General features: G+C 74.6%; 50 protein-coding genes and 2 pseudogenes (1 of these 52 only partly in view). 23 read left to right on the top strand and 29 right to left on the bottom strand.

Annotated elements, in window-relative coordinates; genetic code table 11:
• The 3 genes from ABD954_RS29745 to sigJ all read right to left on the bottom strand — a co-directional run.
• Nucleotides 1-302 carry the start of an oxygenase MpaB family protein gene (locus tag ABD954_RS29745; protein WP_345490667.1) on the bottom strand. It extends 1,189 nt beyond the left edge of the window, so only the first 302 of its 1,491 coding nucleotides appear in the window; the start codon lies at nt 300-302; the stop codon falls past the left edge of the window.
• Complete coding sequence (gene uppS, locus ABD954_RS29740) at nt 299-985, bottom strand: polyprenyl diphosphate synthase (protein ID WP_382745954.1); 687 nt, start codon at nt 983-985, stop codon at nt 299-301. Before uppS ends, ABD954_RS29745 begins: the two co-directional genes overlap by 4 nt.
• A gap of 429 nt (nt 986-1,414) precedes the next feature.
• On the bottom strand, nt 1,415-2,437 hold the full coding sequence (gene sigJ, locus ABD954_RS29735) for an RNA polymerase sigma factor SigJ (RefSeq protein ID WP_345490665.1): 1,023 nt from the start codon (nt 2,435-2,437) through the stop codon (nt 1,415-1,417).
• Nucleotides 2,438-2,554: 117 nt separating this feature from the next.
• On the opposite strand from sigJ, the gene ABD954_RS29730 reads away from it, so the two are divergent.
• Nucleotides 2,555-3,433, top strand: a complete 879-nt coding sequence (locus ABD954_RS29730; protein ID WP_345490663.1) for an alpha/beta fold hydrolase — start codon at nt 2,555-2,557, stop codon at nt 3,431-3,433.
• A gap of 48 nt (nt 3,434-3,481) precedes the next feature.
• Here the strand turns inward: ABD954_RS29730 and ABD954_RS29725 are convergent.
• Nucleotides 3,482-4,318: pseudogene (locus ABD954_RS29725) on the bottom strand (EamA family transporter); the annotation flags it as partial.
• A 127-nt stretch (nt 4,319-4,445) separates the two neighbouring features.
• Here ABD954_RS29725 and ABD954_RS29720 point away from each other — a divergent pair.
• The 5 genes and pseudogenes from ABD954_RS29720 to ABD954_RS29700 all read left to right on the top strand — a co-directional run.
• Nucleotides 4,446-4,784, top strand: a pseudogene (locus ABD954_RS29720) (MocR-like pyridoxine biosynthesis transcription factor PdxR); the annotation flags it as partial.
• A 430-nt stretch (nt 4,785-5,214) separates the two neighbouring features.
• Nucleotides 5,215-6,825, top strand: coding sequence for an alkaline phosphatase D family protein (locus ABD954_RS29715; RefSeq protein WP_345490661.1), 1,611 nt, complete (start codon nt 5,215-5,217; stop codon nt 6,823-6,825).
• A 94-nt stretch (nt 6,826-6,919) separates the two neighbouring features.
• Nucleotides 6,920-8,302 carry an SWIM zinc finger family protein gene (locus ABD954_RS29710; protein WP_345490659.1) on the top strand — a complete coding sequence of 461 codons (1,383 nt, stop codon included), beginning with the start codon at nt 6,920-6,922 and terminating at the stop codon, nt 8,300-8,302.
• Nucleotides 8,299-10,974, top strand: a complete 2,676-nt coding sequence (locus ABD954_RS29705) for a DUF7824 domain-containing protein (protein WP_345490657.1) — start codon at nt 8,299-8,301, stop codon at nt 10,972-10,974. The genes ABD954_RS29710 and ABD954_RS29705 overlap by 4 nt, the downstream gene beginning before the upstream one ends.
• Before the next feature lie 85 nt (nt 10,975-11,059).
• On the top strand, nt 11,060-12,550 hold the full coding sequence (locus ABD954_RS29700) for a GNAT family N-acetyltransferase (protein ID WP_345492549.1): 1,491 nt from the start codon (nt 11,060-11,062) through the stop codon (nt 12,548-12,550).
• Here ABD954_RS29700 and ABD954_RS29695 read toward each other — a convergent pair.
• Nucleotides 12,498-13,703, bottom strand: coding sequence for a trans-sulfuration enzyme family protein (locus ABD954_RS29695; RefSeq protein WP_345490655.1), 1,206 nt, complete (start codon nt 13,701-13,703; stop codon nt 12,498-12,500). The two genes, ABD954_RS29700 and ABD954_RS29695, sit on opposite strands and share 53 nt — an antisense overlap.
• Nucleotides 13,704-13,763: 60 nt before the next feature.
• On the opposite strand from ABD954_RS29695, the gene ABD954_RS29690 reads away from it, so the two are divergent.
• The 3 genes from ABD954_RS29690 (at nt 13,764) to ABD954_RS29680 (ending at nt 16,639) form a co-directional block, all read left to right on the top strand.
• A complete protein-coding gene (locus tag ABD954_RS29690; RefSeq protein ID WP_345490654.1) occupies nt 13,764-14,261 on the top strand; it encodes an Lrp/AsnC family transcriptional regulator in 498 nt (165 codons plus the stop codon).
• 59 nt (nt 14,262-14,320) lie between these two features.
• On the top strand, nt 14,321-16,051 hold the full coding sequence (locus ABD954_RS29685) for a DUF885 domain-containing protein (RefSeq protein ID WP_345490652.1): 1,731 nt from the start codon (nt 14,321-14,323) through the stop codon (nt 16,049-16,051).
• 138 nt (nt 16,052-16,189) lie between these two features.
• Nucleotides 16,190-16,639 carry an Lrp/AsnC family transcriptional regulator gene (locus ABD954_RS29680; protein ID WP_345490650.1) on the top strand — a complete coding sequence of 150 codons (450 nt, stop codon included), beginning with the start codon at nt 16,190-16,192 and terminating at the stop codon, nt 16,637-16,639.
• On the opposite strand, the gene ABD954_RS29675 is transcribed toward ABD954_RS29680, so the two are convergent.
• From ABD954_RS29675 to ABD954_RS29665, 3 genes are read right to left on the bottom strand one after another with little or no spacing between them, the layout of a single operon-like run.
• A complete protein-coding gene (locus ABD954_RS29675) occupies nt 16,629-20,087 on the bottom strand; it encodes an AAA family ATPase (RefSeq protein WP_345490648.1) in 3,459 nt (1,152 codons plus the stop codon). The genes ABD954_RS29680 and ABD954_RS29675 overlap by 11 nt on opposite strands.
• Nucleotides 20,084-21,253, bottom strand: coding sequence for an exonuclease SbcCD subunit D (locus ABD954_RS29670; protein ID WP_345490646.1), 1,170 nt, complete (start codon nt 21,251-21,253; stop codon nt 20,084-20,086). Before ABD954_RS29670 ends, ABD954_RS29675 begins: the two co-directional genes overlap by 4 nt.
• A gap of 54 nt (nt 21,254-21,307) precedes the next feature.
• Complete coding sequence (locus tag ABD954_RS29665) at nt 21,308-21,934, bottom strand: YigZ family protein (RefSeq protein ID WP_345490644.1); 627 nt, start codon at nt 21,932-21,934, stop codon at nt 21,308-21,310.
• Nucleotides 21,935-22,071: 137 nt separating this feature from the next.
• Between ABD954_RS29665 and ABD954_RS29660 the strand changes: the two genes are divergently transcribed.
• Nucleotides 22,072-22,500, top strand: coding sequence for a CoA-binding protein (locus ABD954_RS29660; protein ID WP_345490642.1), 429 nt, complete (start codon nt 22,072-22,074; stop codon nt 22,498-22,500).
• A gap of 7 nt (nt 22,501-22,507) precedes the next feature.
• On the opposite strand, the gene ABD954_RS29655 is transcribed toward ABD954_RS29660, so the two are convergent.
• Nucleotides 22,508-23,083, bottom strand: a complete 576-nt coding sequence (locus ABD954_RS29655) for a YbaK/EbsC family protein (protein WP_345490640.1) — start codon at nt 23,081-23,083, stop codon at nt 22,508-22,510.
• A 44-nt stretch (nt 23,084-23,127) separates the two neighbouring features.
• On the bottom strand, nt 23,128-23,700 hold the full coding sequence (locus ABD954_RS29650) for a helix-turn-helix domain-containing protein (RefSeq protein WP_345490638.1): 573 nt from the start codon (nt 23,698-23,700) through the stop codon (nt 23,128-23,130).
• A gap of 104 nt (nt 23,701-23,804) precedes the next feature.
• Between ABD954_RS29650 and ABD954_RS29645 the strand changes: the two genes are divergently transcribed.
• Nucleotides 23,805-24,674, top strand: a complete 870-nt coding sequence (locus ABD954_RS29645) for an EamA family transporter (RefSeq protein WP_345492547.1) — start codon at nt 23,805-23,807, stop codon at nt 24,672-24,674.
• 250 nt (nt 24,675-24,924) lie between these two features.
• Here the strand turns inward: ABD954_RS29645 and ABD954_RS29640 are convergent, their stop codons facing one another.
• Complete coding sequence (locus ABD954_RS29640) at nt 24,925-25,827, bottom strand: acyltransferase (protein WP_345490636.1); 903 nt, start codon at nt 25,825-25,827, stop codon at nt 24,925-24,927.
• A 150-nt stretch (nt 25,828-25,977) separates the two neighbouring features.
• Between ABD954_RS29640 and ABD954_RS29635 the strand changes: the two genes are divergently transcribed.
• Nucleotides 25,978-26,505 carry a gamma carbonic anhydrase family protein gene (locus ABD954_RS29635; protein WP_345492545.1) on the top strand — a complete coding sequence of 176 codons (528 nt, stop codon included), beginning with the start codon at nt 25,978-25,980 and terminating at the stop codon, nt 26,503-26,505.
• A gap of 350 nt (nt 26,506-26,855) precedes the next feature.
• Here the strand turns inward: ABD954_RS29635 and ABD954_RS29630 are convergent, their stop codons facing one another.
• From ABD954_RS29630 to ABD954_RS29620, 3 genes are all read right to left on the bottom strand, one after another.
• A complete protein-coding gene (locus ABD954_RS29630) occupies nt 26,856-27,620 on the bottom strand; it encodes a DedA family protein (RefSeq protein ID WP_345490634.1) in 765 nt (254 codons plus the stop codon).
• A 49-nt stretch (nt 27,621-27,669) separates the two neighbouring features.
• Complete coding sequence (locus ABD954_RS29625; RefSeq protein ID WP_345490631.1) at nt 27,670-30,219, bottom strand: glycoside hydrolase family 3 C-terminal domain-containing protein; 2,550 nt, start codon at nt 30,217-30,219, stop codon at nt 27,670-27,672.
• Between the two features lie 266 nt (nt 30,220-30,485).
• On the bottom strand, nt 30,486-30,923 hold the full coding sequence (locus ABD954_RS29620) for a DUF4442 domain-containing protein (RefSeq protein ID WP_345492543.1): 438 nt from the start codon (nt 30,921-30,923) through the stop codon (nt 30,486-30,488).
• Nucleotides 30,924-31,032: 109 nt separating this feature from the next.
• Between ABD954_RS29620 and ABD954_RS29615 the strand changes: the two genes are divergently transcribed.
• Genes ABD954_RS29615 through ABD954_RS29605 form a run of 3 tightly spaced genes read left to right on the top strand, consistent with a single transcriptional unit; the run spans nt 31,033 to nt 33,909 of the window.
• Complete coding sequence (locus tag ABD954_RS29615) at nt 31,033-32,127, top strand: DUF8017 domain-containing protein (protein WP_345490629.1); 1,095 nt, start codon at nt 31,033-31,035, stop codon at nt 32,125-32,127.
• Entirely contained in the window at nt 32,127-33,515 is a 1,389-nt protein-coding gene (locus ABD954_RS29610; protein WP_345492541.1) for an MFS transporter, read from the top strand. Before ABD954_RS29615 ends, ABD954_RS29610 begins: the two co-directional genes overlap by 1 nt.
• A gap of 10 nt (nt 33,516-33,525) precedes the next feature.
• Nucleotides 33,526-33,909: a VOC family protein gene (locus tag ABD954_RS29605; protein WP_345490627.1), complete on the top strand. Its 384-nt coding sequence runs from the start codon at nt 33,526-33,528 to the stop codon at nt 33,907-33,909.
• 19 nt (nt 33,910-33,928) lie between these two features.
• Here ABD954_RS29605 and ABD954_RS29600 read toward each other — a convergent pair whose 3' ends face one another.
• The 5 genes from ABD954_RS29600 to ABD954_RS29580 all read right to left on the bottom strand — a co-directional run bounded on the left by ABD954_RS29600 (nt 33,929) and on the right by ABD954_RS29580 (nt 38,996).
• Entirely contained in the window at nt 33,929-34,795 is an 867-nt protein-coding gene (locus tag ABD954_RS29600; RefSeq protein WP_345490625.1) for a GNAT family N-acetyltransferase, read from the bottom strand.
• Between the two features lie 56 nt (nt 34,796-34,851).
• Nucleotides 34,852-35,697 carry a spermidine synthase gene (locus ABD954_RS29595; RefSeq protein ID WP_345490623.1) on the bottom strand — a complete coding sequence of 282 codons (846 nt, stop codon included), beginning with the start codon at nt 35,695-35,697 and terminating at the stop codon, nt 34,852-34,854.
• Nucleotides 35,698-35,701: 4 nt separating this feature from the next.
• Nucleotides 35,702-36,562: a patatin-like phospholipase family protein gene (locus ABD954_RS29590; RefSeq protein WP_345490621.1), complete on the bottom strand. Its 861-nt coding sequence runs from the start codon at nt 36,560-36,562 to the stop codon at nt 35,702-35,704.
• A gap of 200 nt (nt 36,563-36,762) precedes the next feature.
• Nucleotides 36,763-37,941 (bottom strand): elongation factor Tu, encoded by a 1,179-nt coding sequence (gene tuf, locus ABD954_RS29585; RefSeq protein WP_345490619.1) that lies wholly within the window; start codon nt 37,939-37,941, stop codon nt 36,763-36,765.
• 338 nt (nt 37,942-38,279) lie between these two features.
• On the bottom strand, nt 38,280-38,996 hold the full coding sequence (locus tag ABD954_RS29580; RefSeq protein ID WP_345492538.1) for a DNA alkylation repair protein: 717 nt from the start codon (nt 38,994-38,996) through the stop codon (nt 38,280-38,282).
• A 61-nt stretch (nt 38,997-39,057) separates the two neighbouring features.
• On the opposite strand from ABD954_RS29580, the gene ABD954_RS29575 reads away from it, so the two are divergent.
• A complete protein-coding gene (locus ABD954_RS29575; protein WP_345490617.1) occupies nt 39,058-39,801 on the top strand; it encodes a TVP38/TMEM64 family protein in 744 nt (247 codons plus the stop codon).
• A gap of 254 nt (nt 39,802-40,055) precedes the next feature.
• Here ABD954_RS29575 and ABD954_RS29570 read toward each other — a convergent pair whose 3' ends face one another.
• A complete protein-coding gene (locus tag ABD954_RS29570; protein ID WP_345490615.1) occupies nt 40,056-41,225 on the bottom strand; it encodes a thiolase family protein in 1,170 nt (389 codons plus the stop codon).
• Nucleotides 41,226-41,350: 125 nt separating this feature from the next.
• Between ABD954_RS29570 and ABD954_RS29565 the strand changes: the two genes are divergently transcribed.
• The 4 genes from ABD954_RS29565 to lnt all read left to right on the top strand — a co-directional run bounded on the left by ABD954_RS29565 (nt 41,351) and on the right by lnt (nt 45,117).
• On the top strand, nt 41,351-41,812 hold the full coding sequence (locus ABD954_RS29565) for a winged helix-turn-helix transcriptional regulator (RefSeq protein WP_345490613.1): 462 nt from the start codon (nt 41,351-41,353) through the stop codon (nt 41,810-41,812).
• A gap of 108 nt (nt 41,813-41,920) precedes the next feature.
• A complete protein-coding gene (locus ABD954_RS29560; protein ID WP_345490611.1) occupies nt 41,921-42,796 on the top strand; it encodes an undecaprenyl-diphosphate phosphatase in 876 nt (291 codons plus the stop codon).
• Between the two features lie 83 nt (nt 42,797-42,879).
• On the top strand, nt 42,880-43,317 hold the full coding sequence (locus ABD954_RS29555) for a nuclear transport factor 2 family protein (protein WP_345490609.1): 438 nt from the start codon (nt 42,880-42,882) through the stop codon (nt 43,315-43,317).
• 120 nt (nt 43,318-43,437) lie between these two features.
• Entirely contained in the window at nt 43,438-45,117 is a 1,680-nt protein-coding gene (gene lnt, locus ABD954_RS29550) for an apolipoprotein N-acyltransferase (protein ID WP_345490607.1), read from the top strand.
• Nucleotides 45,118-45,341: 224 nt separating this feature from the next.
• Here the strand turns inward: lnt and ABD954_RS29545 are convergent, their stop codons facing one another.
• Both ABD954_RS29545 and ABD954_RS29540 read right to left on the bottom strand, forming a co-directional pair.
• On the bottom strand, nt 45,342-46,247 hold the full coding sequence (locus ABD954_RS29545; protein ID WP_345490605.1) for a Gfo/Idh/MocA family protein: 906 nt from the start codon (nt 46,245-46,247) through the stop codon (nt 45,342-45,344).
• A 55-nt stretch (nt 46,248-46,302) separates the two neighbouring features.
• The gene (locus ABD954_RS29540) at nt 46,303-47,490 is read right to left on the bottom strand and encodes an FAD-dependent oxidoreductase (protein ID WP_345490603.1); all 1,188 of its coding nucleotides are present in this window, start codon (nt 47,488-47,490) and stop codon (nt 46,303-46,305) included.
• Between the two features lie 104 nt (nt 47,491-47,594).
• On the opposite strand from ABD954_RS29540, the gene ABD954_RS29535 reads away from it, so the two are divergent.
• From ABD954_RS29535 to ABD954_RS29525, 3 genes are all read left to right on the top strand, one after another.
• Nucleotides 47,595-48,203, top strand: a complete 609-nt coding sequence (locus ABD954_RS29535) for a TetR/AcrR family transcriptional regulator (RefSeq protein WP_345490601.1) — start codon at nt 47,595-47,597, stop codon at nt 48,201-48,203.
• Nucleotides 48,204-48,255: 52 nt separating this feature from the next.
• The gene (locus ABD954_RS29530; protein WP_345490599.1) at nt 48,256-48,783 is read left to right on the top strand and encodes a DinB family protein; all 528 of its coding nucleotides are present in this window, start codon (nt 48,256-48,258) and stop codon (nt 48,781-48,783) included.
• A gap of 140 nt (nt 48,784-48,923) precedes the next feature.
• Nucleotides 48,924-49,367 carry a hypothetical protein gene (locus ABD954_RS29525; protein ID WP_345490597.1) on the top strand — a complete coding sequence of 148 codons (444 nt, stop codon included), beginning with the start codon at nt 48,924-48,926 and terminating at the stop codon, nt 49,365-49,367.
• A 9-nt stretch (nt 49,368-49,376) separates the two neighbouring features.
• On the opposite strand, the gene ABD954_RS29520 is transcribed toward ABD954_RS29525, so the two are convergent.
• From ABD954_RS29520 to ABD954_RS29490, 7 genes are all read right to left on the bottom strand, one after another.
• Nucleotides 49,377-49,805: a hypothetical protein gene (locus ABD954_RS29520; RefSeq protein WP_345492536.1), complete on the bottom strand. Its 429-nt coding sequence runs from the start codon at nt 49,803-49,805 to the stop codon at nt 49,377-49,379.
• A 164-nt stretch (nt 49,806-49,969) separates the two neighbouring features.
• Entirely contained in the window at nt 49,970-50,653 is a 684-nt protein-coding gene (gene ung, locus ABD954_RS29515) for a uracil-DNA glycosylase (protein ID WP_345490595.1), read from the bottom strand.
• 102 nt (nt 50,654-50,755) lie between these two features.
• Nucleotides 50,756-52,336, bottom strand: coding sequence for an ABC transporter substrate-binding protein (locus ABD954_RS29510; RefSeq protein ID WP_345490593.1), 1,581 nt, complete (start codon nt 52,334-52,336; stop codon nt 50,756-50,758).
• A 148-nt stretch (nt 52,337-52,484) separates the two neighbouring features.
• On the bottom strand, nt 52,485-53,252 hold the full coding sequence (locus ABD954_RS29505; protein WP_345490591.1) for an SDR family oxidoreductase: 768 nt from the start codon (nt 53,250-53,252) through the stop codon (nt 52,485-52,487).
• Between the two features lie 26 nt (nt 53,253-53,278).
• A complete protein-coding gene (fabG, locus tag ABD954_RS29500; RefSeq protein ID WP_345490589.1) occupies nt 53,279-54,040 on the bottom strand; it encodes a 3-oxoacyl-ACP reductase FabG in 762 nt (253 codons plus the stop codon).
• A gap of 179 nt (nt 54,041-54,219) precedes the next feature.
• Nucleotides 54,220-54,603 carry a DUF3037 domain-containing protein gene (locus tag ABD954_RS29495; protein WP_345490587.1) on the bottom strand — a complete coding sequence of 128 codons (384 nt, stop codon included), beginning with the start codon at nt 54,601-54,603 and terminating at the stop codon, nt 54,220-54,222.
• Complete coding sequence (locus ABD954_RS29490) at nt 54,600-55,469, bottom strand: HipA family kinase (RefSeq protein ID WP_345490585.1); 870 nt, start codon at nt 55,467-55,469, stop codon at nt 54,600-54,602. Before ABD954_RS29490 ends, ABD954_RS29495 begins: the two co-directional genes overlap by 4 nt.
• Nucleotides 55,470-55,693 lie beyond the last annotated feature (224 nt).

Here is a 55,693-nt window from a genome sequence, read left to right as displayed (position 1 = left end):
TCGGAGCCGCTCATGCGGGCGTGCAGCCTGTTGAGCCGGGCGGCCTCCCGCTCGCGGACCGCCGGGTCGGCGTCGAACATCCGCCGCATGCTGAGGAAGGTGTTGCGCAGTCGGCGCCAGGGGTGGGCCACGAAGGTGGAGTTGTCGGCGAGGGCGGCACCGATCTGGGGGTGGGCGGCCTCCAGCACGGTGGCGCGGATCATGGCGAGCGCCCAGCGGGGGTCGTCGAAGAAGGCGTGGAACGGCGATTCCGCGCCGAACAGGTGCGCCTCTTCGGCCGTTCCCGTGGTTCCGGTCGTCATGACGGGTCTCCGTTCTTCTGGGGCGGCACCCCGCCGAAGCGGCGGTCACGGCGCCGGTAGGTGTGCAGGCAGGCGAGGAAGTCGGGGGCCCGGAAGTCCGGCCAGAGCACCTCGGGGAAGACCCACTCGGCGTAGGCGACCTGCCAGAGCATGAAGTTGGAGATGCGCTGCTCGCCGGAGGTGCGGATGACGAGGTCGACGTCGGGGGTGTCGGGGAAGGGCAGATGGCCGGCGAAGAGCCGCTCGGTCACCTCGTCGGCGGGCGTCCCGCTGCGGATCAGCGACCTGGCGGCCTCGACGATGTCCCGGCGCCCGCCGTGGTCGAAGGCGACGGTGAGCGTCATTCTCCGGTTGTCGGCCGTCAGCGTCGCCAGGTCCTCGAAGTCCCGGGCCAGTTCCGGGGGAATACGCGGATCCGCCGCCCCGAGGAAGCGGCAGCGGATGCCCCGGGCGAGCAGCAGCGGCGCGTGCCTGCGCACGACGCGGCGGACCAGCCGCATCAGGTCGTCGACCTCGGCGCCGGGACGGTTCCAGTTCTCGGTGGAGAAGGCGTACAGGCTGAGCCATTCGACTCCGGCCGCCCGGGCCGCCTCGATCACGTCGATCACCGAGGTCTCCGCGGCCCGGTGGCCCGCCGTTCGGGGAAGCGAACGCCGCTGTGCCCAGCGGCCGTTGCCGTCCATCACGCAGGCCACGTGCCGGGGCACCGCACGCGTCGGGCCGTCGTCCCTCCGCTGCTCGTCGTCCCGCCGCTGCTCGTCGTCGTGCCGTGGCCCGCCGGGAGGATCCTCCGTCGCCGTGCGGGCGCCGGGGACGCCGTGGTCCGCCACACTCGCACCCGCCCCGCCCGACAGCGTCCCGCCCGGCGCCGTCCCGCCCGGAACGGCACGGCCGCCCCTCCCGTGCTCGGTCACGCCCACCCCGTATCGCCCGTACGCCCGACCGCCCCACCCGGGCGTCGCCTGTCAGGAGTCTGACGGCACGGAAGGGCCGGGAGCGGAGGAACGGGGCGCCGTCAGCCTTCGGTCACGCGACCGATTCCCCGCGATCTTCCGGCCTTCTCCCGCGGGTCACCTCGGCGGGGCTGCCGCGCTCGGCGCCCCCGGGGCGGGTCAGCCGAGGGCAAGGTTCCGGAGGTTCCGGAGCTTGTCGGGGTTGCGCACGATGTAGACGCAGGCGATCCGTCCGTCGCGGACGTCGACCTGGAAGACGGCGTCGACCCTGCCGCCGACGCGGACGACCAGGGCGGGGCCGCCGTTGACCTCCTGGAAGCGCAGGTCGTCGTAGACGTCCTCGGTGCCCTGGGAGACGGCGACGAGGAAGCGGCCGATCTTCTCGGCGTCCTCCATGATCCGCAGCGGGGCCTTGGCCTTGCCGCCGCTGTCGCCGACGAGCCGGACGTCGGGCGCGAGCAGGGCGAGCAGTCCCTCCAGATCGCCGCTCGCGGCGGCGGCGAGGAACCGCTCGGTGAGGTCGCGGCGCTGGACGGGGTCGACGTCGTAGCGCGGGCGGCCCTCGTCGACGTGCTTGCGGGCACGGCCGGCGAGCTGCCGGACGGCGGCCTCGCTGCGGTCGAGGGTGGCCGCGATCTCGGCGTAGGGAAAGCCGAATGCCTCACGCAGCACGAACACCGCGCGCTCCAGGGGCGAGAGGGATTCGAGGACGACGAGGAGGGCGAGGGAGACGGAGTCGGAGAGCAGGACGCGTTCGGCGGTGTCGGGCACCGAGGGCCCGAAGTCGGTGACGACCGGCTCGGGCAGCCAGGGGCCCACGTACGACTCGCGGCGGGACTGGACCTGGCGGAGCCGGTCGACGGCGAGCCGGGTGGTGATCCGTACGAGGAAGGCGCGGGGCTCCCGGACGGCACCGCGGTCGTCGGCGGACCAGCGCAGCCATGCCTCCTGCACGACGTCCTCGGCGTCGGCGACCCGTCCGAGCATGCGGTAGGCGACCCCGGTGAGCAGCGGGCGGTGCTCCTCGAAGACGGCGGTCGCATCGCGCGGAACGGCGGGAGGACCACTCGGAAGGACGGCCGCATCGCCCGGGTCGGCCGGAGGACCGTCCGGAGCGGCGGGAGGACCGCTCGGAGGGGCGGGCGGATCGGTCGGAGCGGCGGTCGGCGTCTCGGGCGGCACTCCCCCATCCCATCCGACACGGCGGTCCGTGTCCAGTTGCGCACCTACGTCTTGAACTCGGGGCTACCGACCGGTAATTCTTGCTGACAGGGTGTCTCAAGACGACAGGGAGCAGCCATGTCCGCACAGATCTCGTTCCCCGTGGAGTCCCTGGCCGGACCCCGCACGGTCACCCTGGCGTACGAGCGACGGGGCGCGGGTGAGCCGCTGCTGCTGCTCCACGGGATAGGCCACCACTGGCAGGCGTGGGAGCCCGTGCTCGACGTCCTCGCCGTCGAGCGGGACGTGGTCGCCGTCGACCTGCCCGGTTTCGGCGCCTCCCCGGCGCTGCTCGCGCCGCTGGCCTACGACCTGGAGACCGTGGTGCCGGTCCTGGGCGCGTTCTGCGCGGCCCTCGGGATCGAACGGCCGCACGTGGCGGGCAACTCGCTCGGCGGGCTGCTCGCCCTGCGCCTCGGCCGCGAGAAGCTCGTGCGCTCGGTCACGGCGCTCTCGCCCGCGGGGTTCTGGTCGCAGGCCGAGCGGCGGTACGCGTTCACGACGCTGCGCGCCATGCGGGGCGCCGCGCTCGCGATGCCCGTCCCGCTGATCGAGCGGCTCTCCCGCAGCGCGGCCGGCCGCACCGCGCTGACCAGCACCATCTACGCCCGCCCCGGGCGCCGCTCACCGCAGGCCACGGTCGCCGAGACGCTCGCCCTGCGCGGCGCGACCGGCTTCCACCAGACCCTCGCCGCCGGCCGGACCGTGCTGTTCGCCGATGACGTGCCCGCCGTGCCGGTGACCGTGGCCTGGGGCACCCGGGACCGGCTGCTGCTGCGCCGTCAGGGCGTGCGCGCCAAGCACACGCTGCCGGACGCCCGCCTGGTCCGTCTGCCCGGCTGCGGCCACGTCCCCATGAACGACGACCCGGCCCTGGTGGCCCGGGTGATCCTGGACGGCAGTGCCGGCACCACCGGCAGCGGCGGGAGCGCCGGCCGCTCCGGCGGTGCCGGCTGAGTCACGGCCGGCCCTCGGGCCGAACAGGCCCGAGCCCAGGACCGCCCCGGCCCCCACCAGGAGGCTGCCGGCCGCCTGCGGCAGACCGAAGGAGCCGTGCGCGACCGCGACGGCGGTCAGCGCGGCGGCCACCGGGATGGCGCCGGTGAACAGGGTGGCCCGCTCCATGCCGAGTCGCTGGGCACCCATGTAGAAGAGGACGAATCCGACGACGGTGGCGAGGGCCGCCTGCCACACCAGGGCACCGGCCTCCACCGCGGTCGGCGTCCGCAGCACGGCGGACCCGTCGGCCACGAGCCCCAGCACCGCCGACTCGACGGCCGCCACGCCGCACACGACCGCCGTCAGCAGCTTCGGTCCCAGGGGCCGCAGCACCGGCACGGCGAGCAGGGTGAAGCCGACCTCGCCCGCGAGCGCCACCACCGACCAGCCGAGCCCCGCCGCGTCGGTGCGGCCCCAGCCCTGCACGGTGAAGGCGCCGGCGGCGACCAGCACCGCCCCGTACAGCACCGGCCTCGTCGGCCTGCGGCCCTCCGTCAGTGGCACCAGGACGGCGACCACGACGGGGGCGCAGCCGACCAGGACACCGGGCACGGCGGGCTCCGCGGTGCGCTCGGCGGCCAGGACGGCGAGGTTGAAGCCGACCATGCCGACGGCGGCGAGCAGGGCGAGCCGGAGCCAGTGCCGGGCGGTCAGAGCGCGCAGCGGGCGGAGCCCGGCCCGGCCGAGCAGGGGCAGCAGGAGCAGACAGGCGGCACCGTAGCGCAGGGCCTGCCCGCCCGCGTACGGGTAGTCGCCGAGCAGGCTGTTGGCGGTGAAGGAGGCGCCGACGAGGGCGTAGGCGACGGTCACGAGGAGCGCGCCGCGCAGGGAGTTCGCGTTCATGCCCCCGACGCTAGGAACCGGACCGCCTTCTTTTGAGGTCCACTTGCGGGGCGGCATCGGGGACCACTTGGAGCCGTGGTCCGCGCCGACGGCGACGGGAAGGCCGGGGGCGGTCGGGGCGACGAGCGGCGGCTACGACCGGCAGCTGCGCCGCTGTCAACGCGCCTACCGGGAACGCCGGGACGCCCTGGTGGCGGCCCTGGAGCGGCACTTCCCCGGCACGGAGGTGAGCGGCATCGCCGCCGGACTCCACGTCATCGCGCGCGTGCCGGCCGAACACGGCCCCACGGCCCGCTTCCTGGAGCGCGCCCTGGCCGCGGGCGTGGCGCTGCACCCGCTGGAGGACTACGGCACGGCCCGCCCCGGCGACGGCGCGGTCCGCCTGGTGATCGGCTACGCGCACCTGCCGCCGGCGGACATCGCCCTGGGGGTGCGCCTGGTCGCGGAGGCGGAGCCGCAGACGTAGGCGGGGCGTAGGCGTACGGGGAGTGCGCGGCGCGAGAGTATGCGGCGCTACGTACGGAGCGCCGGTCACGTGCACGGCGTCCCGTGGCACGGGGGCCGGAGCGCCGGTCACGTGCACGGCGTCACGTGGCACGGGGGCCGGAGCGCCGGGTCACGGGCACGGCGTCACGTGGCACGGGGGCCGGAGCGCCGGGTCACGGGCACGGGGCCACGTGGCACGGGGCACGGCGTCACGGGGTGCCGGGTCACGGAGCGACATGGCATCCGTCAGCGCGGGCGACACGGCATCCGTCGACATGGGCGACACGGCATCCGTCGGCGCGGCTTCGGCGCCGGGCCGGGCCGTTGTTCACGCGGGGTTCGGTTCCCCGCCTCTCCCGGGCGCTAGGCATGGGTCGGTCCCGCCCCGCCCACGCCTTGGAGGCGCCTCCATGTCCTCGTCCACCGCCGGTCCCGCTCCCGCCCGCCGTACCCTGCTGCGCGGTTCGCTCGCCGTGCCCGCCGCCGCCCTCGCGGCCGGCGGGGGCGCCTTCGCCGGCTCGGCGTCCGCCGGTCCGGCGTTCGCGCTCTCGGGGCGGCCGACGGCCGCCTGGGGCGTGCAGACCGGCGACGTCACCGCGCACTCGGGCCTGGTGTGGGTCCGCTCGGACCGGCCGGCCCGGATGGTCGTGGAGACCTCGTCGAGCGAAACGTTTCGCCGGGTCCGCCGCCACCACGGTCCGCTCCTCGGGCCCGGAACGGACTTCACCGGCACCACCGCGCTGCGCGGGCTGCCGCCCGGCGAGCAGGTCCACTACCGGGTCACGCTGTCCGATCCGGACGACCCGCGCCGTACCGGCGAGCCGGTCACCGGCACGTTCCGCACGGCGCCCGCCCGGCGGCGGGACGGCGTGCGGTTCCTGTGGTCCGGCGACATCGCCGGGCAGGGCTGGGGCATCAACCCGGACATCGGCGGCTTCCGCGCGTACGAGGAGATGCGCCGGCTCGACCCCGACTTCTTCCTGTGCAGCGGCGACACCGTCTACGCGGACGGCGTCCTCCAGCCCAGCGTGACGCTGCCGGACGGCCGCGTCTGGCGGAACGTCACCACGCCGGAGAAGTCCAAGGTGGCCGAGACGCTGGACGAGTACCGCGGCAACTTCCGCTACAACCTGCTCGACCACAACGTGCGCGCCTTCAACGCCCAGGTGCCGTCGATCGTGCAGTGGGACGACCACGAGGTCCGCAACAACTGGTATCCGGGGCAGATCCTCGACGATCCGCGCTACACCGAGAAGGACGTGGACGTCCTGGCGGCCCGCGCCTCGCGCGCCTTCGCCGAGTACGTCCCGGTGTCCACGCTGCACGCGCGCGGTGACGGCACCCGGACCGAGGGCCGGCTGCACCGCGTGGTGCGCTACGGGCCGCTGCTGGACGTCTTCGTGCTGGACATGCGCGCGTACCGGAACGCCAACTCGCCGGGCCGGCAGGCCGACGACGGCACCGGCATCCTGGGCGCCGAGCAGTTGGAGTGGCTGAAGCGGGAGCTGGCCCGGTCGCGCGCGGTGTGGAAGGCGCTCGCCGCGGACCTGCCGCTGGGGCTCGTGGTGCCGGACGGGTCGACGGACTTCGAGGCGATCGCGCAGGGTGATCCGGGGGCACCGCTCGGCCGCGAGCTGCAGATCGCCGAGCTGCTGCGGTTCGTCAAGCACCGGCGGATCACCGGCACCCTGTGGCTCACCGCCGACGTCCACCACACCTCGGCGCAGCACTACGCGCCGGAGCGCGCCGCCTTCCAGGACTTCGCGCCCTTCTGGGAGTTCGTGTCGGGGCCGCTGGCGGCGGGCGGTTTCCCGGCCAGCCGGCTGGACGGCACCTTCGGCCCGGAGCGGGTCTTCGTGCGGGCACCGGAGCGGGCCAACGTGTCGCCGATGGAGAGCCCGCAGTACTTCGGCGAGGTCGACATCGACGGCGACAGCGGGGAACTGACGGTCCGGCTGCGGGCCGAGGGGGGCACGGTGCTGTTCAGCAAGGTCCTCCAGCCGGGCCGCGTCGGGCAGTGACGGGCGGCGCGTGACGCCTCGTCAGGGCGGTCCGGGAGGGCGCCGGGAGGGCGTGCGCGGCCCGTTGTCAGTGCCGGGTCCTACGGTCGTTTCCATGACGCGATCCGTACAGGCGCTCGCCTACGCACGCCCTTCCGCGCTGGAGCCCGCGGGCTCCGGACGGCTGCTCGGTCTGGAGACGTCCGGGGGTCTCACGCCGTCCGGCGCCGAGGCCCGTCCCCGGTTCTTCTCCGGTTTCCTGACCTCGCCGCAGATCGCCGCGCGCGGGCTGCTGGCCGTGGCCGACGTGGCGGCGGCCCGCTACCACCAGCGCATGCGGCCCGGTTCGCTGGATCCGGTGGTGACCGGGAACGGCGACCGGCTGCGCTTCGAGTCCTTCTCGGGCTGCGGCGGGGTGTACGCGCGTCTGGACGTGCTGAGTGCCGGGCTCGACGGCGCCCGGACGGGGCACGGGACGACCAACGTGGACGTCAACAACCCGCTGCGGGAGGCACTGTCCCGGCTGACGGGCGACGATCCGCTGCATCTGCGGGTCGGGCCCGAGGAACTGGCGGTGACCACGCTCGACGGACCGGTCGTGGAGAAGAAGGTGCCGCTGCCCGAGCGCTGGCTGCGCGGCTTCGCCGAGGCCCAGGTCTCGTCCGCCGGTTTCGACCTGCGCGCGGAGCTGCCGGGCCCGGAGGCGGTCCGGTTCCTGCGGTCGCTGCCGCGCACGCGGGCACGGGGCCTGGGTCCGATGTGGGTGGTGCCGTCCGGCCGGACGCTGCGGCCGACCACGCGGCCGGTGGCGGGCTCGGTGTGCCTCGCGGGGCCCGACCGGCTGGTGGCACTGGAGCGGGTGCTGCGGCACGCGTCGGCCCTGAGGGTGTACGGGCCGGTGCCGGACGGCGGGCCGGCGCCGAGCGCCTGGGAGGTGGAGCTGCCCGGGATGCGGCTCACGCTGACCCTGTCGCCGGACCCCGCGCGCGGTTTCTCCGGCGAGGGCGGCGTCCTGGAGGCGCTGGCCACCGGGGAGGCGGCGCAGGACGCGGAGCTGGTGTCGGTGCTGCTCGCCTGGGAGCCGCGGATCGACCTCGGCGACCTGGCCGCGCGGTCCGGCCTGTCCGTGGCGCGGGTGCGGGCGGCGCTGACCCGGCTCGGCACGGCCGGCCGGGTGGGGTACGACGTGGCGGAGGCGGCCTACTTCCACCGCGAGCTGCCCTATGACGCGGACCGCGCCGAGCGGCACAACCCACGCCTGGTCGCGGCCCGGGCGCTGCTCGCGGAGGGCGCGGTCGCCTTGGACGGGACGCTCGCCTCGGTGCGGTCCGGGGAACGGCGCTACCAGGTGCGGGAGTCGGCGGACGGGCGGCTGAGCTGCACGTGCGTGTGGTGGGCGGAGTACCGGGGCCGACGGGGCCCGTGCAAGCACGCGCTGGCGGTGCGCATCGCCCGGCGCGGCGCGACGGTCGAGACGGTGGCGGGGGGTGCCCGATGACGGGAGGCGATGCGCGGGTGGAGCAGTTCCTCGACGCGGTCCGGCAGGGGCGGTACGGGGACGTCCCCGGCCTGCTCCGGCAGCTGGACGCGGCCGGGCGCAAGGCGGCGCTGCCGGAGCTGAAGCGGCTGCGCAAGGAGGTCCGCGGCTGGGACTGGAAGCGGTGGGAGGAGCGGACCCGGGTGCGGTGCGCCCTGCGGCTCGCGGGCGCCGGCTGTCACACGGGCGCGGCGGCGGCCGCCGACTGGATCGGCGGCCGCGATCTGCGGGACTGGCAGGACCGCGGCGGGGCGCTGCTCGGAGTGCTCGCGGAGCGCGACCCGGCGTGGCTCACGGAGGTGGCCCGGCGGCTCGCCGAGCGGCCCGCCGTGGCGGAGGACGAGTACGCCCTGGTCCACGGTCTGGTGCAGCTGAGCGGATGCCCCACTCCGGCGACCGAGGGCTACGTCCGCGGCTGGACCCGGGCCGTGCGGCGACGGACCCTCCTCGACAGCGTGCGGAGCGACCCGCAGACGCCGGTCCTCGCGCCCCGGCTGCTCGATCTGGCCGAGATCCCGGACGCCCTCACCTGGCGGGCCGGCGGCACCGACACCTCGTACCACTGGCCGACGGCGCTCGCCGCCCTCGCCGGGGAAGGGGTCCTGGACCGCACGGTGCTGGTCGACGGCTGTGTGACCCGGCTGCTGCGCGGCGGGCGTGCTCGGGACCTGCGCTTCCCGCTGGCCCTGCTGCAGGCGCTGGGCACGACGGACGGGGAGCGACGGGGGCGGGTTCCCGACTGGCTCGGCATGGTGGCCGACGCGCCCTCGCCGGTGGCCGGGTACGCGCAGGAGGTCCTGGCGGAGCTGGCACTGGACGGAGGTCTCGCGGTCCGGGACCTGGCGGAGATGTCCGGCTCGGTGCTGTTCCGCACGGAGAAGAAGCTGGTGCGGGCGCAGGTGACGCTGCTGGGGAAGGTGCTGCGGCGTGATCCGGGGGCGGCGGAGGAACTGCTGCCGGTGGTGACGGACGCCTTCGGGCACGAGGACACGGTGATCCAGGAGCGGGCCCTGAAGCTGGTGGGCCGGCATCTGTCCGCTGTGACCGACGCGCGGGTGCGCGAGGAACTGGCGGGTGCGGCCGAGCTGTTGAGCCCGGTGCACCGGGCGGCCGCGGTGGAGGTGTTCGGCACGTCCGCGGCCGTCGACGCCCGGCCGTACGAGGAGGTGCTGCCTCCGGTGCCGGAGCTGCGCCCGGTGGCACCGGCGGCGGCGACGGTCGCCGAGCTGGTGGAGGAGCTGGTCGCGCTGGCGCGGCACCCTTACGGGTCCGTCGAGGACTTCGAACGGGCCTTGGACGGTGTCGTACGGCACGCGCACCGGGACCGGGAGGCGCTGGCGACGGCGGTGCGGGAGGCGTTCGCGGGGGCGTACTGGCTGGAGCGCCGGGACCATGTCTCCGAGGGGTCGGACGGCATCTTCACCGTGCTGGCCGCGCTGCTCAGCGCGGTGCGGGCGTCGGCGCTCGACCTCGCCCGTCGGCGGACCGGTGCGCCGTCCTGTGCGCACAAGGCTCTGACCAGGGTCGTCGACGCCCGTGTGTGGGAGGCGGCCTGGCTGGTCGCGACGGGGGGCCCGGTTCCGTTCCTGCTCGCCGCGCCGACCCGGCACACCGGCGCGATCGACCCGCCGGTGCTGGTGGAGCGGCTGCGGGCCTATCGGGACGCCGGGGTCGAGCCGCTGCCGGTGGACCTCGTGCAGGCGCTGCTGCGGGTGCGCAAGGCGGACGCGTCGGCCGCCCGTGCGGCCGCGGAGGCGGCGGCCCTGGGCACCCGGGCGGGGGCGCGGCTCGCGGACTGGCTGACGGCGGACGTCTCGCTCGCGCCGGGGGTGCGCTTCCTGGAGCGGGGACGGGACGTCCGGTCGGGCAGGTGGTGGCTGGCGGAGCGCCTGGTCGTCGCGGTGCGGGAGCGCCGGTTGATCAAGGAGGAGTTCCCGCCGGCGTTCCAGTGGCTGGGCGGGTCGCCGGAGGAGACGGTGCACGGCTGCGGCCGGTACCACTGGTCGGGTCTGCGGCCGCTGTGGCCGGGGGTGCTGCCGGACGACCGGGAGACGCTGGCCGCCTGGCTGCTGCCGTCGCTGGCCGGCGAGGCGGAGCGGGACGAGCGGGAAGCGGCCTGGGGACTCACGGCGCTGGCCGAGGCGGACGGGCCGGCCGGGCCGGCCGTCCATCTCGCGCTCGCCGTGGGGCTGGGCTGCCGGCACGTGGAGGACCGGCTGACGGCCGTGGACGCGCTGCTCGTGCTCGCCTCCCGGGGTGACCTGGATCCGGCACTGCTGGCGGCGCGGCTTGCGGAGCTGGTGGCGGAGGGGACGGTCAAGCCCAACCGGCTGGCGGACGCGGCGCGTACGGCGGCCTCGGCCGGGGCGTACGCGACGGTGTGGGCGGTGCTCGCGGGACTGCTGCCGTGCCTGCTGACGGCACGGCAGCCGCCGCGCGGCGCGGGTGAGCTGGTGGCGGTGGCCGCCGAGTGCGTGGAGCGGTCCGGCGGGTCGGGGGAGGTACCGGGTCTGTCGGAGGCGGCGGCCCGGGCCGGTTCCTCCCGGCTGGTGGTCCAGGCGCGGCGGCTGTCGGCCGCACTCGGACACGGCACCGATCGACCATCGTCAGAAGTGGTCGAAATCGGTCACTAGGATCCCAGAACGGCGCTTAACCCATCAGTCACAAAGCGTTCGTGATCACGCAACACCGCTGGGTCACAGTGAGGTCATGACCGATATGACGCCCACGCAGAACGCCCGCCGCGCCCACCACTGGCGGCACGACCTGATCGAGCTCGCCGCCCTGTTCACGGCCGTGGTGGTGGCCGACACGGTCGCCAAGAGCATCGCCAAGGGGCCCGACGGCCCCTACCTGCTGGTGTTCTCGGCGATCGCCCTGGTGGCCACCGCCGCCTTCCACACCTGGTGGGCCCGGAGGCACAGTCATGCGCCGCCCGCCGACGATCCCGGCGGCAGCGGGGGCTCCCCGCTGCCGCCGGCCGTCGTTCCCGGCGCGGACCCCACCCCCGTGGGGGACACCGCCGGGACGGCCCTGTGGCGGATGCGGACCACGGTCCGCGACACCCCGGGCAGCCTGGCCGCGCTGTGCACCGTGCTCGCCCGCCACGGCGTCGACATCCTGACCCTGCAGACCCATCCGCTCGCCGACGGCACGGTCGACGAGTTCCTGCTGCGCGCCCCCGCCGGACTGCAGACCGCCACGCTCACCCGCGCCGTCGCCGCGGCCGGCGGCACCGACACCTGGACCGAACGGGCCGACGCCCACGACCTCGTCGACACCCCGACCCGGGTCCTGGGACTCGCCACCCGTACCGCGCTCGACGCGGCCGAACTGCCCCTCGCCCTGCGCCAGCTGCTCGGCCGGTGCACCATCCACTCCGTGCCGCCGCTCTCCCTGACCGGCCGCCCCACCGGCGAACACGCGCCGGTGGAGGGCGTCCTGGAGGACACGGTGATGCGGCTGCGCGACCCGGGCGGCGGCACGATCGTCGTGGAGCGGCCGTATCTTCCGTTCACGCCGACCGAGTTCGCCCGGGCCCGCGCGCTGGTCGAGCTCGACGCCCGCCTCGGCCCGCGCGTCCCGCGCAGCCGGGACGTGCTCACCCTGCCCGAAGGCAACGAGATCACCGTGCGCCGCGCCGACCAGCGCGACCTGCCCGCCGCGCGCGCCATGCACGACCGCTGCTCGGCACGCACCCTGGGGCTGCGCTACCACGGTCCTGTCGGCGACGCCGACCGCTATCTCGACCATCTCCTCAGCCCCCGCTACGGCCGCACCCTCGCCGTGCAGACGGCCTCCGGGCGGGTCGTCGCCCTCGGCCACCTGCTGTGGGACGGCGACGAGACCGAGGTCGCCCTCCTGGTGGAGGACGACTGGCAGCGGCGCGGCATCGGCTCCGAGCTCCTCGGCCGGCTGGTGGCGCTGGCCGAGGAGGCCGGCTGCGACAGCGTCTACGCGGTGACCCAGTCGTCCAACACCGGCATGGTGGCGGCCATGCGGGCGCTGAACCTGCCCCTCGACTACCAGATCGAGGAAGGCACCCTGGTCATCACCGCCCGCCTCACCGGCCGGCCGGCCACGAGCGGGACCGCGGGACGGGAGACGGCCCTCCCGCACGACACCGCCCCGGTGCCGCAGACGGCGCCCCGGGCCGCTACGCCCGCGCGGCCGGCTCCCGGCGCGGGGCCTGGACGGGCCCCGCACTGAGCGCCTGGGTCAGGTCACGCCACAGGTCCTCGACGTCCTCGAGGCCGACCGACATCCGCAGCAGCCGGTCGCTGATCCCGCCGGAGCGCCGGTCCGAGGCGTCCACGATGCGGTGGCTGATCGAGGCCGGGTGCTGGATGAGGGTGTCGACGCTGCCGAGGCTGACCGCCGGCGTGATGAGCCGTACCCCGGCGATCACGTCGTGCGGGTCCCCGTACACCTCGAAGGCGACCATCGCCCCTCCGATCCGCGGGTAGTGCACGCGCGCGATCCGCGGGTCGACGGTGAGGCGGCGGACCAGTTCGGCCGCGGTCGCCGAGGCCGCCCGCACCCGTACCGGCAGCGTCGAGAGGCCGCGCAGCAGCAGGTAGCCGGCGAGCGGGTGCAGCACGCCGCCGGTCGCGAACCGCACCTGGCGCAGCCCGCGGGCGAACTCCTCGTCACAGGCGACGACCCCGCCCATCACGTCGCCGTGACCGCCGAGGTACTTGGTCGCGCTGTGCAGCACGATCCGCGCGCCCAGCTCGGCCGGGCGCTGGAGCACGGGGGTGGCGAAGGTGTTGTCGACGAGCAGCGGCACCGAGCCGCAGGCGTGGGCGAGGGCCCGGACGTCGACCTCGGCGAGGGTGGGGTTCGCGGGCGTCTCCACCATGACGAGGCCGGTGTCGGGGCGGATCGCGTCGGCGACACCGGCCGGGTCCGTCCAGGTGACCTCGGTGCCCAGCAGCCCGGCGTTCAGCAGGTGGTCGCTGCAGCCGTACAGCGGCCTGACCGCCACCACATGGCGCAGGCCCAGGCTCGCCCGGCTGAGCAGGACGGCGCTGAGGGCGGCCATGCCGCTGGCGAAGGCGACCGCGGAGTCGGTGCCCTCCAGACGGGCCAGGGCCGTCTCGAAGCGCCCGGTGGTGGGGTTGTCGAGGCGGGCGTAGACCGGCGGGCCGTCCGGCCGGGCCCCGGTCGCGGCGAACTCGTCGATCCGGGCGGCCTCCGCCCGGGTGTCGTACGAGGGGTAGGTGGTGGACAGGTCGAGCGGCGGGGCGTGCAGGCCCAGCTCGGCGAGATCGTCACGGCCGGCGTGCACGGCTTCGGTGGCCAGCGCCCGGGTGGGGGCGGCGGAGGCGTCGGAGGCGAAGGCGTCCATGGAGGTGTCCATGGGGCGCACTGTGAACGAATACCGGGCCGTAGCGGAAAACCTCCGTGCTACGTTCGGCCAATGGCCGATTCTGTCGTACTGGACGCGGTCGATCTGCACATTCTTCGCTTGTTGCAGAACGACGCCCGGTCCACCTACCGCGAGCTCGCCGCCGAGGTCGGCGTGGCTCCGTCCACCTGCCTGGACCGGGTGGCCCGGCTCCGCCGCACCGGTGTGATCCTCGGACACCGGCTACAGCTGAATCCGGCCAAACTCGGCCGGGGGCTCGAAGCCCTGTTGCTCGTCCAGGTCCGGCCCCACCGGCGGGAACTCATCGGACCGTTCGTGGATCGCATCCGCGCCCTGCCGGAGTCCCGGGCCCTGTTCCATCTCACCGGGCCCGACGACTACTTGGTGCACGTGGCCGTCGCGGACCCCGCCGACCTGCAACGACTGGTCCTGGACGAGTTCACCTCGCGGCGCGAGGTGGCGCGGGTGGAGACCCGGCTGATCTTCCAGCAGTGGGAGTGCGGCCCCTTGCTGCCGCCCACGCCGAGCGCTCATTTGTCGTCCGACTGAGATCGGTTGAGCCCCGTCGAGGGTGACGGGGGCACGGTGCTCGGGCGAGGATGAGACCCATGCCAGAGTCTTCCAGCACCGCTCTTCCCCGCCAGGTCGCCGACGCGTACGTCGACGCGCTCATCGAACTCGACCCGATCACCGGCACGTTCCTCGGAGTGCGGGAGAGCGCGGGCCGTCTGCCCGACTTCTCGCCCGCCGGTCAGGAGGCGGTGGCCGACCTCGCCCGGCGCACCCTCGCCCGGCTCGACGAGGCCGAGCGGCAGCCCGGGGCGAAGGACGAGGCGGAACAGCGCTGTGCCCGGCTGCTGCGGGAGCGGCTGACCGCCCAGCTCCTCGTGCACGAGGCGGACGAAGGTCTGTGCGCGGTGAGCAACCTCCGCTCCCCCGCGCACAGCGTGCGCATCTCCTTCACCATGCTGCCCACCGCGACCGCGGCGGACTGGACGGCCGTCGCCGAGCGGCTGCGGGCGGTCCCGGCGGCCCTGGAGGGCTATCGGGCCTCGCTCGCGCTCGGCCTGGAGCGGGGCATGCGCGGCGGACCGCGGGCGACGGCCACCTTCGTCGGCCAGCTCACCGAGTGGGCGGTCGCCGGCGGCGCGGGCCCGGACGGGACGGCCCGCGGCTGGTTCGAGGGGTTCGCCGCCGGCGCCGGGGAGGCGGCCGGGGCGGAGGTCTCCGAGGAGCTGCGGACCGAGCTCGCGGCGGCGGGCGCCGGCGCCGACCTGGCCGTGGTGGAGCTGCGGGACTGGATGCGCGACGTGTACGCCCCGGCGGTGGCCGACGCGCCCGACACGGTGGGCCGCGAGCGCTACCGCCGCTGGTCGCGCTTCTTCAACGGCACCGACCTGGACCTCGACCAGGCGTACGCGTACGGCTGGTCCGAATATCACCGGCTCCTGGACGAGATGCGGCGCGAGGCCGAACGGATCCTGCCGGGCGCCGGTCCCTGGGAGGCGCTCGCCCATCTCGACGAGCACGGCACGCACATCGAGGGCGTGGAGGAGGTACGCGCCTGGCTCCAGCAGCTGATGGACGAGGCGATCACGTCACTGGACGGCACCCACTTCGAACTCGCCGAGCGGGTCCGGCGGGTGGAGTCCCGGATCGCCCCGCCCGGCGGCGCCGCCGCCCCCTACTACACCGGCCCGTCGGAGGACTTCTCCCGCCCCGGCCGCACCTGGCTGCCGGTCGACGGACAGACCCGCTTCCCGGTGTACGACCTGGTGTCGACCTGGTACCACGAGGGCGTGCCCGGACACCACCTGCAGATCGCGCAGTGGGTGCACGTGGCCGACCGGCTCTCCCGCTACCAGGCGACCATCGGCAAGGTCAGCGCCAACACCGAGGGCTGGGCGCTGTACGCGGAGCGGCTCATGGACGAACTGGGCTTCCTCGGCGACCCGGAGCGGCGGCTCGGCTACCTGGACGGCCAGATGATGCGGGCCTGCCGGGTGATCGTCGACATCGGCATGCACCTGGGGCTCGAGATCCCGGCGGACTCGCCGTTCCGCCCCGGCGAGCGGTGGACACCGGAGCTGGCGCAGGAGTTCTTCCAGATGCACAGCAGCCGCCCGCCGGCCTTCGTGGAGAGCGAGATGACCCGCTATCTCTCCGTCCCGGCCCAGGCCATCGGTTACAAGCTGGGCGAGCGGGCGTGGCTGCTCGGCCGGGCCAACGCCCGTGCCGCGCACGGCGACGCCTTCGACGCGAAGGCGTGGCACATGGCGGCCCTGTCGCAGGGGCCGCTGGGGCTCGACGACCTGGTGGACGAGATCTCCCGCCTCTGAACGGCCCCTTCCCGACCGGTTCAGGGCCGCGCCCCGCCCGGTGCGGCGGGCGGCGTGGCCGTCGCCCAGGCCGTCCACCCCGTGGGAAACCCCGGGAGGCACTTGAACTCCCGGGGTTTTCCCTGCAAGGTCACGCCCATGACCAGCGGATACACCCCCGACGCCACGGACTGGCGGATCATCGAGGCCCTCCAGGAGCAGGGCCGGGCCAGCTTCGCCGAACTCGCCCGGGCCGTGTCGATGTCCGCCTCGGCCGTCACCGAGCGGGTGCGGCGCCTGGAGGAGGCCGGAGTGATCGCCGGCTACACGGCCGTGATCGACCAGGAACGGCTGGGACTGCCGATCCTCGCCTTCGTCCGGTTGCGTTATCCGCACGGCAACTACAAGCCCTTCCACGACCTGGTCGCGACCACCCCCGAGGTCCTGGAGGCGCACCACGTCACCGGTGACGACTGCTTCGTGATGAAGGTCGCCGCCCGCTCCATGAAGCACCTGGAGCAGATCGCCGGGAAGGTCGGCGCGCTCGGCCCGGTCACCACCAGCGTGGTCTACTCCTCGCCGCTCCCCCGCCGCCCGATCAGCCGCTGAGGGCCTCCCCGCCCGTACGGAGCCGGACCGCGGATCCGTGCCGCGCCTTGACGACCTCCAGCTGGGCCGGGATGCGGCGGCGCAGGTCGCCGACGTGGCTGACGATGCCGACGCTGCGGTCCCGCTCGCGCAGCGAGTCCAGGACGTCCAGGACCTCGTCGAGGGTCTGGTCGTCGAGGCTGCCGAAGCCCTCGTCGATGAAGAGGGTGTCGAGCCGGATCCCGCCGGCCTCGTCGGTGACGACGTCGGCGAGGCCGAGGGCCAGCGCGAGGGAGGCGAAGAAGGTCTCGCCGCCGGAGAGGGTCGCGGTGTCGCGCTCGTTGCCGGTCCAGGCGTCGACCACGTGCAGGCCGAGACCGGCCCGCCGGCCGCCGCTGCGGGCGTCGGAGTGGACGAGCGCGTAACGCCCCGAGGACATGCGCTGGAGCCGGGCGGTGGCCGCGGCGGCGACCTGCTCGAGGCGGGCCGCGAGCACGTACGACTCCAGGCGCATCTTGCGCTCGTTCTCCGCGGAGGTGCCGGCGGTGAGGCCGGCGAGCCTGGCCACCCGCTCGTACTCCTCGCGGATCGGGCCGAGCCGGCGGACCTCGGCGTCGACCTGGCGGGAGAGCCGGTCCAGGGCCCCGGCGCGCTCGCGTGCGGTCGCGAGCGCGGTGTCCGCCTCGCGCAGGGCCCGCTCGGCGGCGGTGTGGGCGGCCTCGGCGGTCGCCGGGTCGGCGGGCGGGAGCGCGGCGGCGGCCGCGGTGGCGGCCTCGCGGAGCCGGTCGGCGACGGCCGCGGCCTCGGCCTGCCAGGTGTCGACGCGCTGCTGGAGGTCACGGCGCGCGGTCTCGTCGAGGAGCGCGGCGGCGGCCTCGGCCGGGGTGTCGAATCCCGCCCGGAAGGCGGCGTCGGCGAGCCGGTCGTCGGCCTCCTTCAGTCCGCGGGCGGCGAGTTCGGCGCCCCGCACCGTCTCGGCGGCCTCGGTCAGGAGGGCGATCCGGCGTTCCAGGAGCGTGGCGTGCGCGGCGACACTGACGGACTCGCCCCGCGCCCCGGTCAGCTCCGCCTCCAGGGCGGCCTGTTGCTGCTCCAGCGCTTCCCGGAGCGAGGTCCGCGCCGCCATCCGCCGTTCGGCCTCACCCCGCTCGGCCTGCCGCTCCTCGTGCTCCCGCTCGGCCCGCGCGAGCGCCTCCCGCGCGGCGTGCGTCTGCGCGGCGAGCGCGTGGGCCTCGGCGTACTGCCGCGCCAGCTCGTCGACCTCGCGGGCGAGTTCGGCGACGGTGGGCTCGGCGCCGGACCGGTCGCCCCGGTCACCACCGGCGGACGGGGCGGCGGGTCCGTCCAGGGCGCCGCCGGCCGCCCGGGCCTGCGCGCGGGTGGCCGCGGGCGCCTCGGCGGCCGGTTCGCCTCCGATGTCGTCCCTCGCCCGCACGGGGCCCGTCGCCGAACCCGCGGCCGCCGGCTCGCCCTCGGCACCGGACGGCGCGGCCTCGGGGCCTTCGCCGGTCGCGGCGGCGGGCCCGTCCACGGCGCCGTCGGTCGCCCGGACCGCACCCCGCGTCGAGTCCGCGGCCGTCCGCCCGTCGCCCCGCGTGCCCGCCAGCACTTCCCGGCGGGCGGCCTCGGGGCCCTCGCCGGTCGCGGCGGCGGGCCCGTCCACGGCGCCGTCGGTCGCCCGGACCGCACCCCGCGTCGAGTCCGCGGCCGTCCGCCCGTCACCCGGCGTGCCCGCCAGCACTTCCCGGCGGGCGGCCTCGTGGGCCTCGGTGGTCGCGGCGACGGTGGTCTCGGCGGTGGTGCGGGCCTCGTCGGCGCGGGAGTACGCGGCGTAGGCGGCGTCCTCGGCGGCGCGGTCGACGTGGTCGGCGGTGGTACGGGCGGGGGCCGGGTGGTCGGCGGAGCCGCAGACCTGGCAGGGGGCGCCGGGACGGAGCGCGGCGGCGAGTTCGGCGGCGATGCCGCGCAGGCGGCGGGACTTGACGTCGAGCCAGTGCTCGTGGGCCTCGTTGCGCCGTTCGCGGGCGGTGGTGAGCCGCTCGCGGGCGGTGGCGAGTTCGGCGGCGAGCTCGTCGCGGCGGCGGGCGGCGACGAGCCGTCGGCGGGCCGGTTCGAGGCGTCCGGCGAGCTGCTCGGCGCGGGCCGCGGCCTCCTGGGCGGCCTCGACGCGCCGCTGGAGCGCGGCGCGGTGCGGTTCCCAGCCGGCCAGCCAGGCGGAGGCGTCGAGGAGGAACTCCTCGTCGGCGCGTGCCTCGCGGTCGAGGGCGGCGCGCTCGGCGGCGATCTCGGCGCTGCGCCGTTCGGCCCGGCGGGCGGACTCCAGGCCGCCGAGCTCCTCGCGGAGCCGGCGCTCCAGGGTGGAGAGCTGTTCGGCACCGGCTTCGGCGAGGTCGGGCGGCAGCACCGCCCGGGCGCGCTCGCGGGCGTCGGTCGCGGTGCGGTGGGCGCGCTCGGCGTGCTCGCGCAGGGCGAGCGCGGGGGCGACCCGGTCGGCCTTGAGGGAGCGGTCGAGGGCGGTCTGCCACTGGTCGCGCAGCGGGCGCCGGGCGGTCAGCTCCTCCTGGCGGCGCAGCGCGTCGGCGTGCCGGGCCTGCCGGTCGGCGAGCTCGCGCTCGGCGTCGAGCGCGGCGCGGGCGGCGGCCTGCCGTCGCTCGGCGGCGGCCAGCCGCAGACGGGCGATGTCGAGGGCTTCGCGGGCGTCGGTGCGGGCGAGGGCGGCGCGGGTCTGGACGGCCTCGGCGAGGCCCGGCTCGCCGGGGCGCTGTTCGACGGGGGCGGCGGCCGGGCCGGTGGCGCCGGCGGCCTGGGCCGTCCGGTGGGCGAGGGCGAGGAGCCGCTCGTCGCCCTCGCGGACCTCGCGCTCGGCGGCCTTGCGCAGCTCGGCGAGGCGGTCCTCGACGGCCGCGAAGCGGCGGGTGTCGAAGAGCCGGCCGAGGAGCTTGCCGCGTGCTTCGGCGTCGGCGCGCAGGAAGCGGGCGAAGTCGCCCTGGGGCAGCAGCACGACCTGGCAGAACTGGTCGCGGCTCATGCCGAGGAGCTGGCCGATCTCCTCGCCGATCTCCTGGTGGGAGCGGCTGAGCGCCCGCCAGGTGCCGGTCTCGGTGTCGTACTCGCGCAGCCAGCTCTGGGCCTTCTCCGTGGTGAAGCCGCCGCCGCGCTTCTTGGGGCGCTGCTGGGCGGGGCGGCGGGTGATCTCCAGGCGCCGCCCGCCCACGGTCAGGTCGAGGGTGACCTCGGTGTAGGTGCCGGGGACGGCGTGGTCGCTGCGCAGGGTGGTGCCGGGGCTCTGGCGGGCGCCGGGGACGGCTCCGTACAGGGCGAAGCAGACGGCGTCGAGGACGGAGGTCTTGCCGGCGCCGGTCGGTCCGTGGAGCAGGAAGAGACCGGCCGACGACAGGGTGTCGAAGTCGATCTCCTGAGTGGTGCCGAAGGGGCCGAACGCGGTGATCGCCAGGCGGTGGAGCCTCATCGTCCGCTCACCTCGCGCTCGGCGGAGTCCACCCGCACGTCGTCGAAGGCGCCGTACAGGACCGTGCGCTCGGCCTGGTCGGGTCCGGCGCCGCGGACGTGGGCCACGAAGTCCTCCGCGATCTGCTGGTCGCTGCGGCCGCGCAGCCGGGTGGCGTAGGAGAGGAGCGGGTCGTCGTCGGTGCGCTCGGGCTCGAAGACCAGGCTGAGGGTGTGCGGGAAGCGTTCGGTGAGCCGGGCCATGGGGTCGGCGGGCCGTACGGGGTCGGTGAGGGTGGCCTCGACCCAGGCGTCCCGGTGGCGGCCGAGGGCGGGGTCGGCGAGCAGGTCGTCGAGCCGGCCGCGGATCCGGGCGAGCGCCCTGGGGACGGGGCAGTCGATCCGCTCGGCGCCGTCGATCGCGCCGTCGGGGCCCAGTTCGATCAGCCACATGGTCTTGCGGTGGTCGGCCTCGGAGAAGGAGTACGCGAGGGGGGAGCCGGAGTAGCGGACCCGGGGGGTGAGGGTCTGGCTGCCGTGGAGGTGGCCGAGGGCGACGTAGTCCACGCCGTCGAAGACTCCGGCGGGCACGGCGGCGACGCCGCCGACGGTGATGTCGCGCTCGCTGTCGCTGGCTTCGCCTCCGGCGACGAAGGCGTGGGCGAGGACGACGGAGCGGGTGCCGCCGGGGCGGGTCGCGAGGTCGGCGCGGACGCGGTCCATGGCGGCGGCGAGGACGGACTCGTGTCCGGCCTTGTCGGCGCCGAACCGCTCGCGCACCAGGGCCGGTTCGAGATAGGGCAGGCCGTAGAGGGCGACGTCGCCGTGGGCGTCGGCGAGCATGACGGGGGTGCCGACGCCGGCCGGGTCGGTGCGCAGATGGATGCCGGCGCGCTCAATGAGGCCGGCGCCGACGCCGAGCCGGCGGGCGGAGTCGTGGTTGCCGGAGATCATGACCGTGGGAACGCCGGCGTCGGCGAGCCGGTGCAGGGCGGTGTCGAAGAGCTCGACGGCGGCGAGCGGCGGCACGGCCCGGTCGTAGACGTCGCCGGCCACGAGGACCGCGTCCACGTCGCGCTCGCGCACCGTCGCCACCAGGTGGTCGAGGAACGCGGCCTGGGCGTCGAGCAGGGCGACCCGGTGGAAGGAGCGCCCCAGGTGCCAGTCCGACGTGTGCAGAAGCCTCATGACCCGGCAGCGTATCGGTGGGGTACGACAACGCCGGTGGCCGAGCGGGCCGGCTCAGCCATCTCCGTACGCCTCTCCGCCCGGTTCGAAGGTCGCCTCGCCCGCCGTGACGTCGGCGAGCCAGGCCGTGAAGTCCGTCACGTCGGCGTCGGGAAGGCCGATCTCGATGGTGACGGCGGCCCCGTAGGTCACCTCGCGCACCGCGCGGCCGGTGGCGCGCAGGTCGTTCTGGAGCTTGCCGGCCCGCTGGTGGTCGACGGTGACGGTGGCGAGCCGGTAGCGGCGGCGCGTCACGGTGCCGAGGGTGTCGAGGGCCTCGCCGACGACGCCGCCGTAGGCGCGGATGAGCCCGCCCGCACCGAGTTTCACGCCGCCGTAGTAGCGGGTGACGACGGCGGCGACGTAGCGCATCTCGCGGCGCAGGAGCATCTGGAGCATGGGGACGCCGGCGGTGCCGCCGGGCTCGCCGTCGTCGGATGCCTTCTGGACGGAGGCGTCGGCGCCGACGACGTACGCGAAGCAGTTGTGGGTGGCGGTCGGGTGCTCGCGGCGGACGCGCGCGACGAAGGCCTGTGCCTCCTCCTCGGTGGCCACGGGCGCGAGCGCGCAGATGAAGCGCGAGCGGTTGACCTCGGTCTCGTGGACGCCCTCACCGGCGAGCGTCAGGTACTGCTCCTGCATCCCGCCAGCCTATGCGCCCGCGGACCGGGCCCCGTACGGGACGGCATCGGGGTCGGATCAGGGGGCGGGCCGGGAATGACCGACGGTCACCGGCCGTTTACCAGGGTGAGCAGTCATTCACGGAAGGCAGTGTTCAGATGAGCGTCGAGACCAGGACCGCCGAGACCGAGGCGGAGACCGTCCGCCGGATCCTCACGGAGAGCGGCGACACGTGGGCGATCGTGGGGCTCTCCAACAATCGCTCGCGGGCGGCCTACGGGGTCGCCGCCACCCTCCAGCGCTTCGGCAAGCGGATCGTGCCGGTCCACCCGAAGGCGGAGACGGTGCACGGGGAGCGGGGATACGCCTCGCTGGCGGACGTGCCATTCCCGGTGGACGTGGTGGACGTGTTCGTGAACAGCGGTCTGGCGGGCGCGATAGCGGACGAGGCGGTCGCCGTGGGAGCCAAGGCGGTCTGGTTCCAGCTCGACGTGATCGACACCGAGGCGTACGAGCGGACCCGCGAAGCCGGTGTGGACATGGTGATGGACCGCTGCCCGGCGATCGAGATCCCGAAGCTGGGCTGAGCGCGGGTCAGCCGGTCTGCGGCTCGGGGGCGAGCCCCAGGCCCTCCAGGACGACGGCGCCGGGCAGCTCGGCGAAGGCCTTGCCGGGCAGGATGAGCTTGCCGCGCCGGCGTCCGCTGCCGACGAGCACCCATTCGGTGTCGACGACGGCGGCGTCGACGAGGACCGGCCAGTCCGCGGGCAGGCCGAGGGGGGTGATGCCGCCGTATTCCATGCCGGTGTCGCCGGTCGCGGTCTCGACCGGGGCGAAGCGCACCTTGCGCGAGCCGAGTTCCCGGCGGACCACGCCGTTGACGTCGACGCGGGTGCCGGAACGGACCACGCAGGCGGCGAGGGTGGTGGTCTCGCCCCGCCGGCCGGCGACGATCACACAGTTCGCGGACTCGTCGAGCAGCCGCTGTCCGTAGTGCTCGACGAAGACGGCGGTGTCGGCGATCGCCGGGTCGGTGTCCACGTAGAGGATCCGGTCCGCCGGCACGGTTCCGCGCCAGGCCCGTACGGCGGCGGCGACGGGTGCCGTGAGCAGGTCGAGGCAGTCGAGGGCGGGCCGGGCGTCGTCGAAGTCTCCGATGGGTGCGCGCATGCCCGTCACGCTAACAAGCGCCGGCCCGGAGGCGGTTGGGCGTCTCAGCGTACGGGCGGGACGGAGACGGCCATGGTCATCTCCACCGCCTCCTCGCCGTTGTTGTGGTAGGCGTGCGGCACGTTGCTCTCGAAGACGGCGGAGGTGCCGGCCGGGACGGTGTGCTCCTCGCCCTCCACGACGAGGGTGAGGGTCCCGGAGGTGACGTGCAGGAGTTCGGTGGTGCCGTCGGGGTGCGGGTCGGAGGCGCTGCCGTCACCCGGCATGAGGGTCCAGTGCCACAGCTCCAGGGGACCGCGGGCCTCGGTGCCGGCGAGGAGGGTGGTGTGGCTGCCGGTGGAGGTCGACCACATGCGGACGGCCTGGTCCGGCGGCACGAGGCGGACCTGGGGCTCCTGGTCGTAGTCGAGGAGGGTGGTGATCGAGACGCCGAGGGCGTCGGCCAGTTTGACCGTGGTGCCGACGCTCGGGTTGGTGCGGGCCTGTTCGATCTGAATGATCATGCCGCGGCTCACGCCGGCCCGGGCGGCGAGCGCGTCCAGCGTGAGGCCGCGTTCGTTGCGCCAGCGCTTGAGGTTGCGGGCGAGCGACTGGGTGAGCTGATCGAGGTCCGACACTTTCCGTCCAATATTTTGAATGACAGAGTTCAATACGCTGTACTACCGTGTGGTGCACCCGATTGTTCACTGCACTGTACTGCGAGGCCCTTCCCATGACGGCACTGACGGCGATGTTCGCCCTGGCCACCAGTCTGCTCTGGGGCCTGGCCGACTTCGGCGGCGGACTGCTCACCCGCCGGTTCCCCGCGCTCACCGTCGTGGTGGTCTCCCAGACCATCGCAGTCGTCGTCCTCGGCACCCTGGTGCTGGCCACCGGCGCCCTGAGCGAGGCCGGGCCCCGGCTCTGGTACGCGGTGGCGGCCGGCGCCGTCGGCCCCGCGGCGATGCTCGCCTTCTACAAGGCCCTCGCGCTCGGCCCGATGGGCGTGGTCTCCCCGCTCGGCTCGCTCGGTGTGGTCGTGCCGGTCGCCGTGGGCCTGCTCCTGGGCGACCGGCCGGGGCTGCTCCAGTTCGCCGGGATCGTGGTGGCGATAGCGGGCGTGGTCCTCGCGGGCGGCCCGGAGCTGCGGGGCGCGCCGGTGCGGCGGCAGGCGGTGCTGCTCACCCTGGTCGCCGCCTTCGGCTTCGGCGCGGTGATGGCCCTGATCGCCGAGGCGTCCACGACCCTGACCGGACTCTTCCTCGCCCTGTTCGTGCAGCGCGTGACCAACGTGGCCGTCGGCGGCGGCGCCCTGTGGCTCTCCGTCCGGCGCGGCGGGCGGGCGCTGCCGGAGGGCGGCGGCGGTCTGCGCGCGGTCGCGGCGGCGGTGCCGGCCCTGGCCTTCGTCGGCCTCGCGGACGTGGCCGCCAACGGCACGTACGCGCTCGCCGCGCAGCGCGGCCCGGTGACGGTCGCCGCGGTCCTCGCGAGTCTCTACCCGGTCGTGACGGCCCTGGCCGCCCGCGGCGTGCTCAAGGAGCGCCTGCGGTCGGTGCAGGCGGCGGGAGCGGGCCTGGCCCTGGTGGGCACGGTGCTGCTCGCCACCGGCTGAGCCCGGAGTTCGTCCTCGGGCCTCGCCGGCCGGACGGGAGACCGTGCCGATGGCCCGGCCCCTGAGCGGTGAGAAGGCCCGCCGGAGCTCCGATGGCCCGGGCTCCACAGCGCCGGCCCGCCCGCGGCTCGCCGCACGGACAGGGCCCTGGGCTCCGGCGGACCGGGGCGCTCGCGTGCGAGGGACCGCGCCGAACCGCCGCCGCGGCACGGGCGGGGCCGCTCCGGAGCGAGGCAGGCCGGTCTCGTTCTCAGTTCGCCGGTTCGGCCAGGCCGGACCGTTCCGGCAGCTGCACGGGCGCCGGCAGCTGCGCGGGCGCCGGGTGCTGCCCGGGCGCCGGGTGCTGCGCGGGGCCCGGCGTGCCGGTTCGCCGCGGCGGCTGCAACGGCTCGGCGAGGTCGTTCAGCCGGTCGAGCTCCTCCGGGCTCAGTTCGGCCAGCACGGCCAGCTGCTCCGGGCTGATGCCGGCCGGGATCGGCTTCGGGGCGGGTGTGCGCAGGGGCGGCTGCCAGCCGCGTTCCGGGTCGTAGGAGCGGACCACCTTCGCGGGCGCGCCCGCCACCACGGCGTGGTCGGGCACCTCTCCTCGTACGACCGCCCCGGCTGCCACCACGACGTTCCGGCCGAGCCGGGCGCCCGGCAGGATGACGGCGCCGGTGCCGAGCCAGCAGCCCGGGCCGATGACGACGGGCTCCGCGCGCGGCCACTGCCGGCCGACGGGAACGTCCGGGTCGTCGTAGCTGTGGTTGGTCGAGGTGATGTAGACGTACGGCCCGCAGTAGGTGTCCGAACCGATGGTGATGGGCGCGTCCGCGATGACGTGACTGCCGCGGCCCAGGACGACGCCGTCGCCGAGGGTCAGGACGGTGTCCGCGCCGAGGTCGAGGTCCGGCAGCATGCCGGCGGTGAGGGTGACCTGCTCGGCGATGATGCAGCACGCGCCGATCTCGATCCACGGCTCGCCGAAGACGGTGCCCTGGGGAAAGGCGAGCCGGGTGCCCTCGCCGAGCCGGCGGAAACGCAGCCGGCCCTGGTGCTCGGCGGTCACGGCACCCGCCTGCTGGATCCGGCGCCAGCCGCTCTGCAGGGCGCGGGCGACCACACGGCGCCGCCAGGCGGTCAGCGATGAGAACGTGTTTCTGTTCCGGGGCACCCGGACACCGTAGTCGGCGGCGTCACGGCTGATCCGTGCGGTGCCCTGTGATGTCCGTCATGGGGCCGGACTAGTGTTCCGCCCGAGGCGCGAGTGACGATCCGAGCGAGCAGGAGCGAGAAGATGGCAGAGGTGCCTGAGGTGCCCCAGATGTCGGGGGCTTTGATCAGGGCCGTGGGCGGCAAGGAACCGAAGGTCGATCCGACGGCCTTCACGGCGCCGACCTCGGTGGTCCTGGGAGAGGTGACGCTCGGGCCGCGCGCCAGCGTCTGGTACCACGCGGTGCTGCGGGCCGACTGCGGGCCGATCGAGATCGGCGAGGACGCCAACGTCCAGGACAACTGCACGGTCCACGTGGACCCGGGCTTTCCGGTCTCGATCGGCGCGCGGGTGACGGTCGGCCACAACGCGACCGTCCACGGCTGTGTGATCGAGGACGACGTGCTGGTCGGCATGGGCGCCACGATCCTCAACGGTGCCCGGATCGGTGCCGGTTCGCTGGTCGCCGCGCAGGCCCTGGTCCCGCAGGGGATGGAGGTGCCGCCCGGCTCCCTGGTCGCCGGCGTGCCCGCGAAGGTGCGGCGTCCGCTGACCGAGGAGGAGCAGGCGGGCATCCGCCTCAACGCCGAGATGTACCTGCACCTGGCCAAGGGCCACGCCGAGGCGTTCGCCGAGTAGGTGCCCCGGGGCGGCCGGACCGGCCGCCCCGTTCGGCGCAGGCCCGGTCCGGCGGCTTTCGGCACGGGCACTGTCCGGCGGCCCTATCCGGCGGCTTCGGCACAGGCACTGTCCGGCGGCCCTATCCGGCGGCTTCGGCACAGGCACTGTCCGGCGGCCCTATCCGGCGGCTTCGGCACAGGCACTGTCCGGCGGCCCGGTCCGGCGGCCCCGTGCGGCGGCCCCGTGCGGCGGCCCCGTCGGGCGCCCTCTTCGTCAGCCCTCTTCGCGCTGCGCGGCCCTGTGCGGCCCCGTGCGGCGGCCCCGTCAGGCGCCCCCTTCGTCCTGCGCGGCCCTGTGCGGCCGCAGCCCTATTCGGCAGCGGCCCGCGCCGGAGCGGCGACCGGTGCGGCCGCGGTCGCCGCGGCCTCGACCGGTGCCGGGGCTCCGCCCGTACCGGTCGTCCCCCTGCTCGCCCCGGTGGCGGCGGCCGCCTCGCCGCCGGCGGCCGGCCCGCTCTCGGAGGCGTGCGCCGCGGCCTTCTTGGCACGGCTCTTGAGGATCAGCATCGAGGCGACGCCGAACAGCACCGCGAGCACGAGCCCCAGCCACGAGAAGCGCTTGAGCCAGGCCTCGGCGACGATGCCCACCGAGTAGATGACGGCCGTGGTGCCGCCCGCCCAGAGGATGCCGCCGAAGACGTTGGCGAGGGCGAACTTCCAGTACGGCATGCGCAGCACGCCCGCGAGCGGGCCGGCGAAGATCCGCAGCAGGGCGACGAAGCGGCCGAAGAAGACCGCCCACATGCCCCACTTCTGGAAGGAGCGCTCGGCGAGGGCGATGTTGGCCTCGCCGAAGTGCTTGGGGAACCTCTTGCCGAGCTTCGCGAGCAGCGGCCGGCCGCCCTTGCGGCCGATCGCGTAGCCGATCGAGTCGCCGATGATCGCGCCGGCGGTGGCGCAGGCGCCGAGGACGTACGGGTTGATGTCGCCGTGCTGGGAGGCCAGCAGGGCCGAGCTGACGAGGACGATCTCGCCGGGCAGCGGGATGCCCAGGCTCTCCAGGCCGATCACCACCCCGACCAGCGCGTAGACGGCGACCGCGGGGATCGTCTCCAGCCACTCCTGGACGTGCACGCGCCCTACCTCTCCCGTATCGGCGACCGAACCCCGGCAGCCTACCCGGTCACCGCGCGCCGACGACGGCCTCGGCCCGCAGCGGCAGCACGCGGGACGACGCCCCGGCCCGCACCTCGCGGCGGCCGGTGCCCAGGACCCAGCGGTGCCGGGCCTCGTCCCACGAGGAGAGGGTCCGGGCGGCCACCGGGACGGTGATCCGGCGGCTTTCGCCCGGGGCGAGCCGGAGTCGCCGGTAGCCCGCGAGGAGCCGGTGCGGCTGGTCCACGCCGACGGCGGCGAGGTCCGGCGACGGGCCGACGTACACCTGCGCCACCTCGACGCCGGGGCGCCGTCCGGTGTTGACGACGGTGAAGGTGACGTGCAGCCCGTCGCCGACGGGGACGGCGCTCAGCCGCTCGTAGGCGAAGGTCGTGTACGACAGTCCGTGCCCGAACGGGAAGAGCGGGGTGACGTCCTCGGCGTCGTACCAGCGGTGGCCGACGTGGATGCCCTCGCCGTACACCTCGACGCCGTTCACGCCGGGGTAGCGGCGCGGGTCGCCCGCGGTCGGGTGGGCGTCCTCGGAGAGAGGGAAGGTCTGGGTGAGCCGGCCGCCGGGGTCGACGTCGCCGAAGAGCACGGCCGCGGTGGCGGGGCCGCCCTCCTGGCCCGGGTAGTACATCTGGAGCACGGCGGCGGTGTCGGCCAGCCACGGCATGGTGACGGCCGACGAGGTGTTGAGGACGACGGTCGTGCGCGGGTTGACCGCGGTCACGGCCCGGATGAGGGCCTCCTGGCGGCCGGGCAGGGCGAGGCCGGTGCGGTCGCGGCCCTCGGTGGCGTCCTCGTAGGCGAAGAGGACGGTGCTGTGGGCGGCGCGGGCCGCGGCGACGGCCTCGGCGACGTCGGCGGCCCGGGTGGCGCCGTTGGCCGCGCGCAGCCGGAAGCGCTGGCCGTCGGTGCCGCCGTGGGCGGTGACGGCGATGCGGTGGGTGCCGGCGGCGAGCCGGTGGTCGGCGCGGCGCACCGTCAGTCCGTCGGCGGCCCGCCCGCCGACGCCTCCGGTGAAGTACGTGGCGACGCCCGCCTGGAAGAGGTCGCCGCCGTCGAGGGTCACGGTGGGCCGCCGGCCGCTGTAGTGGACGAAGAAGCTCCAGTTGTCGTCCGCGGTGGTGGTGATCGTTCCCTCGTAGGTCCGGATCTCGCCGGCGGCGACGGCGACGTCGTCGAGGGAGCGGGCGGCGCCCGCGGGCGCCCCGGCCTCGGTGAGGGGCAGGGGCTTGCCGAGGACGTCCTCACCGACGGCATACGTCACGGTGGCCCGGTCGCCGGCCCGGGTGCGCAGGGCGTCGAGCGGGCTGGTGGCGGCGTCGGGGACGACATGGGCGCTGCCGCCGCCGCTGACGAACGGCACGGAGCCGGTGGGGCCGATGACGGCGAGGGAACGGGCGGCCCGGCCGGTGAGCGGCAGCGTGCCGTTCTCGTTGCGCAGCAGGGTCGCGCCGGCGGTGGCCACGCGCAGCGCGAGGCGGGCCCCGGCGGCGGCGTCGCGCTCGGGCCGCGCGTCGGTCTGTTCGTCGAGGAGGCCGAAGCGTTCGCGTACGGACAGGATGCGGCGTACGGCGGTGTCGACGACGGCCTCGTCGATCCGCCCCTCGCGGACGGCGCGGCGCAGGGCGGCGCCGTAGTGGGCGCCGCCGGGCATCTCCATGTCGCAGCCGGCGGTGAGGGCGGGCCCGGTGGAGTGGACGGCGCCCCAGTCGCTCATCACCCAGCCGTCGAAGCCCCAGCGGTCCCGCAGGATGTCGGTGAGCAGGGTGCGGTTCTCGGTGGCGTAGGCGCCGTCCACCTTGTTGTACGCGGCCATGACGGCGCCCGCGCCGGCGGCGACGGCGGCTTCGAAGCCGCGCAGTTCGGTTTCGTGGAGGGTCTGTTCGCCGGCCCGGACGTCGACGGACATCCGGTCGCGCTCCTGGTTGTTGAGGGCCAGGTGCTTGACGGTGGCGATCAGGCCCTCGGCCTGGATGCCGCGGATCTGCTCGGCGACGAGGTCGGCGGAGAGCAGCGGGTCCTCGGAGAAGGTCTCGAAGTTCCGCCCCGCGTAGGGGGTGCGGATGAGGTTGACCATCGGCGACAGCAGCACGTCCTGGTCGAGGGCCCGGCCCTCGTGGCCGAGGACGCGCCCGTAGGCGTGGGCGAGACCGGGGTCGAAGGCGGCGGCGAGCATGACGGGCGCGGGGAGCGCGGTGGCGGTCTCGCGGACCCGGACGCCGGCGGGCCCGTCGGCGAGCCGCAGGGCGGGGATGCCGAGCCGTGGCACGCCGGGCACGTATCCGGCCTGCCCGAGCCGCTCGGGGTCGGTGGCGCCGTGCAGCAGGGCGGTCTTCTCGTCGAGGGTGAGCCGCGCGAGCAGGTCGCCGACCCGCTCGCCGCCACCGGGGACCGCGCCGGGCCCGGCCGGTACGGAGGCGGCCCGCGCCGCCCCGGCGGGCACGGCGCTGAACGCCGCAGCGCCGGCGAGCGCGAGCAGCAGCCGCCGTCGGGAGACCCGTCGGCGCGTCGGCGCGGGAGCGGTGGTCGGCTCGTCCTGCGGGTCCGGGGTGGGTGCGTGGGACACGGCGACGCTCCTTCGAACCGGCACGATTCCTACGATCATGCGTTGATCGCACTATGCGTGACGGTTCGTCGGTTTTGGCGTCGCCGTGCCGGGAGCGCGCCGGGAGCATGCCGGAGTGGGGGCCGGGGCGGGAACGGGGCCGGGGCGGGAACGGGGCCGGCCCGTCCGGGGGGACGGGGGCGGCCCGTCCGGGGGGCTCAGCGCCCCGGCCCGGTGCCTGACCCGGTGCCCGGGCCGGCTCCGCCCCCGTCACCGCGGCGGGCGTCTCAGCTGTTCGGCCGCAGCGTCCAGACGACCGTCATCTCGCCCGTGACGGCGCCGTCCTCGCGGGTGATGGCGATGTGGACCGGGAACTCGGGGCGCCGGCCCTCGTCGAGTTCGGCGACGACCTCGGAAGCGGGGCGGCCGAGGGTCGCGGTGGCCGTGACGACGCCCATGGCGAGCTTCTTGTAGCCGATCTCGGCCTTCACCGCGAGGGGCACCGCGCGGCTCAGCTGGTCGCCGAAGGCGGCCAGGACGATGGCGCCGCTGGCGGACTCGGCGAGGGTGAACATGGCTCCGGCGTGCGGGCCGCCCACGTGGTTGTGGTAGTCGGCCTGGTCCGGCAGGCGCACGACGGCGCGCTCGGCGGTGGTCTCCAGGAACTCCAGCTTGAGGGTCCTGGCCATGGGCACCGTGGCGGCGAGCATCTCGCCGACGGTCATCTGGTCTGCGCTCATGGGCCGCGATGTTACCCGCGAGTAGCAGTCTTCGCCATCCCCGCACGGGGGCGGCCGTAGCCTGCCCCCGGCCGCACCTCTATGGTTACTGGCCATGTGGCCAGGACAGCAGCCGCCCGGGGGCGAGCAGAACCCGCAGGACCAGAGTCAGAACCCGTACGCACAGCCGGGCGCGCAGCCCGGCGGCTACGGCCAGCCGAATCCGTACCCGCAACAGCCGGCGACGCAGCCCGGCGGCTACGGCCAGCCCAACCCGTACCAGCAGCCGACGGTGGCTCAGCCGGGCGGCTATCCGCAGCCGAACCCGTACCAGCAGCCCACCGTGGCGCAGTACGCGATGCCGGGCCCGGCGCAGCCGGGCGGCGGTGACGGCGGGAAGAAGAAGCAGACGACCGTGGTGGCGATCGTCGCCGCCGTGGCCGTGCTGGCCGCCGCCGGCGTCGCCGGCTACCTGGTCCTCGGCAAGGACGACGACAGGAACGACCGGGCCGACGACCCCAAGCCGACGCAGTCGGCCACCTCGGCCCCGGCCGGCGGCCCGGCGTCCCCGTCGATCGACAACCCGCGCGACGGGGCCGACCACCAGCCGACGATCCCCGGCTGGAAGGTCGTGTACAACCCGAAGTACGGCACGCTCTTCGACGTGCCGCCGGGCTGGGAGGTGTCGAAGCCCGGCACCGCCACCGGCTTCGAGGACGAGAAGAAGGGCGACGGCTCCCCCGTCGTCTCCATGTCCGCGCCCGCCTACCTCAAGAGCAGCTGGTGCGCGGTGGACACGGACCAGAACGGCACCGAGGAGACGTGGGGCCTGAGCTCGGCCGGCACGAAGGGCGGCCAGGGCGCCAAGAACACCGCCGAGGCGGCCTACAACGAGGCCGGGAACTGGGTGTGGGCCGGCTACGCCCAGCACATGCCCAAGGGCACCATCAAGATCACCAAGGCCGTGCCGTACACCACCAAGGCCGGCCTCCAGGGCAGCATGGCCACGGCCGTCGCCCCCGGCATCAAGAAGCGCCACAAGTGCGAGACGGACGGCAAGTCCGTCGCCTTCTCCTTCAAGAACGCCAAGGGTGACTTCTCCTCCTTCGTGCTGTACGCCGCCAAGGGCGTGAAGGACGAGCTCCCGGACGCCACCATCCAGCAGATCGTCTCCACGGTGCGGCTCGCCCCCGAATCCCCGGAGTCGTGATCCGCACCAGCCCCCGCGTCCGGAGGCCCGACTGGGCCGGGCGCAACTACGTGCTGCTGACCGCCGCCGCGATCGTCACCAACCTGGGCACCCACGGCGCCCTGATCGCGGCGGCGTTCGCCGTCATCCAGTCCGGCGGCGACGGCGGGGACGTCGGCCTGGTCGCGATGGCCCGCACCCTGCCGCTCGTCCTCTTCCTCCTCATCGGGGGCGCGATCGCCGACCGGGTGCCCCGTCACCGGGTGATGGTCGCCGCCAACGCCCTCAACTTCGCCTCGCAGGCGGTGTTCGCCGTCCTCGTCCTCACGGGCGAGGCGCGGCTGTGGCAGATGATGCTGCTGACCGCGCTGTGCGGCACGGGGCAGGCGTTCTTCAGTCCGGCCGCCGAGGGCATGCTGATGTCCAGCGTCACCGGCGAGCAGGCCAGCCGGGCCTTCGCGCTCTTCCGGATGGCGATGCACGGCGCCGGCATCGGCGGTGCCGCGCTCGGCGGCGCGCTGATCGCCGCCGTCGGACCCGGCTGGGTCCTCGCGATCGACGCGGTCGCCTTCGCGGTCGCGGGAGCCCTGCGGGCCTTCCTCGACGTCCGGCACATCCCCGAGCGCGCGCCGGGCGGTGGGCTGCTCGCGGACCTGCGCGAGGGATGGGACGAGTTCGTCGGCCGGCCCTGGCTCTGGTCGATCGTCGCGCAGTTCTCCATCGTGGTGGCGCTCGTGGGCGCGGCCGAGTCGGTGTACGGACCGCTGGTGGCCCGCGACGAACTCGGCGGCGCCCGGCCGTGGGGCCTGGCCCTGGCCGCGTTCGGGGTGGGCACGCTCGGCGGCGCGCTGCTGATGGCCCGGTGGAAACCGCGCCGGATGCTGCTCGTCGGCACCCTGTGCGTGTTCCCCATCGCCCTGCCGTCGGCGGCGCTCGCCGTGCCGCTCGACGTGGTCGGGCTCTCGGTCGCGATGTTCGTCAGCGGCGTGGCGATCGAGGTCTTCGGCGTCTCCTGGATGACGGCGCTGCACCAGGAGATCCCCGAGGAGAAGCTGTCCCGCGTCTCGGCCTACGACTGGTTCGGCTCGACCGCCATGCTCCCCCTGTCCACGGCCCTGGCCGGGCCGGCGGAGAGCGTCTTCGGCCGGAGCAACGCGTTGTGGGGCTCGGCCGCCGTCATCGTGCTCGTCACGGCTCTGGTGCTCCTCGTGCCGGACGTGCGGAACCTGACCCGCCGCACGAAGCAGGTAGCGGGCGCGCCGGTGACGACGGGCCAGGGCCGGAACGCGGACCAGAGCCGGGACGCGGACCAGAGCCGGGGCGCGGACCAGGGCCGGGACGCGGACCAGGGCGGGGACGAGGGCGGGGAAACGGCCGTGAACGGCCTGAGTTCCGCCGGCAGGGGGTAGCCTCGCGGGCATGTTTTCCGTGGTGCAGAACGTGGCGATCGACTGTGCGGATGCCTACGAGCTGGCCCGGTTCTGGAGCGGTGTGACGGGGCGTCCGCTGCATCCGGAGAACCGGCCGGGTGACCGGGAGACCCAGGTGCTCCTGAAGGAGGGACCGGTGCTCTACTTCAACCAGGTGCCCGAGGGCAAGACGGTCAAGAACCGGATCCACCTGTGCCTGCGCCCCGAGACCTCCCGCGACGAGGAGGTGGACCGGCTCCTCGGCCTCGGCGCCACCTTCCTCGCCGACCACCGGAATCCCGACGGCACGGGCTGGGCGGTCCTGGCCGATCCCGAGGGGAACGAGTTCTGCGTGCTGCGCAGCGAGTCCGACCGCGCCGCCGTCGACTCCTGACGGGGCGACGGGACACCGCCTAGCCGTCCCGGTGGCGGTCCCGGACCTCGGGGCGGGGGCGGAAGCCGGCGGACGTGTAGGTGGCGACGGCGGCCGTGTTGGCGCTCGGGGTGCCGACGAGGGCGCTGGAGGAGCCCAGGTGGCGGAGGGCGGCCGCCGCGGCCAGGGTGATCGCCCTGCCGTGACCGCGGCCGCGGTGGTCCGCGTGGACGCCCATCGGTTCGAGCAGACCGGGCCGGCCGGGGCCGGCCGACCAGACCGTCACCGACGCCACCGGGGCGCCGAGGTCGTCGTACGCGAGGAGACTCCGCGCTTCGGCGTACGGCAGTCCGGTCGCCATCGCGTGCCAGTGCCCTGCCGTGAAGCACGAGCCGTCGAACGCCGCCCGGTGCACGGCGGCGAACGCGCGCGCCCGCTCGGGGCCGACCACCTCGATCCGCACGCCCGGTTCCGGCACGGGCTGCGTGAGGTCGCGCCGCAGCTGCGTCCACGGCTCGTCGAAGCCCCAGCCCGCCTCGGAGAACAGCTCGTGGACCAGGGCACCCGCCGGCGCCTCGACGTCGGCCCGGCCCGCGGGCAGCACGCCGCGCTCCGGCTCGGTCGCGTCCGCCACGATCCGCCGCGCCGCCTCCTCGTCGCCGAGGGCATCCGGCGCGATCGCGAGCCGCAGCAGCGCGGGGCCGTCGAGCAGCCCCACGGCGAGGATCCGTCCGTCCCGGCGCCAGGTCCTGACCGCCGCGGCGGTCGCCCGCTCCCCCCGACGCCAGAACCAGCCCAGGTCTCCCGGGTGCAGGTGCATCGGCGCCCCGTCGTCCTGCCACTCCCGCAGTGCGTCCACGGCCTCGCGCAGCCCGTCGGATCCCGGCGTCCCCAGCACGATCGTCATGGCGCCGATCCCACACCACCGCGCCGCCGGTCCGCACCTGGTTTACCTCCGCGCGGTCAGCCGATGCCGAAGGCCCCGTTCGGAGGGACGGGGGACGGCACGGCGTCGGAGTCGTGGACCGGGTGGGCGCCGGAGCTGAGGCGGGCCAGGGCCCCGCCCCGTTCCACCCGGGCGGGGAAGGGGTCGGCGGCCGTGCGGCGGGCGAGCGGCGCCGTGTCGATCTCGCGGTCGGAGGCGAGCAGCACCGCGTTGCCGAAACGGCGGCCGCGCAGGACCGACGGTTCGGCGATCAGCGCGAGCTCGGGGAACACGGCGGCGAAGGTGGCGAGCTGGGAGCCGAGGAAGGCGAAGGGCGCCCCGTCCGCCAGGTTCGCCGCGTACACGCCGCCGGGGCGCAGCACCCGCCGGGCCTGCCGGGCGTACTCGATCGAGGTGAGGTGGGCCGGCACCCGTGAGCCGCCGAAAACGTCGGCGATCAGCAGGTCGGCGGAGGCGTCCGGCGCGGTCTCCAGCCAGGCGCGGGCGTCCGCGCCGTACACGCTGATCCCCGACTCCCTCGGGAGCGGCAGGTGTTCGTCGACGAGGGCGATCAGGCCCCGGTCGGCCTCGGCCACCCGCTGCCGGGAGCCGGGCCGGGTCGCGGCGACGTAACGGGGCAGGGTGAGCGCCCCGCCGCCCAGGTGCACGACGTCCAGCGGCGCGCCCGGCTCGGCGGCGAGGTCGACGACATGGGCGAGCCGCTGGGCGTACTCGAACTCCAGGCGCGTGGGGTCGTCGAGGTCGACGTACGACTGGGGCGCGCCGTCGACCGTGAGCAGCCAGCCCCGCTCGGTGTCCACGTCGGGCAGGAGCCGGGCGGTGCCCCAGTCGACGTCGCGGATGACGGGAATCTGCTCGTTCACGTCCTCATTGTGCCCACAGGTCGGCGACGGCCCGGGCGTGGGCGGCGGCCTGGGCCCGTCCGGCGCGGGCGGCCGGGACCCGGAGGGCCGGGTCGAGCGAGCCCTGGCCGAAGACCTGCCGAGACTCGGCGTCGGGCGTGATGACCTCGACGCGGGCACCGGCGGCGGCAAGGTCGGCGCCCTGCCGGGCCGGGGAGAGGATCACCTTGTTGCCGGTGGCGCTGGGCGCGATGACGACGACGCGTTCGCAGCCGGCGGCGAGGTGGGCGTTGGCGGTGGAGTGGACGCCGCCGTCGATCCAGCGGCGTCCGGCGAGCTCGACGACCGGCCAGATGCCGGGGATGGCGCAGCTGGCGGTGACGGCGTCGGTGAGCGGGACGCCGGCGTCCCGGTCGTGGGCGGTGAGTTCGCCGCTGTCCGCGTCGACGGCGGTGATCAGCAGCCGCGGCCGCTCGGGCCAGTCCGCGGCGGGCCCGAGCCGGCCGGCGACGACCTCCCGCCGGACCTCCGGCGCGACGGTCCGCGCGGCGCCGGCCAGCCGGCCGAGCTTGCGCCCGTACGCCTCGGGCGTGCGGGAGGTGAGGACGGCGAGGGTGTACCGCAGGATCCCGCCCGGCCCGAGGCGGGCGGGGAGCTCGCCGTCGGGTGCGGTGAGCTGGCTCTCGTAGAGCGCGTCGAGGGCGAACTTCCCGGAGGCGACCTGCGCGCCGACGACCGCGCCGGCGGAACTGCCGACGATCAGATCGGCCGTCGTCAGGTCGGTCCCCGCCTCGGCGAGTCCGTGGAGGACCCCGATCATCCATCCCGCGCCGGCCATCCCGCCCGCGCCCAGTACCAGTGCCGTTCGCCTCACCGTCTCGGTCATGGTCCAAGTCTGGAGGAGGGTGCGGAACGGGCGGCGGGCGGGGGCGACATCGGGGCGTCGAGTGCCGGGTCGGGCGGGGCTTGGGTGCGGGGCGGACGCGGGGCGGGTGCCGGGCGGGTGGCAGGCGGGTGGCAGGCGGGTGGCAGGCGGATGTGCCCGAGGGCGGGGCGCCCCCGCGCCTGGGGACGCCCCGCCCTCTCTCACAGCACCTCGGTCACCGTGCCCGCTCCCACCGTGCGGCCGCCCTCGCGGATGGCGAAGCCGAGTCCCGGCTCCAGAGGGACCGGACGCCCCAGGTCGACGGTCAGGGTGACCGTGTCGCCGGGGCGGGCGACGGCGCGGGGCCCGAGGTCGACGGTGCCCACGACGTCTGCCGTACGGAGGTAGAACTGCGGCCGGTAGCCGGTGCCGATCGGAGTGGTGCGGCCGCCCTCGCGGGCGGAGAGCACGTACACCCGGGCGGTGAAGCGGCTGCGCGGCACGACGCTGCCCGGTCGCGCCACCACGTCGCCGCGGCGGACCGCCCCGCGCGGGACGCCGCGCAGCAGCAGGGCCACGTTGTCGCCGGCCTGTCCGGACTCCATCGGCCGGCCGAAGGTCTCGACCCCGGTGACGACCGTCTCGGTGCCGGCGCCGAGCACGTCCACCCGGTCGCCGACCCGGATCGTGCCGCGCTCGACGGCGCCCGTGACGACCGTCCCGCGGCCGGTGATGGTGAGCACGCTCTCGACGGGCATCAGGAACGGGGCCTCCACGTACCGCTCGGGCACCGGCACATAGGTGTCCACCGCGTCGAGCAGCGCCTCCACCGACGCCGTCCAGCGCGGGTCGCCCTCCAGGGCCCGCAGGCCGGAGACGCGCACCACGGGCACGCCGTCGCCGCCGTAGCCGTGCGCGGTGAGCAGCTCCCGTACCTCCAGTTCGACCAGGTCGGTCAGCTCGTCGTCGGCGCCGTCGGCCTTGTTGAGGGCGACGACGATGTGGTCGACGCCGACCTGCCGGGCGAGCAGGACGTGTTCGGCGGTCTGCGGCATGATCCCGTCGAGGGCGGAGACGACGAGGATCGCCCCGTCGAGCTGGGCGGCTCCGGTGACCATGTTCTTGACGTAGTCGGCGTGTCCCGGCATGTCGACGTGGGCGTAGTGGCGGGTGTCGGTCTCGTACTCGACGTGCGCGGCGTTGATGGTGATGCCGCGCCGCGCCTCCTCGGGGGCCCGGTCGATCCGGTCGAAGGGCACGTACGTGGTGGGGCCGGCGGTGGTGCGCTCGCTGAGGACCTTGGTGATGGCGGCGGTGAGGGTGGTCTTGCCGTGGTCGACGTGACCCATGGTGCCGATGTTGAGGTGCGGCTTGGTGCGCGCGTATGCCTGCTTGGGCATGGCTGAATGGCTCGATTCGGTGTGCGAAGCGTGTGCGGGGACCCCGGGGCCGGACCGACCCTCCCCCTGCGGGGTCCGCCGGACGATCCGGGAAGGGTCAGCTTCGGTCGCCGCCGAGCGTCACGAGAACGGCAGCCTTCGGCACATCCGCGACTGCGGACGGTGCTGCGGGGAAGGCGTACCGGGACATGCCCCGATCATGACCGCCCGGAACGGCCCCGTCGAACGAATTACGCGCCGGCCAGGGGCCCTTCGGGCCCGGAGGAGCCGGAGAGGCTCCGAGAGGCCCGGCCGGGGACCGGGGAATTCCGGAAGGACCCCGGGGCGGCCCGGCGCGGTCAGAGGTTCTTGAGGGCCTCGCGCACCGACAGCGGGGAGAGCCGCGTGGTGTTCTGGGCGACGAAGGCGCGGACCTCGGCCGGGGCGGTCTTGGCGTACTCGCGCAGGCTCCAGCCGATCGCCTTGCGGAGGAAGAAGTCCGGGTGACCGGCGCGCAGCAGGCAGTAGGAGAACAGCCGCCCGGCGTCGGTGGCGTCCTTGAAGCGGAGCTGGTGGAGCAGGGCGGTGCGGGCCACCCACACGTCGTCGTCGGCGATCCACTCGTCCATGTGCGCGGCGAGCGCGGGGTCGGCGGCGACGAGCCCGCCGACGACGTGGGCGGCGAGGTGGTCGACCGTGTCCCACCAGGAGACGGTGGTGACGAGGTCGCGCGCCACCGGCAGGAAGGCGGAGGAGCAGCGCTTCACGTGGCGGCGGAGGTAGTCGACGGCGAAGTAGTGGTATTCGCGCTCCGGCAGGGCGAAGCAGCGCAGGGCGACGGCCGTGCAGTCGGCCTCGTCGGGGGCGGGCAGTCCGGCGAGGAGGGTACGGGACAGGGCGCGGCGCTCGGGGGTGCGCACGCCGAGGAAGGGCGCCACGCCCTGCATGTACGCGACCATCTCCTGGGCCCTGAAGGGGTTCCCGGCGGCTGGGTAGAGTTCGGTGAGCCGGGCGAGGACGGTGTCGGCGAGGTCGCTCGCCGGGACGGCCGGGGCGGCGGAGGGGGTCGCGGGCATGCTGTCGCTCACGCGGCCACTGTAGGCGCGGGGAGCATGGCGCACATTACGGCGATCACACATGGGTGTCGGTTACTCTCCCCGGATGCTCCTGTCGCCCAAGGCCCGACTGGCGTACCTCGCCGTGATCCTGCTCGCCGCGGGCGTGTCGGTGCTGCTCTTCGAGCCGCAGCGGCTGCTGTCGGCGGGCTGGCCACCGCAGTTGAGCGGTGCGGGCGCGGTGCTGGTGTTCGGCCTCGCGTACGGGGTGTGCACGGCGGCGCTGGTGCCGCGGCCGATCCTGAACCTGGCGGCGGGCGCACTCTTCGGGACGCAGGCGGGCTTCGCGGCGGCCCTGGGCGGGACGGTGCTCGGCGCGGGCCTCTCGTTCGCGCTCGGCCGGACGCTGGGGCAGGAGGCGTTGCGCCCGTACGTCCGGGGGCGGTGGCTGCGGGCCGCGGACGGCCAGCTGAGCCGGCACGGCTTCCGTTCGATGCTGGCGATCCGGCTGTTCCCCGGGATGCCGTTCGCGGTGGCCAACTACGCGGCCGCCGTCTCCCGGATGAGGTACGCGCCCTTCCTGCTGGCGACCGGCCTCGGCTCCGTACCGAACACCCTGGCCTACGTGGTCGCGGGCAGCCAGGCCACCTCGCCCACCTCCCCCGCCTTCCTGGTCTCCACGGGCTTCATCGTCCTGTCGGCGTCGGTGGCCGCGGTGGTGGGCTGGCGCAAGCGGCACCGGCTGAGGGAGGTGACGGCCGCCGCCTCGCCCGCGTCGCCGCCGGATGCCGTTCGGGAGCCGGCCGAGACCGTACGAAGCCGGTGAAGAGCGGGCGGGAGGCGGCCGAGACCGTACGAAACCGGTGAGGACCGCGCGGGAGCCGGCCGAGACCGTACGAAACCGGTGAAGACCGCGCACGAGCCGGCCGAGACCCTACAAAGCCGGTGAGGACCGCGCACGAGCCGGCGACGGGCGCTGCCGCTCGTGAGAGCCGAGCCCCGCGGTCCCCACGCGTCCGCCGCCCGCGTCCGGCCCCTCCCGAGGCCGGCCCCCGCCCAGGCGCGGTCCCCCGCCCGCTCTCACATGGCTTCGACGATCATCGCGTTGGCGAGCCCGCCGGCCTCGCACATGGCCTGCAGGCCATAGCGCCCGCCCCGGGCGCGCAGCGCGTGCACCAGGGTCGTCGTCAGGCGGGTGCCGCTCGCGCCCAGGGGGTGGCCGAGGGCGATCGCGCCGCCGTGGACGTTGACCTTGGAAGGGTCGGCGCCGGTCTCCTGCTGCCAGGCGAGGACGACGCTCGCGAAGGCCTCGTTGATCTCGAAGAGGTCGATGTCGTCGAGGCCGAGGCCCGCGCGGCGCAGCACCTTCTCGGTGGCGGGGATGACGCCCGTGAGCATGAGGAGCGGGTCGGAGCCGGTCACGGCGAAGGAGTGCAGGCGGGCGAGCGGGCGCAGGCCGAGGGCCCGGGCGGTGTCGGCGGCCATGACGAGGACGGCGGAGGCCCCGTCGTTGATCGGGCTGCTGTTGCCCGCGGTGACCGACCAGTCGATCTGCGGGAAGCGTTCGGAGAAGGCCGGGTCCTGGAAGGCGGGCCGGAGGCCGGCGAGGACCTCGGGGGTGGTGGCGGGGCGCACCGACTCGTCGCGGCGGACGGTCCCGTACGGGACGACCTGGTCGTCGAAGAGTCCGGTCTCCCAGCTGCGCGCGGCCTTGTCGTGCGAGGCCGCGGCGAACTCGTCCATGGCGGTCCGGCCGATGGACCACTTGGCGGCGATCAGTTCGGCGCTGATGCCCTGCGGCACCAGGCCCTCCGGGTAGCGCTCTGCGACGCCGGGGCCGAAGGGGTCGGCGCCGGGCGGCACGTTGGACCACATCGGGACGCGGCTCATGGACTCGACGCCGCAGGCGACGGCGATGTCGTACGCACCGGACAGCACGCCCTGCGCGGCGAAGTGCACGGCCTGCTGGGAGGAGCCGCACTGGCGGTCGACGGTGGTGGCGGGCACGGTCTCGGGCAGGCCGGCTCCGAGCCAGGCGTAGCGGGTGGTGTTCATGGCCTGTTCGCCGACCTGGTCGACCGTGCCGCCGATGACGTCGTCGACGAGGGCGGGGTCGATGCCGGTGCGGTCGATCAGGGCGCGCAGGGTGTGCGAGAGCAGGGCGACGGGGTGGACGGCGGAGAGGGCCCCGCCGGGCTTGCCCTTGCCCATCGGCGTACGGACGGCTTCGACGATGACGGCGTCACGCATGAGACGGCTCCCGAATGGTCGGCGGACTCGGTGGGTTGGAAAACTGGATCCTCACTCACCGGTAACATAACCCAGTGAGTTGGATTATCAAACCCTCCTTCCGTCGGCTGCCTTAGGCTGGGGCCATGAAGGCCGCCCCCCGCCCCTGCTCGATCGCCGACACGCTCGCGCTGGTCGGCGAGAAGTACTCCCTCCTCGTCCTGCGCGAGGTCTTCCTCGGCGTCCACCGCTTCGACCGGATCGCCCGCAACACGGGCGCGCCGCGCGACATCCTCACCGCCCGCCTCAAGCGCCTGGTCGAGGCGGGGATCCTGGAGAAGGCGGCGTACAGCGAGCGCCCTCCGCGCTACGAGTACCGGGCGACGCCGGCCGGCCGGGAGCTCGGGCCCGTCCTCATGACCCTGATGGCCTGGGGCGACCGCCATCTCCATGCCGAGGACCGGCCGGTGGTCCTGGAGCACGCCTGCGGCGCGGTGCTCAGCCCGCGCGTGGTCTGCGCGAGCTGCGGCGAGGAGGCGGACCGGGCGAGCCTGACGGCGCATGTGCGGTCGCCGGGCTGGACGGCCACGGGGCCGGTGGAGGACTGACCCTCCGGGCGCCGGGCCCGAGCCCTGGGAACGGTCACGTCACTTCGGGACGGTACGCTGCGCACCGACCTCTGACCGCAGACGTACATACGGGACGGCCCTGGCTCCATGAGTTGGTTCGAATCATTCATCCTCGGACTCGTCCAGGGGCTGACGGAGTTCCTTCCCATCTCCTCCAGCGCGCATCTGCGGCTCACCGCCGCGTTCGCCGGCTGGCACGACCCGGGTGCCGCCTTCACGGCCATCACCCAGATCGGCACCGAGACGGCCGTCCTCATCTACTTCCGCAAGGACATCGCGCGGATCCTCTCCGCCTGGTTCCGCTCGCTGTCCGACAAGGCGATGCGCTCGGACCACGACGCCCAGATGGGCTGGCTGGTCATCGTCGGCTCGATCCCGATCGGTGTCCTCGGCGTCACGCTCAAGGACCAGATCGAGGGCCCGTTCCGCGACCTGCGGCTGATCGCCACCACGCTGATCGTCATGGGCATCGTGCTCGGGATCGCCGACCGGCTCGCCGCCCGCGACGAGATCGGCGGCCGGCACCGCGCCATCCGCGAGCGCAAGACGCTCAAGGAGCTCGGCGTGCGCGACGGCCTGATCTTCGGCGTCTGCCAGGCGATGGCCCTGATCCCCGGCGTCTCCCGCTCCGGCGCCACCATCTCCGGCGGTCTGCTCATGGGCTACACCCGTGAGGCCGCGGCCCGTTACTCCTTCCTGCTCGCCATCCCGGCCGTGCTCGCCTCCGGCGTGTTCGAGCTGAAGGACGCGGGCGAGGGCGGCCACGTCTCCTGGGGACCGACGATCTTCGCCACCGTCATCGCCTTCGGCGTGGGTTACGCGGTCATCGCCTGGTTCATGAAGTTCATCACCACCAAGTCCTTCATGCCGTTCGTGATCTACCGGATCATCCTCGGCATCGTCCTGTTCGTTCTGGTCGGCACGGACGTCCTCAGCCCCCACGCGGGCGAGTCGGCCGGCTGACGCCCCCGCCGCCCGGCGCGATCCCGGGCGGCGGACCGCGCACACCCCTTGGCGCCGCTCCCCCGCTGCCCGAGACTGAGCCGATGACACAGCGCGTGGACCTCGCGAACGTGATGGACCGGCTCGCCGTCGACGACGTGATCACCGGCTACGCCGTGGCCGTGGACGACTCCGACTGGACCGCGTACCGCGCGCTGTTCACGCCGGACGGGCGCGCCGACTACCGCGGTGCGGGCGGCGTCGAGGGCCCCGTGTCCGAGGTCGCCGACTGGCTCGCCGGGACGATGCGGCTCTTTCCCGTGCGCCAGCACCTCATCGTCAACCGGCGGGTCGCCGTCCAGGACCTCGGGGGCTCTCCCGGCGACGAGGCGACCGTGCGCGCCGACTACGTGAACCCGATGCGGTACGCGTCGGGCGAGGACTTCGTCTGCGGCGGGCGTTACGCCTTCACGCTGCGCCGTACGGACGACGGCTGGCTGCTGACCTCGGTGGTGGTCGAGGAGAAGTGGCGCCGGGGCTGAGAGCCCGCCGGCCGGGAAGGGGAGAGAGGACCGGAGGAGCGGCACGGCATCCCTGTGGCCTGTCGCGCCGCCCGCGGCACCGGTCGCGCGCACACTGGAGGCGACACCGGGAGGCAGCACATGCGGACTCCGTTCGCCCGGCACCGGGCCGGGCCGGGAGCGGCCGGGCCGGGAGCGGCCGGGCGGGGAACCGGCACCAGCCACGGCGCACCGGCCGGCCCCCGCACCGGCGGGGGCGCGGGCCGCGGCACCGGTGCCGCGCCGGGCGCCGCCGCCCCTCCCCTGCGGTCACGGCTGCCGGGCCCCGGCCGTTCGGCGCTCGCCGTCGCCCTCGGTGCCCTGCCCGCGCTCGCCTTCCCCGCCCCCGGCCTGTGGTGGTGGGCATATCTGGCCCTCGTCCCCTGGCTGCTCCTGATCCGTACGGCGCCGAGCGCGCGCCGGGCCGGTCTGGACGGCTGGTGCGGGGGCATCGGTTTCATGCTGGCGGTGCATCACTGGCTGCTGCCGAGCCTCCACGTCTTCCTGCTCCTGCTCGCCGCGCTGCTCGGGCTGCTGTGGCTGCCGTGGGGAAGGATCGTGCACGGTCTCCTCGGCGGCTCGCCGTCCCCCCGCCGGGCCGCCGCGGCGCTGCTGGTGGTGCCCTCCGGCTGGCTGCTGATCGAACTGGTCCGCTCCTGGGAGGGCCTCGGCGGCCCGTGGGGTCTGCTCGGGGCGAGCCAGTGGCAGGTGCCGCCCGCGCTGCGGCTCGCGTCGGTGGGCGGCGTCTGGCTGGTGAGCCTGCTGGTGGTGGCGGTGAACACGGCCGTCGCGCTGCTCCTGGCCGTGGCGCCGGTGCGCAGGACCGCGCTGGTGGGTCTCGTCGGGTGCGCCCTGGTCCTGGGGCTCACCTGGTGGGGCACCACACCGCCGCGCACCACCGGCAGCGTACGGGTCGCGGTGGTCCAGCCGGGTGTCCTCGGCCCGCCGGGCGGCGCCGAACGGCGCTTCGACCGGGGCGAGGAGCTGACCAGGACGCTCGCCGGGCAGCGGCTCGACCTGGTGGTCTGGGGCGAGAGCAGCGTGGGAGCGGATCTGGGCGCGCGGCCCGATCTGGCCGCCCGGCTCGCGGCGCTCTCGCGCTTCGTGGACGCGCCGGTGCTGGTGAACGTGGACGCGCGCCGCTCGGACCGCCCCGGCATCTTCAAGAGCGCCGTGCTCGTCGGCCCGGACGGGCCGACCGGGGACCGCTACGACAAGATGCGCCTCGTGCCGTTCGGCGAGTACGTCCCGGCGCGGGCCGTGCTCGGCTGGGTGACCTCGGTCGGCAAGGCGGCCGGCGAGGACCGACGGCGGGGCACCGCACCGGTCGTGATGACGCTTCCGCCGCAGGACGGCGGCGGGGGCGCGGGACTTCGGGTGGGGCCGCTGGTCTGCTTCGAGTCGGCCTTCCCCGACATGACCCGGCGTCTGGCCCGGGACGGTGCCGACGTGGTGGTGGCGCAGTCGGCCACCTCCACCTTCCAGGACAGCTGGGCTCCGGCCCAACACGCCTCGCTCGCGGCCCTGCGGGCCGCGGAGTCGGGGCGGCCGGTGGTGCACACGACGCTGACCGGGATCAGCGCCGGGTACGGCCCGGACGGGCGGCCCGTCGGCGCCGCCCTGGGCACCGGGACCGGCGGCGCCGCCGTCCTGGACCTGCCGCTCGCAGGCGCGGCTCCCACCCCGTACGTCCGTCTCGGCGACTGGGCGGTCCAGGGGGCCGTCGCCGTCATCGTCGTGCTGTGCGCGGTCGAGGCCGCGGGACGGCTCAGGAGGCGCTGAGCCGCGGGCGCCGTACCGCAGGAGCCGGCGGCGCCGGAGCCGGCGGCGCGGCGGCGCGGGGGCCGGTGGCATCGCGGGGGCACGGGGGCACGGGGGCCGGTGGCGACGCGGGGGCCGGTGGCGACGCGGGGGCCGGGCGGCGGCCGGCGGGGCCAGGCGACCTGAGGCCCGGGCAGCGGCCAGCGGGGCCAGGCGACCTGAGGCCCGGGCGGCGGCCGGCGGGGTCAGGCGGCCTGGGCGAGCGCCTCGCGCACCACGCGTTCGCACAGCTCGTGGGTCACGAGCGCGTCGCGGGCGCTGAGCGGCCGCCCCTCGCGTACGGCTTCGAGGAAGGCAATCACGGCCTGCTCGATGCCGCGCTGGCGGGCCACCGGCACCCAGTCGCCGCGGCGGCGCACGGTCGGCTGGCCCTTGTGGTCGACGATCTCGGCGAGGTTGAGGACCTGGCGCTTGGTGTCCTGCCCGGAGACCTCCAGGATCTCCTCGGTGGAGCCGCCTCGGCGGTTCATCACGCCGAGGGCGGTGAAGCCGTCGCCGGACAGCTGGAGCACGACGTGGTGCAGCAGCCCGTCGCGGACCCTGGCCCGTACGTCGGTGTGCTCGACGTCGCCGGGGAGCAGGAAGCGCAGGGTGTCGACGACGTGGATGAAGTCGTCGAGGACGAAGGTGCGCGGGTCCTCGGGCAGCCCGACGCGGTTCTTCTGCATGAGGATCAGCTCGCGCGGGTGGTCGAGGCACTGGGCGTAGGCGGGGGCGAGCCGGCGGTTGAAGCCGACGGCGAGGCCGACCGCGCGCTTCTCGGCGAGTTCGACCAGCCGCTCGGACTCGGCGTACTCGTAGGCGAGCGGCTTGTCGACGTAGGTGGGGACCCCGGCCTCCAGGAGGCGGGTGGTGATCTCGGGGTGCACCTGGGTCGGGGCGTGCACGAAGGCGGCGTCGAGTCCGGCGGCGAGCAGCGAGTCGAGGTCGCGGTGCCGGCGCGCGGCGGGCACGTGGAGGCTGTCGCCGACCAGGTCGAGGGTCGCGGGGGTGCGGGTCTGGAGGTGGAGCTCGATCCCGGGAAGGGTGGACAGGACCGGGAGGTACGCCTTGCGGGCGATGTCGCCGAGTCCGATGCAGCCGACCTTCACTTCGGTCTCCCTTGCCGTCGTTCCCCGACCCCGGCGGTGGGGCCGTTCGCGCCGGTCAGCTTACGCGGCGCGGTTCGGCGGCGGCCGGGGGGCACCAGTCGGCGATGCCCTCGAAGCCACGCAGGATCAGTCCGGGACCGAAGCGGGAGGCGGCGCTCAGGGCGGTGTCGCGCAGGGCGACGGCGGGGCGGGCGGACAGCAGCGCGAGGCGGCCGGTGCGGGCGGCCTTGCGGACCAGGGCGGTGGTGCGGGGCAGCCGGTCGGCGGTGTACGCGGCGAGGGCGGCCGGGACGGGCAGGCCGTGGCCGGTGTGGTGGGCGAGGACGATCGCGTCCTCGACGGCCTGGTTGCCGCCCTGGCCCAGGGTGGGCTGCATGGCGTGGGCGGCGTCGCCGACGAGGGCGACGCGGCCGTGGTGGAAGGCGGGCAGCGGGTCGATGAGGTGGTGGACGTCGTGCCGGAGGATGCCCGTCTCGTCGGCGGCCGCCAGGATCGCGGGCACGGGGTGGTGCCAGCCGCCGAAGAGACGCGCGAGTTCGGCCTTCTCGCCGTCGGCGGCGCGGGCCCCGGCGGGGGCCGCCGCCATGGCGTACGCGTAGACGCGGCCGTCCTTGAGCGGCTGGCTGCCCCAGAGACGGGCGGGGCCCCAGGTCTCGTGCGGGGCGAAGGGCCGCTCGGGGGCGGGGATGACGGTCCGCCAGGTGGTGAAGCCGGAGTAGCGGGGGCCGGGGTGGCGGGGGAAGAGGGCGGTGCGGACGGCGGAGCGGAGGCCGTCGGCGGCGACGACGAGTTCGGCCTCGACGGTGCCGTCGGGGGTGGACACGCGGGCGGGACGGCGGGCGTCGCCGGGGTCGTCGAGGCCGGCCGGGCTCGCGGTGCGCACGGCGGTGGCGGGCAGGGCCGAGGTGAGGAGGTCGACCAGGGTGGCGCGGTGCAGCAGGACGAGCGGGCCGCCGAAACGGGCTGCGGCGGCCCGGGCGTCGGTGCGGCAGAGCCAGCGGCCGTCGGGGCGGCGCACGCCGCCGTCGCCCTGCCAGGCGGCGAGGTCCCGGACCGGGTCGCCGAGGCCGATGACGTCGAGGGCGCGCAGGGCGTTGGGGGCGAGGGCGATCCCGGCGCCGACGGGCGCGAGGCCGGGGGCGCGTTCGAGGACGGTGACGTCCCAGCCGCGCTGCCGCAGGGCGACGGCGGCGGTGAGGCCGCCGATGCCCGCTCCTACGACGACGGCACGGTGCTGTTCCATGACTCCCCCTGGGGCGACGGAGAACTACGGGTGTAGTGACCTCTTGCGCCGAGGGTACTACAGCCGTAGTCCCCGGGACAGCCGGGGGTCGCTAGATTTGCCCCATGACCGCGACACCGGCCCCCGACGCCCCGCCCACCCGCGCCGAGCTCATCGGCGACGCGGCCCTCGACCTGCTCGTGGAGCGCGGCATGCGCGGGCTCACCCACCGCGCCGTGGACGAGCGGGCCGGACTCCCCCAGGGCTCCACCTCCAACCACGCCCGCACCCGGCAGGCCCTCCTCGAGGCGGCGGTCCGGCGCCAGGTCGAGCGGGAGGCGGGCGTCCTCGCGCCGCACGAGCTGCCCGGCGCGGACGCGGATCCGAAGGCCGTGGCGGAGGCGCTCGCCCTGGCCCTGCACCGCTATCTGACGGACCACCGGGCCCTGCTCGTCTCCCGCTACGAACTGGCCCTGGAGGCCACCCGCCGCCCCGAGCTGCGCGCCTTCTTCGACTCCGCCGGAGCCGTCTTCCACGGCCCGCTGATCGCGATGATGGCCGCCGCCGGCTCGCCCGCGCCCGAGCGCCACGCGCTCTCCCTGATCGCCTGGAGCGAGGGGCTGATGTTCTCCTGCGCCGCCGGGTCCTTCCACACCGCGGTGCCGAGCCGCGCGGAACTGCGCACCGGCCTCGACGAGTTGCTGCGCGGGATGCTGGGCGGCCAGAACGCCTGAACCGCCGTCAATCCACTGGCCCCGTGGGACGACCATGGGCGACGATGCGGGCATGACTGCCGAACGCACCGCATCCACCCCCCGCACCGACCCCGGCACCCTCACCGGCGAGCGCGCGGCCCTGGAGGAATGGCTCGACTTCCACCGGGCCACCCTCGCCATGAAGTGCGAGGGCCTCGACGACGCCCAGCTGCGCACCGCCTCAGCGCCGCCGTCCGACCTCAACCTGCTGGGCCTGGTCCGGCACATGGCCGAGGTCGAGCGCGGCTGGTTCCGGCGGACCCTCGCGGGCGAGGACGCCGGCTGGATCTACTGCACCGAGGAGGACATGGACCGCGACATCCATGCCACCGAGGAGGACACGTGGGAGGAGGCGTACGCCACCTGGCAGGACGAGATCGCCCGGGCCCTCGCCAACGCCGCCGAACGCGGCCTCGACGACGTCGGCACCGGGAAGCACCGCTCGGGGCAGACGTACAACCTGCGCTGGATCTACCTGCACATGATCGAGGAGTACGCCCGGCACAACGGCCACGCCGACCTCCTGCGCGAGCGCATCGACGGCGCGACCGGAGACTGACCGGCCCCGCGCCCCGAGGCCGCGGCGCGGGTCAGCCCGTGGCCGGGTGATCACTCATGCGGGGCATTCCCCGCGAGTAGGGGTGTGGGAAAGGCCGTGCGACCAGCAGAGTTGCGCGAGTGCATGGAACCAGAACACGAGTGACGCTGCTCGCCGGGGCGGCCATGGCCGCCCTGTCGGGCTGCGTCGCGGTCGAGTCGCCGCCCGCGGCCCCCGCGCCCGCCCCCCGTCTCTCCGTCGAGACCCACGGGCAGGACGTCGCGCCCCAGATCGTCCAGGGCCCCGCCCGCGAGGCCCTGGAGGCCGCGATGCCCGACCCCCCGCCGCCCGAGCCGCGGCCGGCCGTCGAGCGGCACCGGACGGACGAGGCCGAGGGGTCCGGCCCCGCGCGCCCGCGCCGCACCGAGAAACCGCGCCCCTCCTCCGTACCGAAGCAGCAGCACCGCCGTCCGGAGGCCGAGATCCCCGGGCTCGCCCAGGTCCCCCGCGGCCGAGCGGACGTCTGCGAGCTGGGCGAGCGGTACGGCGGCTGGAGCCCCCGCAGCGAACAGGCCACGATCTGCCGGGGCACCTACGGCCGGTAGGCAGTGTCGCTAGACCGCGCCCGGGAAGCCCCGCAGCCGCAGCTCCAGGCGCTCGATCGCGGCCCGCACCCCGTTTCCGTAGCCGTCGTCGTCCAGCGCCCGGGCGGCGGTGCGGGCCCGGTCCAGGTGGTCGCGGGCCGCGTCGGGGCGGGCCAGTTTGACGTAGTCGGCGGCGAGGTTCAGGTGGAGCGAGGGATACAGGGCGCGCAGGGCGGCGACCGAGCCGGGGCGGGCCGGCCGGTCGTCGTCGACGCCCTCGGCCGCCGACAGGGCCCGCAGGTCCCAGGCGAGCTCGGCATCGGGGTCGTCCTGGGCGTCGGCCATGTAGTGGGCGAGGGTGCAGCGGTGCAGCGGGTCGCCGTCCGGTCCGAGCTGGTCCCAGATCTGGCCGAAGCGGTTGCGGGCCTCTTCCCGGTCGCCGCCGTGGAGCAGCATCATCGCCTGCCCGATCCTGGTCGGGACGGAGTCGTCCGCCACCTGCTGCCCGGTCACTACGGCCTCCACGCGTCTCGTCGGCCCCCTCGCTCCGAGACTGCCGGATCCGGCGCCGGGTCGGGCTCCGCCGCGCCGGACCGGCCCGGTCCGCACGGGGCCCGCCGGGCTCAGCCGAGGTCGGGGATGCGCCAGTCGATCGGCTCGTGGCCCTGGGCGGCGACGGCCTGGTTGATCTGGGTGAAGGGCTGGGAACCGAAGAACTTCTTCGCCGACAGCGGCGAGGGGTGGGCGCCCTTCACCACGGCGTGGCGGCTCTCGTCGATGAGCGGGAGCTTCTTCTGGGCGTAGTTGCCCCACAGCACGAAGACGGCCGGGTCGGGGCGGGCGGCGACGGCCGTGATGACCGCGTCGGTGAACTTCTCCCAGCCCTTGCCCTTATGCGAGTTGGCCTCGCCGGCCCGGACGGTGAGCACCGCGTTGAGCAGCAGGACGCCCTGCTCGGCCCACGGCATCAGATAGCCGTTGTCGGGGATCGGGTGGCCGAGCTCGGCCTGCATCTCCTTGTAGATGTTCCGCAGCGAGGGCGGGGTCTTCACACCCGGGCGGACGGAGAAGCACAGGCCGTGGCCCTGACCCTCGCCGTGGTAGGGGTCCTGGCCGAGGACCAGGACCTTCACCTTGTCGAACGGGGTGGCGGCGAGGGCGGCGAAGACCTCCTCGCGCGGCGGGTAGACCGGCCCCTTGGCCCGCTCCTCCTCGACGAACTCGGTGAGCTGCTTGAAGTAGGGCTTCTGCAGCTCCTCGCCGAGGACGCCGCGCCAGGACTCGGGCAGCATGTCGGTGTCGGTCACGTCAACAACCTCCGGTGGGCTTCGTTGTACTCCAGACGAGAACCTACCGGGGGCCACTGACAACGCCGTCCGCCCGGGTCCCGCGGGGACCCGGGCCGCGGGCTACCAGCTGGTGCGGCGGCTGAGCTCCCACAGCTGCATGACGGTCTGCGGGTCGAGCGCCCGCTCGCCGCCCGCGATGTCCTCGCTCGCCGCGATGTACAGCTTGCCCTGCCACAGGGGCAGCAGCCGGACGTCGCGCACCATGATCTCCTGGGCCTTCTTGAACTCGTCCGTGACGGCCGCGCGGTCGCTCTCGCGCCGGGACCTCGGGAGGAGTTCGCCGGTGATCTCGGGGCTGACGTACGGGGTGCCGAGGACGTTCTCCTCGCCCACGAACGGGGCGATGAAGTTGTCCGGATCCGGGAAGTCGGGGAACCAGCCTCGGCCGAAGACGGGGTACTCGCCCTTCTGGTAGCCGGCCTGGAACTCCTTCCACGGCTTGCCGTGCAGGGTGATCTCGAAGAGGCCGGACCCCTCCAGCTGGCGCTTGAGCTCGGCGAACTCGGGCGCGGTCGAGGAGCCGTAGCGGTCGGTGGTGTACCAGAAGTCCAGCTCGACGGGCTCGGTGATGCCGGCGGCCCGCAGGATCGACTTGGCCTTGGCGGGGTCGGGCTCGCCGAAGCGGTCGTAGAAGCTGGTGGTGTGGCCCGCGATGCCCTTGGGGACCATCGAGTACAGCGGCTCGGCGGTGCCCTGGTAGACCTTGTTGACCAGTTCCTCGCGGTTGACGAGCTGGGCGATGGCCTTGCGGACGGGCAGCTTGGCGACCGAGTCGTCCTTGGTGTTGAAGACCAGGTAGCGGATGTCGGCGCCGGTGGACTCGACCAGCTGGAGACCCTGGTTCTCCGGCTTGTCGGCCTGGAGGTCGACCACCTCGGCCGCGGTCAGACCGCGGTAGGTGGCGTCGATCTCCTTCTCCTTCAGCGCGGTGACCATCGCCTCGGACTCGGCGAAGTACCGGATGGTGACGCCGCCGTTCTTGCGGTCGGCGAAGCCCTTGTAGCTCGGGTTGCGGGTGAGCTCGGCCTTCTCCTTCTCCTTGTACTCGTCGAGGACGTACGGGCCCGAGCCGACCAGCTTGCCGTCGGTGCGGAGCCGGTCGGCCGGGTACTCGGCCGGGTCGACGATCGACATGGCCGGGGTGGCCAGGACGAAGGGGAAGGTGGCGTCCGGCTTGTTCAGCCGGAAGACGACCGTGTCGGGGGCGACGACCTCGACCTTGTCGAGGGAGCCCAGCATGCCGTTGGGGCCGCCCTTGTGGTTGATCGTGCGGATCCGCTCGATCGAGTACTTCACGGCCTCGGCGTCCAGCTTGTGACCGTTGGAGAAGGTCAGTCCCTCGTGGACCTGGCACTCGAAGACCCGGCTGGAGGAGCCCTCCTTGAACTTGCAGTCCGCGGCGTCCGACTCGGGGGTCGTCCGGCCGGTCGGGAAGCTCACGAGCGTCTGGAAGACATTCCGGAAAAGCTCCCAGGAATTGTCCCAGGCGGCGGCCGGATCGAGCGTCGAGGGCGAGCTCGTCGTCCCCACGACGATTCTCTGTTCCGTTGCGGATTCACCGTCCGAAAACACACTGCATCCGGACAGGAGGGATATGGACGCAAGGGCTGCAGCGGCCTGCAGACTGGTCCGGTTGAACACGTGCACGCTCCTCGTTCAGCCTGGGGTCGGCCGACGATACCGCAGCGCCCCGCCAGGTCAACGATCGGCCCGGGCGGGGCACTCGAGGCATTCTCTGAACAACCGGGGCCAAACCGGTCAGGAATTCAGCGAAGTGTCCGGATACCGGTCACCCGACACCGGCGTTCAGGAAAATACCGCCGTCGACGACCAGTGTCTGGCCGGTGATCCAGTCCGCCTGCGAGGAGGTCAGGAAGGCGGCGGCGCCCCCGACGTCCCGCGGCTCCCCGAGCCGGCCCATCGGGTAGGAGGCGACCACCTCGGCCTCCCGGCCTTCGTAGAGGGCGGCGGCGAATTTCGTTCGCACGACGGCCGGGGCGATGGCGTTGACCCGGACCGCCGGAGCGAATTCGTGGGCCATCTGGAGGGTGAGATTGATCATGGCCGCCTTGCTCATTCCGTACGCGCCGACGAACGGCGAGGCGGCGATTCCGGCGACCGAGGCGATGTTCACGATCGCCCCTCCGTGTTCCTTCTGCCACGCCCGGTACGTGTGCTGGGCGAAGCCGAGCGCCGAGACCACATTGGTCTCGAAGACCTTGCGGGCCACGCCCAGGTCGAGTTCGGCGATCGGCCCGAAGACCGGATTGGTGCCGGCGTTGTTGATCAGGAAGTCGACCCGGCCGAAGGCTTCCATGGCGGCGGCGACGGCGGCGGCCTGGTGGGCCTCGTCGTGCGCCTTGCCCGGCACCGCGATGACCCGGTCGGCACCGAGCCGCTCCACGGCCTCCTTGAGGGCCTCCTCGCCGCGCCCGGTGATGCAGACCCGGTCGCCGCGGGCGACGAGGGCCTCGGCGATGCCGTAGCCGATGCCCCGGCTGCCGCCGGTGACCAGGGCGACCTTGCCCGAGGGCTCGGGCAGTTCGTTCGCGCTCATGTGCGTTCTCCTCCCGCGCCGGGGCGTCAGTTGAGCGGGCCGCCGGCCACGTACAGGACCTGGCCGGACACGAAGCCGGCGTCGTCGCCGGTGAAGAAGGCGATGGCGTTCGCGATGTCCTCGGGCCGGCCGACGCGCTGGACCGGGATCATGGACGCCGCGGCGGCCTGGAACTCCTCGAAGCCCATGCCGACCCGCTCGGCGGTCTGCGCGGTCATCTCGGTGACGATGAAGCCGGGGGCGACGGCGTTGGCGGTGATGCCGAACTTGCCGAGCTCCTTGGCCAGGGTCTTGGTGAAGCCCTGGAGACCGGCCTTGACCGCGGAGTAGTTGGCCTGGCCCCGGTTGCCGAGCGCCGAGGAGGAGGAGAGCGAGACGATCCGGCCGAAGCCGGCGTCGACCATGTGCTTCTGGCACGCCTTGGCCATCAGGAACGCGCCCTTGAGGTGGACGTTCATGACGGTGTCCCAGTCCGCCTCGGACATCTTGAAGAGCAGGTTGTCGCGGAGCACGCCCGCGTTGTTGACGAGGATCGTGGGCGCGCCGAGCTCGGCGACGACCCGCGCGACGGCGGCCTCCACCTGGGCGCTGTCGGAGACGTCGCAGCCGACGGCGAGCGCGGTGCCGCCCGCGGCGGTGATCTTCTCGACGGTGTCCTTGCAGGCCGCCTCGTCGAGGTCGAGTACGGCGACGGCCCGGCCCTCGGCGGCGAGCCGGATCGCGGTGGCGGCTCCGATGCCCCGCGCCGCACCGGTGACGACGGCTACGCGCTGCTCGGTGGTGGACATGCTTGTTCTCCTCGCCCTTGGAACGTCCCTGGATACGGCCGTTGCCGGCGGTCCGCTCGCTCTCCCGCAGGTGAGCGACCGCTTAGTATCGACCGTAGACGAGACGCTAGAAGCCCTGGCACCCGGTGTCAACGGCCCACCGGGTGCACCCGATCACTCCGCGTGCCGCGGTGCGCCGGTCAGCGCACGAGCAGATCGAGCAGGCGTTCCACCTCGGCCTCGGGGTCGGTGGTCAGGCCGGTGTGCACCGGGCCGGGCTGCACGACCGTCGAGCGGGGTGCGATCAGCCAGCGGAAGCGCCGGCCGGCGTCGTCGCGGGCCGCCTGCCCGGCGGCCTCGCCGCCCGCGCAGACGCCCTCGACGGCGTGCAGCGCGGCCCGTACGCCGGTGACGTCGGCCGCCGGGTCGAGAGCGGCCAGCTTGGCCTCGTCCAGATGGGTGCGGGCGGCCACGAAGGAACGGGCCCGGCAGTAGACGACCACGCCGGCGTTGAAGCACTCGCCGCGTTCGACGCGGGGCACCACGCGCAGCAGCGCGTACTCGAAGACATCGCGGTCGGTCACGGGGTGCTGTCCTTCTCGGTGGCGGGCCCGGCGGAGTGCCCGGTGTCGTGCGGCCGGGGTGCGAGGCGTTCGGCGAGCCAGCCCGGGGGCTGCTGGGGCCGCCGCTCGGTACGCGGGCCGAGGGTGATCCGCTCGTGGATGGTCTCGGCGCGCGGCAGCAGCGCCGCCACGTACGCGGCCCGCACCTCGTCGGGGCCGGCGAAGCCGGGCTCGTCGACCAGCCACTCGTCGGGGACGTCGGCGGCGACCTCGGTGAGCAGCTCGCGGGTGACGAGCGGCGCGAGCTCGGCGGCCGCGGCGGCGATGTCGGGCGAGAAGGGGGCCAGGGCGTGGTCGGAAGCGTCGTAGGGCCGGGCGGCGGAGGCGGCGGCGCCGGGCCAGTTGTGGTGCCAGATCATGGTGGCGCCGTGGTCGATGAGCCACAGGTCGCCGTGCCACACCAGCATGTTGGGGTTGCGCCAGGAGCGGTCGACGTTGTTGATGACCGCGTCGAACCAGACGACCCGTCCGGCCTCCTTCGGGTCGACCTCGTAGGCGAGCGGGTCGAAGCCGAGCGAGCCCGGCAGGAAGTCCATGCCGAGGTTGAGCCCGCCGCTGGCCTTGAGGAGCTCCTGCACCTCCTGGTCGGGTTCGGAGAGCCCGATGACCGGGTCGAGCTGGATGGTGACGAGCTCGGGCACCCGCAGCCCGAGCCGGCGGGCGAGCTGCCCGCAGATCACCTCGGCGACCAGGGTCTTGCGGCCCTGGCCGGCTCCGGTGAACTTCATGACGTACGTGCCGAGATCGTCGGCCTCGACGATCCCGGGGAGCGAGCCACCCTCACGCAGGGGCGTGACATAGCGGGTCGCTACGACCTCTTCCAACACTTTCCCAGGCCACCCATCTTCTGAACCTTGCCATCCACGGACAGCTCATCCGGTGTCCTGAGGCGCAGATCACCGGTCGACGGCGCTGGGGAGAACCTGGAGAGCTTCCGTCTGCGGGCCGGTCGTCCCCACTCTCCCCAGCAGACCGCCGATGGTGCCGCGCCCCTTGCTGCCGGCTTCCGGCATTGAAGTGAGCATAGTAACCGAGCGTGATCGCGGGAGGG

The sequence above is a fragment of the Streptomyces roseoviridis genome (genome assembly GCF_039535235.1).
GTDB classification, from domain to species: Bacteria; Actinomycetota; Actinomycetes; order Streptomycetales; family Streptomycetaceae; genus Streptomyces; species Streptomyces roseoviridis.
This window is presented reverse-complemented; position numbering and strand designations above follow the sequence as displayed.

What these genes read in the sequence shown, in the direction of transcription:
- uppS (WP_382745954.1), bottom strand. Translation starts at nt 985, where the DNA reads ATGGACGGCAACGGCCGCTGGGCACAGCGGCGTTCGCTTCCCCGAACG.
- ABD954_RS29730 (WP_345490663.1), top strand. Translation starts at nt 2,555, where the DNA reads ATGTCCGCACAGATCTCGTTCCCCGTGGAGTCCCTGGCCGGACCCCGC.
- ABD954_RS29715 (WP_345490661.1), top strand. Translation starts at nt 5,215, where the DNA reads ATGTCCTCGTCCACCGCCGGTCCCGCTCCCGCCCGCCGTACCCTGCTG.
- ABD954_RS29710 (WP_345490659.1), top strand. Translation starts at nt 6,920, where the DNA reads ATGACGCGATCCGTACAGGCGCTCGCCTACGCACGCCCTTCCGCGCTG.
- ABD954_RS29705 (WP_345490657.1), top strand. Translation starts at nt 8,299, where the DNA reads ATGACGGGAGGCGATGCGCGGGTGGAGCAGTTCCTCGACGCGGTCCGG.
- ABD954_RS29700 (WP_345492549.1), top strand. Translation starts at nt 11,060, where the DNA reads ATGACGCCCACGCAGAACGCCCGCCGCGCCCACCACTGGCGGCACGAC.
- ABD954_RS29695 (WP_345490655.1), bottom strand. Translation starts at nt 13,703, where the DNA reads ATGGACACCTCCATGGACGCCTTCGCCTCCGACGCCTCCGCCGCCCCC.
- ABD954_RS29690 (WP_345490654.1), top strand. Translation starts at nt 13,764, where the DNA reads ATGGCCGATTCTGTCGTACTGGACGCGGTCGATCTGCACATTCTTCGC.
- ABD954_RS29685 (WP_345490652.1), top strand. Translation starts at nt 14,321, where the DNA reads ATGCCAGAGTCTTCCAGCACCGCTCTTCCCCGCCAGGTCGCCGACGCG.
- ABD954_RS29680 (WP_345490650.1), top strand. Translation starts at nt 16,190, where the DNA reads ATGACCAGCGGATACACCCCCGACGCCACGGACTGGCGGATCATCGAG.
- ABD954_RS29675 (WP_345490648.1), bottom strand. Translation starts at nt 20,087, where the DNA reads ATGAGGCTCCACCGCCTGGCGATCACCGCGTTCGGCCCCTTCGGCACC.
- ABD954_RS29670 (WP_345490646.1), bottom strand. Translation starts at nt 21,253, where the DNA reads ATGAGGCTTCTGCACACGTCGGACTGGCACCTGGGGCGCTCCTTCCAC.
- ABD954_RS29665 (WP_345490644.1), bottom strand. Translation starts at nt 21,934, where the DNA reads ATGCAGGAGCAGTACCTGACGCTCGCCGGTGAGGGCGTCCACGAGACC.
- ABD954_RS29660 (WP_345490642.1), top strand. Translation starts at nt 22,072, where the DNA reads ATGAGCGTCGAGACCAGGACCGCCGAGACCGAGGCGGAGACCGTCCGC.
- ABD954_RS29655 (WP_345490640.1), bottom strand. Translation starts at nt 23,083, where the DNA reads ATGCGCGCACCCATCGGAGACTTCGACGACGCCCGGCCCGCCCTCGAC.
- ABD954_RS29635 (WP_345492545.1), top strand. Translation starts at nt 25,978, where the DNA reads ATGTCGGGGGCTTTGATCAGGGCCGTGGGCGGCAAGGAACCGAAGGTC.
- ABD954_RS29620 (WP_345492543.1), bottom strand. Translation starts at nt 30,923, where the DNA reads ATGACCGTCGGCGAGATGCTCGCCGCCACGGTGCCCATGGCCAGGACC.
- ABD954_RS29615 (WP_345490629.1), top strand. Translation starts at nt 31,033, where the DNA reads ATGTGGCCAGGACAGCAGCCGCCCGGGGGCGAGCAGAACCCGCAGGAC.
- ABD954_RS29605 (WP_345490627.1), top strand. Translation starts at nt 33,526, where the DNA reads ATGTTTTCCGTGGTGCAGAACGTGGCGATCGACTGTGCGGATGCCTAC.
- ABD954_RS29600 (WP_345490625.1), bottom strand. Translation starts at nt 34,795, where the DNA reads ATGACGATCGTGCTGGGGACGCCGGGATCCGACGGGCTGCGCGAGGCC.
- ABD954_RS29590 (WP_345490621.1), bottom strand. Translation starts at nt 36,562, where the DNA reads ATGACCGAGACGGTGAGGCGAACGGCACTGGTACTGGGCGCGGGCGGG.
- tuf (WP_345490619.1), bottom strand. Translation starts at nt 37,941, where the DNA reads ATGCCCAAGCAGGCATACGCGCGCACCAAGCCGCACCTCAACATCGGC.
- ABD954_RS29580 (WP_345492538.1), bottom strand. Translation starts at nt 38,996, where the DNA reads ATGCCCGCGACCCCCTCCGCCGCCCCGGCCGTCCCGGCGAGCGACCTC.
- ABD954_RS29575 (WP_345490617.1), top strand. Translation starts at nt 39,058, where the DNA reads ATGGGTGTCGGTTACTCTCCCCGGATGCTCCTGTCGCCCAAGGCCCGA.
- ABD954_RS29570 (WP_345490615.1), bottom strand. Translation starts at nt 41,225, where the DNA reads ATGCGTGACGCCGTCATCGTCGAAGCCGTCCGTACGCCGATGGGCAAG.
- ABD954_RS29565 (WP_345490613.1), top strand. Translation starts at nt 41,351, where the DNA reads ATGAAGGCCGCCCCCCGCCCCTGCTCGATCGCCGACACGCTCGCGCTG.
- ABD954_RS29560 (WP_345490611.1), top strand. Translation starts at nt 41,921, where the DNA reads ATGAGTTGGTTCGAATCATTCATCCTCGGACTCGTCCAGGGGCTGACG.
- ABD954_RS29555 (WP_345490609.1), top strand. Translation starts at nt 42,880, where the DNA reads ATGACACAGCGCGTGGACCTCGCGAACGTGATGGACCGGCTCGCCGTC.
- lnt (WP_345490607.1), top strand. Translation starts at nt 43,438, where the DNA reads ATGCGGACTCCGTTCGCCCGGCACCGGGCCGGGCCGGGAGCGGCCGGG.
- ABD954_RS29540 (WP_345490603.1), bottom strand. Translation starts at nt 47,490, where the DNA reads ATGGAACAGCACCGTGCCGTCGTCGTAGGAGCGGGCATCGGCGGCCTC.
- ABD954_RS29535 (WP_345490601.1), top strand. Translation starts at nt 47,595, where the DNA reads ATGACCGCGACACCGGCCCCCGACGCCCCGCCCACCCGCGCCGAGCTC.
- ABD954_RS29530 (WP_345490599.1), top strand. Translation starts at nt 48,256, where the DNA reads ATGACTGCCGAACGCACCGCATCCACCCCCCGCACCGACCCCGGCACC.
- ABD954_RS29520 (WP_345492536.1), bottom strand. Translation starts at nt 49,805, where the DNA reads ATGATGCTGCTCCACGGCGGCGACCGGGAAGAGGCCCGCAACCGCTTC.
- ABD954_RS29505 (WP_345490591.1), bottom strand. Translation starts at nt 53,252, where the DNA reads ATGAGCGCGAACGAACTGCCCGAGCCCTCGGGCAAGGTCGCCCTGGTC.
- fabG (WP_345490589.1), bottom strand. Translation starts at nt 54,040, where the DNA reads ATGTCCACCACCGAGCAGCGCGTAGCCGTCGTCACCGGTGCGGCGCGG.